Origin of the sequence: Pseudomonas sp. VS40 (assembly GCF_018587885.1) — a bacterium.
In the GTDB taxonomy this organism is placed as follows: Bacteria; Pseudomonadota; Gammaproteobacteria; order Pseudomonadales; family Pseudomonadaceae; genus Aquipseudomonas; species Aquipseudomonas pergaminensis.
Window position 1 is genome coordinate 1 of sequence record NZ_JAGYWD010000007.1, and the last position, 57,671, is coordinate 57,671.

At 61.1% G+C, this 57,671-nt stretch carries 48 protein-coding genes and 3 pseudogenes (1 of these 51 running past the window's edge); 21 read left to right on the forward strand and 30 right to left on the reverse strand.

From position 1 onward, the window contains the following. The 3 genes and pseudogenes from KHP07_RS20835 to KHP07_RS20845 all read left to right on the forward strand — a co-directional run. Positions 1-100: pseudogene (locus KHP07_RS20835) on the forward strand (transporter substrate-binding domain-containing protein); the annotation flags it as partial. 183 nt (positions 101-283) lie between these two features. Continuing rightward, positions 284-1,243, forward strand: coding sequence for an amino acid ABC transporter permease (locus tag KHP07_RS20840; protein ID WP_071492396.1), 960 nt, complete (start codon positions 284-286; stop codon positions 1,241-1,243). After that, on the forward strand, positions 1,236-1,970 hold the full coding sequence (locus KHP07_RS20845; protein WP_078046481.1) for an amino acid ABC transporter ATP-binding protein: 735 nt from the start codon (positions 1,236-1,238) through the stop codon (positions 1,968-1,970). The genes KHP07_RS20840 and KHP07_RS20845 overlap by 8 nt, the downstream gene beginning before the upstream one ends. Positions 1,971-2,011: 41 nt before the next feature. Here the strand turns inward: KHP07_RS20845 and KHP07_RS20850 are convergent, their stop codons facing one another. From KHP07_RS20850 to ubiE, 12 genes and pseudogenes are all read right to left on the reverse strand, one after another. Next, on the reverse strand, positions 2,012-3,919 hold the full coding sequence (locus KHP07_RS20850) for a methyl-accepting chemotaxis protein (protein WP_214497957.1): 1,908 nt from the start codon (positions 3,917-3,919) through the stop codon (positions 2,012-2,014). 98 nt (positions 3,920-4,017) lie between these two features. Continuing rightward, positions 4,018-4,890: a methyl-accepting chemotaxis protein gene (locus KHP07_RS29965; RefSeq protein WP_392396927.1), complete on the reverse strand. Its 873-nt coding sequence runs from the start codon at positions 4,888-4,890 to the stop codon at positions 4,018-4,020. After that, a pseudogene (locus KHP07_RS29970) lies at positions 4,876-5,934 on the reverse strand (methyl-accepting chemotaxis protein); the annotation flags it as partial. The pseudogene KHP07_RS29970 and the gene KHP07_RS29965, both read right to left, overlap by 15 nt. 886 nt (positions 5,935-6,820) lie before the next feature. After that, a complete protein-coding gene (locus KHP07_RS20860) occupies positions 6,821-7,528 on the reverse strand; it encodes a 16S rRNA (uracil(1498)-N(3))-methyltransferase (protein WP_078046484.1) in 708 nt (235 codons plus the stop codon). Next, positions 7,525-8,313 (reverse strand): twin-arginine translocase subunit TatC, encoded by a 789-nt coding sequence (gene tatC, locus KHP07_RS20865; RefSeq protein WP_025858678.1) that lies wholly within the window; start codon positions 8,311-8,313, stop codon positions 7,525-7,527. Before tatC ends, KHP07_RS20860 begins: the two co-directional genes overlap by 4 nt. Beyond that, the gene (gene tatB / locus KHP07_RS20870; RefSeq protein ID WP_078046485.1) at positions 8,310-8,714 is read right to left on the reverse strand and encodes a Sec-independent protein translocase protein TatB; all 405 of its coding nucleotides are present in this window, start codon (positions 8,712-8,714) and stop codon (positions 8,310-8,312) included. Before tatB ends, tatC begins: the two co-directional genes overlap by 4 nt. A 10-nt stretch (positions 8,715-8,724) precedes the next feature. Beyond that, a complete protein-coding gene (locus KHP07_RS20875; protein WP_003171180.1) occupies positions 8,725-9,003 on the reverse strand; it encodes a twin-arginine translocase TatA/TatE family subunit in 279 nt (92 codons plus the stop codon). 26 nt (positions 9,004-9,029) lie between these two features. Then, positions 9,030-9,362: a phosphoribosyl-ATP diphosphatase gene (locus KHP07_RS20880; RefSeq protein ID WP_003209299.1), complete on the reverse strand. Its 333-nt coding sequence runs from the start codon at positions 9,360-9,362 to the stop codon at positions 9,030-9,032. Between the two features lie 2 nt (positions 9,363-9,364). Next, on the reverse strand, positions 9,365-9,757 hold the full coding sequence (gene hisI / locus KHP07_RS20885; RefSeq protein ID WP_058423690.1) for a phosphoribosyl-AMP cyclohydrolase: 393 nt from the start codon (positions 9,755-9,757) through the stop codon (positions 9,365-9,367). A gap of 41 nt (positions 9,758-9,798) precedes the next feature. Beyond that, positions 9,799-11,403 carry a ubiquinone biosynthesis regulatory protein kinase UbiB gene (gene ubiB / locus KHP07_RS20890; protein WP_078046486.1) on the reverse strand — a complete coding sequence of 535 codons (1,605 nt, stop codon included), beginning with the start codon at positions 11,401-11,403 and terminating at the stop codon, positions 9,799-9,801. Next, positions 11,400-12,023 (reverse strand): ubiquinone biosynthesis accessory factor UbiJ, encoded by a 624-nt coding sequence (locus tag KHP07_RS20895; RefSeq protein WP_078046487.1) that lies wholly within the window; start codon positions 12,021-12,023, stop codon positions 11,400-11,402. Before KHP07_RS20895 ends, ubiB begins: the two co-directional genes overlap by 4 nt. Continuing rightward, positions 12,023-12,793 (reverse strand): bifunctional demethylmenaquinone methyltransferase/2-methoxy-6-polyprenyl-1,4-benzoquinol methylase UbiE, encoded by a 771-nt coding sequence (gene ubiE / locus KHP07_RS20900; protein WP_003171186.1) that lies wholly within the window; start codon positions 12,791-12,793, stop codon positions 12,023-12,025. Before ubiE ends, KHP07_RS20895 begins: the two co-directional genes overlap by 1 nt. A 144-nt stretch (positions 12,794-12,937) precedes the next feature. Here ubiE and KHP07_RS20905 point away from each other — a divergent pair, with 144 nt between their 5' ends. The 3 genes from KHP07_RS20905 to KHP07_RS20915 all read left to right on the forward strand — a co-directional run bounded on the left by KHP07_RS20905 (position 12,938) and on the right by KHP07_RS20915 (position 14,752). Continuing rightward, positions 12,938-13,213, forward strand: coding sequence for a polyhydroxyalkanoic acid system family protein (locus tag KHP07_RS20905; protein ID WP_078046488.1), 276 nt, complete (start codon positions 12,938-12,940; stop codon positions 13,211-13,213). 105 nt (positions 13,214-13,318) lie between these two features. Further along, a complete protein-coding gene (locus KHP07_RS20910) occupies positions 13,319-13,741 on the forward strand; it encodes a phasin family protein (protein ID WP_078046489.1) in 423 nt (140 codons plus the stop codon). A 12-nt stretch (positions 13,742-13,753) separates the two neighbouring features. Next, the gene (locus KHP07_RS20915; RefSeq protein ID WP_099492910.1) at positions 13,754-14,752 is read left to right on the forward strand and encodes a phasin family protein; all 999 of its coding nucleotides are present in this window, start codon (positions 13,754-13,756) and stop codon (positions 14,750-14,752) included. Between the two features lie 82 nt (positions 14,753-14,834). Here the strand turns inward: KHP07_RS20915 and KHP07_RS20920 are convergent, their stop codons facing one another. The 6 genes from KHP07_RS20920 to KHP07_RS20945 all read right to left on the reverse strand — a co-directional run bounded on the left by KHP07_RS20920 (position 14,835) and on the right by KHP07_RS20945 (position 21,274). After that, positions 14,835-15,359, reverse strand: coding sequence for a fimbrial protein (locus tag KHP07_RS20920; RefSeq protein ID WP_078046491.1), 525 nt, complete (start codon positions 15,357-15,359; stop codon positions 14,835-14,837). Positions 15,360-15,378: 19 nt separating this feature from the next. Next, positions 15,379-16,329 carry a fimbrial protein gene (locus KHP07_RS20925; protein WP_078050858.1) on the reverse strand — a complete coding sequence of 317 codons (951 nt, stop codon included), beginning with the start codon at positions 16,327-16,329 and terminating at the stop codon, positions 15,379-15,381. A gap of 28 nt (positions 16,330-16,357) precedes the next feature. After that, the gene (locus tag KHP07_RS20930) at positions 16,358-18,922 is read right to left on the reverse strand and encodes a fimbria/pilus outer membrane usher protein (protein ID WP_214497959.1); all 2,565 of its coding nucleotides are present in this window, start codon (positions 18,920-18,922) and stop codon (positions 16,358-16,360) included. A gap of 127 nt (positions 18,923-19,049) precedes the next feature. Further along, positions 19,050-19,817, reverse strand: a complete 768-nt coding sequence (locus tag KHP07_RS20935) for a fimbrial biogenesis chaperone (protein ID WP_099492908.1) — start codon at positions 19,815-19,817, stop codon at positions 19,050-19,052. A 7-nt stretch (positions 19,818-19,824) separates the two neighbouring features. Next, positions 19,825-20,598: a fimbria/pilus periplasmic chaperone gene (locus KHP07_RS20940; RefSeq protein ID WP_214497960.1), complete on the reverse strand. Its 774-nt coding sequence runs from the start codon at positions 20,596-20,598 to the stop codon at positions 19,825-19,827. Positions 20,599-20,692: 94 nt separating this feature from the next. Continuing rightward, the gene (locus KHP07_RS20945; RefSeq protein ID WP_099492907.1) at positions 20,693-21,274 is read right to left on the reverse strand and encodes a fimbrial protein; all 582 of its coding nucleotides are present in this window, start codon (positions 21,272-21,274) and stop codon (positions 20,693-20,695) included. A 365-nt stretch (positions 21,275-21,639) separates the two neighbouring features. Between KHP07_RS20945 and KHP07_RS20950 the strand changes: the two genes are divergently transcribed. After that, complete coding sequence (locus KHP07_RS20950; RefSeq protein ID WP_223204490.1) at positions 21,640-22,335, forward strand: response regulator transcription factor; 696 nt, start codon at positions 21,640-21,642, stop codon at positions 22,333-22,335. A 37-nt stretch (positions 22,336-22,372) separates the two neighbouring features. Here KHP07_RS20950 and KHP07_RS20955 read toward each other — a convergent pair whose 3' ends face one another. The 10 genes from KHP07_RS20955 to KHP07_RS21000 all read right to left on the reverse strand — a co-directional run bounded on the left by KHP07_RS20955 (position 22,373) and on the right by KHP07_RS21000 (position 35,287). Further along, positions 22,373-22,993 carry a TetR/AcrR family transcriptional regulator gene (locus KHP07_RS20955; protein ID WP_078046496.1) on the reverse strand — a complete coding sequence of 207 codons (621 nt, stop codon included), beginning with the start codon at positions 22,991-22,993 and terminating at the stop codon, positions 22,373-22,375. Between the two features lie 27 nt (positions 22,994-23,020). Then, complete coding sequence (phaC, locus tag KHP07_RS20960; RefSeq protein ID WP_214497961.1) at positions 23,021-24,703, reverse strand: class II poly(R)-hydroxyalkanoic acid synthase; 1,683 nt, start codon at positions 24,701-24,703, stop codon at positions 23,021-23,023. An 89-nt stretch (positions 24,704-24,792) separates the two neighbouring features. Beyond that, positions 24,793-25,638 (reverse strand): poly(3-hydroxyalkanoate) depolymerase, encoded by an 846-nt coding sequence (gene phaZ, locus KHP07_RS20965; RefSeq protein ID WP_214497962.1) that lies wholly within the window; start codon positions 25,636-25,638, stop codon positions 24,793-24,795. A gap of 165 nt (positions 25,639-25,803) precedes the next feature. After that, positions 25,804-27,483, reverse strand: a complete 1,680-nt coding sequence (gene phaC / locus KHP07_RS20970; protein ID WP_099492906.1) for a class II poly(R)-hydroxyalkanoic acid synthase — start codon at positions 27,481-27,483, stop codon at positions 25,804-25,806. A gap of 249 nt (positions 27,484-27,732) precedes the next feature. Continuing rightward, complete coding sequence (locus tag KHP07_RS20975) at positions 27,733-28,110, reverse strand: gamma-butyrobetaine hydroxylase family protein (RefSeq protein ID WP_078046499.1); 378 nt, start codon at positions 28,108-28,110, stop codon at positions 27,733-27,735. Positions 28,111-28,271: 161 nt separating this feature from the next. Next, the gene (hslU, locus tag KHP07_RS20980; RefSeq protein WP_078046500.1) at positions 28,272-29,609 is read right to left on the reverse strand and encodes an ATP-dependent protease ATPase subunit HslU; all 1,338 of its coding nucleotides are present in this window, start codon (positions 29,607-29,609) and stop codon (positions 28,272-28,274) included. A gap of 37 nt (positions 29,610-29,646) precedes the next feature. Then, complete coding sequence (gene hslV, locus KHP07_RS20985) at positions 29,647-30,177, reverse strand: ATP-dependent protease subunit HslV (protein ID WP_003171209.1); 531 nt, start codon at positions 30,175-30,177, stop codon at positions 29,647-29,649. A 246-nt stretch (positions 30,178-30,423) separates the two neighbouring features. Further along, entirely contained in the window at positions 30,424-31,125 is a 702-nt protein-coding gene (locus tag KHP07_RS20990) for an SPOR domain-containing protein (RefSeq protein ID WP_025858692.1), read from the reverse strand. A 1-nt stretch (position 31,126) separates the two neighbouring features. Beyond that, a complete protein-coding gene (argS, locus tag KHP07_RS20995) occupies positions 31,127-32,863 on the reverse strand; it encodes an arginine--tRNA ligase (RefSeq protein WP_214497963.1) in 1,737 nt (578 codons plus the stop codon). A gap of 204 nt (positions 32,864-33,067) precedes the next feature. Next, positions 33,068-35,287 carry a primosomal protein N' gene (locus KHP07_RS21000; protein ID WP_078046501.1) on the reverse strand — a complete coding sequence of 740 codons (2,220 nt, stop codon included), beginning with the start codon at positions 35,285-35,287 and terminating at the stop codon, positions 33,068-33,070. Positions 35,288-35,502: 215 nt separating this feature from the next. Here KHP07_RS21000 and rpmE point away from each other — a divergent pair, with 215 nt between their 5' ends. The 3 genes from rpmE (at position 35,503) to KHP07_RS21015 (ending at position 38,007) form a co-directional block, all read left to right on the forward strand. Beyond that, positions 35,503-35,736 (forward strand): 50S ribosomal protein L31, encoded by a 234-nt coding sequence (rpmE, locus tag KHP07_RS21005; RefSeq protein WP_005784030.1) that lies wholly within the window; start codon positions 35,503-35,505, stop codon positions 35,734-35,736. Positions 35,737-35,750: 14 nt separating this feature from the next. Further along, on the forward strand, positions 35,751-36,557 hold the full coding sequence (locus tag KHP07_RS21010; protein WP_214497964.1) for a thermonuclease family protein: 807 nt from the start codon (positions 35,751-35,753) through the stop codon (positions 36,555-36,557). A gap of 181 nt (positions 36,558-36,738) precedes the next feature. Beyond that, positions 36,739-38,007 (forward strand): malic enzyme-like NAD(P)-binding protein, encoded by a 1,269-nt coding sequence (locus KHP07_RS21015; protein WP_016979185.1) that lies wholly within the window; start codon positions 36,739-36,741, stop codon positions 38,005-38,007. 206 nt (positions 38,008-38,213) lie between these two features. Here the strand turns inward: KHP07_RS21015 and KHP07_RS21020 are convergent, their stop codons facing one another. Beyond that, positions 38,214-40,673, reverse strand: a complete 2,460-nt coding sequence (locus KHP07_RS21020) for a penicillin-binding protein 1A (RefSeq protein WP_410896871.1) — start codon at positions 40,671-40,673, stop codon at positions 38,214-38,216. Positions 40,674-40,893: 220 nt separating this feature from the next. On the opposite strand from KHP07_RS21020, the gene pilM reads away from it, so the two are divergent. The 10 genes and pseudogenes from pilM to hemE all read left to right on the forward strand — a co-directional run bounded on the left by pilM (position 40,894) and on the right by hemE (position 55,328). After that, positions 40,894-41,547 (forward strand): type IV pilus assembly protein PilM, encoded by a 654-nt coding sequence (gene pilM, locus KHP07_RS21025; RefSeq protein WP_214497965.1) that lies wholly within the window; start codon positions 40,894-40,896, stop codon positions 41,545-41,547. Continuing rightward, positions 41,544-42,098, forward strand: a complete 555-nt coding sequence (locus KHP07_RS21030) for a PilN domain-containing protein (RefSeq protein ID WP_078046505.1) — start codon at positions 41,544-41,546, stop codon at positions 42,096-42,098. The genes pilM and KHP07_RS21030 overlap by 4 nt, the downstream gene beginning before the upstream one ends. Further along, positions 42,095-43,066 (forward strand): pilus assembly protein PilP, encoded by a 972-nt coding sequence (locus tag KHP07_RS21035; protein WP_214497966.1) that lies wholly within the window; start codon positions 42,095-42,097, stop codon positions 43,064-43,066. The genes KHP07_RS21030 and KHP07_RS21035 overlap by 4 nt, the downstream gene beginning before the upstream one ends. 138 nt (positions 43,067-43,204) lie before the next feature. Continuing rightward, positions 43,205-44,461 (forward strand): annotated as a pseudogene (locus tag KHP07_RS21040) (type IV pilus secretin PilQ); the annotation flags it as partial. A gap of 4 nt (positions 44,462-44,465) precedes the next feature. Next, positions 44,466-44,984, forward strand: coding sequence for a shikimate kinase AroK (gene aroK, locus KHP07_RS21045; RefSeq protein ID WP_003187914.1), 519 nt, complete (start codon positions 44,466-44,468; stop codon positions 44,982-44,984). A 125-nt stretch (positions 44,985-45,109) separates the two neighbouring features. Next, positions 45,110-46,210: a 3-dehydroquinate synthase gene (gene aroB / locus KHP07_RS21050; RefSeq protein ID WP_021492321.1), complete on the forward strand. Its 1,101-nt coding sequence runs from the start codon at positions 45,110-45,112 to the stop codon at positions 46,208-46,210. Between the two features lie 10 nt (positions 46,211-46,220). Next, positions 46,221-47,780: an SPOR domain-containing protein gene (locus KHP07_RS21055; protein ID WP_214497967.1), complete on the forward strand. Its 1,560-nt coding sequence runs from the start codon at positions 46,221-46,223 to the stop codon at positions 47,778-47,780. Between the two features lie 353 nt (positions 47,781-48,133). Beyond that, the gene (gene gltB / locus KHP07_RS21060; protein WP_078046510.1) at positions 48,134-52,579 is read left to right on the forward strand and encodes a glutamate synthase large subunit; all 4,446 of its coding nucleotides are present in this window, start codon (positions 48,134-48,136) and stop codon (positions 52,577-52,579) included. A 32-nt stretch (positions 52,580-52,611) separates the two neighbouring features. Beyond that, positions 52,612-54,030, forward strand: coding sequence for a glutamate synthase small subunit GltD family protein (locus KHP07_RS21065; protein ID WP_034105894.1), 1,419 nt, complete (start codon positions 52,612-52,614; stop codon positions 54,028-54,030). A 230-nt stretch (positions 54,031-54,260) separates the two neighbouring features. Further along, on the forward strand, positions 54,261-55,328 hold the full coding sequence (gene hemE, locus KHP07_RS21070; RefSeq protein WP_071492361.1) for a uroporphyrinogen decarboxylase: 1,068 nt from the start codon (positions 54,261-54,263) through the stop codon (positions 55,326-55,328). A 119-nt stretch (positions 55,329-55,447) separates the two neighbouring features. Here the strand turns inward: hemE and KHP07_RS21075 are convergent, their stop codons facing one another. Then, positions 55,448-56,674 carry an MFS transporter gene (locus KHP07_RS21075; protein WP_250883676.1) on the reverse strand — a complete coding sequence of 409 codons (1,227 nt, stop codon included), beginning with the start codon at positions 56,672-56,674 and terminating at the stop codon, positions 55,448-55,450. Between the two features lie 172 nt (positions 56,675-56,846). Between KHP07_RS21075 and KHP07_RS21080 the strand changes: the two genes are divergently transcribed. Continuing rightward, positions 56,847-57,671, forward strand: partial view of a LysR family transcriptional regulator gene (locus KHP07_RS21080; protein WP_214497968.1) — the 5' portion only. Its footprint extends 69 nt past the window's final position; only the first 825 of its 894 coding nucleotides appear in the window; its start codon is at positions 56,847-56,849; the stop codon falls past the right edge of the window.

Below are 57,671 nucleotides of genomic sequence, written 5' to 3' on the forward strand. Positions count from 1 at the left end.
CATCAACAACTTCCTGCACCAGATCCGCAACGACGGCACCTACGATCGCATCCATGACAAGTGGTTCAAGAGCTCCGAGTGGCTCAAGGACATGGAATAAGGCTGGTTTGTAGTGAGCGGGCTTGCCCCGCGCTGGGTGGCGAAGCCGCCCCAAATCCATACACCTCGGTCTTTCTGAAACACCGCGGCGTCTGGTCTTAGGGCGGCTTCGCCACCCAGCGCGGGGCAAGCCCGCTCACTACACAAAGGCGCGCTTGCCTTAGACTTTTTTGGATGTTGAGTAATGAAACAGAAAAAAGCCCAATGGCCCTGGCACCTGCTTACCGTGGTCGTGCTGGTCGGCTTGGCCGGCGCCTTGTACTACGCCACCTCGTTGATGTCCTACGAGTGGCGCTGGAACCGCGTACCGCAGTACTTCGCCTACCAGGCTGAAACCTCCCAGCGCGCCGCTGACATTTCCACGGTGGTGGAGTTGGTACGCAAGGGCGATGTGGCCGAGGTGACCCTGCGCAACGACGCCGGCGCCGAGCAAAAGCTGACCGTTGCCGACAACAGCCTGCAAGTGGCGCGCGGCGACGATGTGGCCGAAGGCGATGTTGTCGGTGTGACCCGGCAGTGGGCGTTGGGGCCGTTGATGTGGGGCTTGTGGACCACGCTGTGGCTGTCGGTGGTGTCCGGCATCCTGGGTCTGGCGATCGGCCTGGCGACTGGCTTGTGCCGTTTGTCCAGCAACCCGACATTGCGGGATCTGTCGACGATCTACGTCGAACTGGTGCGCGGAACGCCGCTATTGGTGCAGATCTTCATTTTCTATTTCTTCATCGGCACGGTGCTCAACCTGTCCCGTGAGTTCGCCGGGATCGCCGCGCTGTCGCTGTTTACCGGCGCCTATGTGGCGGAAATCGTCCGCGCGGGTGTGCAGTCCATCACCCGCGGCCAGAACGAAGCCGCGCGTTCTCTGGGCCTGAGTGCCAGCCAGTCGATGCGCCATGTGGTATTGCCGCAGGCGTTCAAGCGTGTGCTGCCGCCGCTGGCCGGGCAATTTATCAGCCTGGTCAAGGACACATCCTTGGTGTCGGTGATCGCGATTACCGAGCTGCTCAAGAGCGGACGCGAAGTGATCACCACCTCGTTCTCGCCGTTTGAAATCCTGTTCTGTGTCGCAGGCCTGTACCTGCTGATCAACCTGCCGCTGTCGAAAATGGCCAGCCGGCTTGAGCGGAGGCTCGCGCAAAGTGATTGAAGTCCGCGATCTGGTAAAAGTCTTCGACACCCGTGGCCATGTGGTCCGTGCGGTCGACAACGTGACCACCCAGGTGGCCAAAGGCGAAGTGCTGGTGGTGATTGGCCCGTCCGGCTCCGGCAAGTCCACTTTCCTGCGCTGCCTCAATGGCCTGGAAGAATTCGACTCGGGTTCGGTGAGCATCGACGGCCTGCAACTGGCTGATCCAAAAACCGACGTGAACGCCTATCGCCGCGAAGTCGGTATGGTGTTCCAGCATTTCAACCTGTTCCCCCACATGACCGTGCTGGAAAACCTGTGCCTGGCGCAAAAAGTCGTGCGCAAGCGCGGCAAGAAGGAGCGTGAAGCCAAGGCGCTGGCGTTGCTGGAAAAGGTCGGCATTGCGCAGAAGGCCAACGAATTCCCCTCACGCTTGTCCGGTGGCCAGCAGCAACGGGTGGCGATTGCCCGTGCCCTGGCGATGGAACCCAAGGTGATGCTTTTCGATGAACCCACCTCGGCACTGGACCCGGAAATGGTCGGCGAAGTGCTGGATGTGATGAAGACCCTGGCCCTGGAAGGCATGACCATGGTCTGCGTCACCCACGAAATGGGCTTTGCCCGCGAAGTGGCGGACCGGGTGTTGTTCTTCGATCACGGCAAATTGCTTGAAGATGCCGCCCCGGCCGAGTTTTTTGATGCGCCGAAAGACCCACGGGCTCAAGCGTTCCTGCGCCAGGTCCTCTAGGTTCGCGTTCGCTCACCACAGTGACAGGCGCGACACTGGACTCAAAGCCTGAATTTGCTAACCAGCGTCTGCAAATCCAGGCTTAGTTTGGTCAGTTGAACACTCGCCGTCGCCGTTTCCTCGCTGGCAGCGGCTGTCTGCTCCGATACATCCCGCACCTTTAACACACTGCGATTGATCTCTTCGGCCACCGCGCTTTGTTCCTCTGCGGCCGCGGCGATCTGCGGGTTCATTTCCTGGATGACAGAGACCGTGCGGGCAATTGCGGCCAGTGCATCCCCTGCGTCACGGGTCAGTTCGACACTGTAGTCGGTCAAGGTGCGACTGCTGTCCATGATGTCGGCGACCTGTTGGGTGCCGGTGTGCAGTCCCTGGATCAGCCCTTCGATTTCTTCGGCCGATTCCTGGGTGCGCTGTGCCAGGCTGCGGACTTCATCGGCGACCACCGCAAAGCCTTCGCCGGCAGTGCCCGCGCGGGCGGCTTCAATGGCGGCGTTCAGCGCCAGCAGGTTGGTCTGTTGGGACACCGATTTGATCACGTCCAATACGCTGCCGATCTTCTGGCTTTCTTGCTGCAATGCCAGCATCGCACGACCCGAGAGGGCCATCTCCTCCGCCAACTGGCCAATTTGCTCAACGGCCTGTGTCACCACTTTGTCACCGGCGCTGGCTTGTAGATCGGCTTCATTCGCCGCGATAGACGCTTGCTCGGCATGCCGGGCGACCTCCTGGGCGGTTGCGAGCATTTCGTTCATGGCGGTCGCCACCTGGTCGGTTTCGTCTTTCTGGTTATTGATGCCAGTGCGGGTCTGCGCAGTGACGGCCGACAACTGCGTGGCGGCACTGGCGATCTGGCGGGCGCTGTCGCCGATGCCGCTGATCAGGCTGCGCAGGTTGCGGGTCATGTCACTGATGGTTTGCTGCAGTTGACCCAACTCATCGCGGCGCTTCACTTGGATATCGTGGCTGAGATCACCTTGCGCGATGCGGTTGGCGCAAACGAGTACCTGGCGTAGTGGCACGGCAATCTGGCGGGCGATCCACCAGGCCGCCAGGGTGCCGAGCAGCAGGGCAGCAACCGTGACGCTGATGAGCAGGGTTCGCGTGTGCTCCGCTTCCCTGTCGCGCACGAGGGTCTGGGCCCGGCTGACCGCGTCGTTCTGGTCGAGCAACTGGTTGAGCTGCTGTTCAAACTGATTCTGCGCAGTTTCGGTGGTGACTTGAGCGTCCTTGAGTGCCAGCAACTGCTCGCGATAGTTCGCCAGGTCGGCTTTAAGCAGCGTGGAGTCGGCCGGCAGGTCAGTTACGGCGGCCTGGGCGACGTCGAGGGCATTGAGGGCGTTGCTGACGGCTTCGGCGTAGGCTTGCAGCGACTCGGCCGCCCAGGCGGGGCTTTGGGCGCGATCCTCGGCTTGCTCCATGACTTGGCGCAGGTTTTCGATGGCATTCAACGCTTGCTGGTCCTGTTGATCAGGTAACTCGCTGGCCAGTTGTGTGAGGGTGTCACTGGCCTGGAGCGCGGTCGCATGCAGGGGCGGCCGGATGTTTTCGCGCCGTTCGATCAACGGTGGCAGTTCCACCAGTGCGGTCTTGAAGCGCGTCACCAGGCCTTGCGCTTCCTGGATACGCTGCAGGTCGACCGGGTTCTTCAAGTGCTTCGCCAGGTAGCCCAGGTGTTGATCGATGTGGGCAATCTGCTGCGCCATTTTGCCCAGGCTGGCGGTGTCCGCCAGCGTTCGGTAAACGATACGGTCCGCGCGCATGGCTTCAGCGATGATGGCCACCTTGCTTAAGGCTGTCAGGTTGCTTGAACGGAACAACACCGCATTCAAGGCCTGCCAACCGGTCATGGCGATGACGAAGCTGAGGATCAGCACCTGGCCAAACCCCACGGAGAGCTTGAGGCGGATGCTGGCATTGACCAGCAGGCGGGTCAGCCGAGAGAACATGGTGAACCTCCGAATCTGAAAAAGCGTTTCGCAAACGCTAATTCGATTCGGAGTCATGCTGGGCTGATAACTACGTAGGAAATTTCACAAGCTATACGTTAGATGCGGAAACGCCCTACCAGCGTTTGTAGGTAAATACCCAGGCGTGCCAACTCGGCGCTGGACGCCGCGGTCTCTTCACTGGCCGAAGAGGTTTGTTCCGACACATCACGCACATTCAGCACGCTGCGATTGATCTCTTCGGCCACTGCGCTTTGCTGCTCGGCGGCGGTGGCGATCTGCGAGTTCATTGCCTGGATGGTCGAGACTGTGCGGGTGATGCTCGCCAAGGCGCTGCCGGCACGGCGCGTCAGCTCGACGCTGCTGTCGGTCAGGCCACGGCTGTTATCCATGATGGTCGCGACCTGCTGCGTGCCGTTTTGCAGGCCGACGATCAGCTCCTCGATCTCTTCGGTGGACTTCTGCGTGCGCTGGGCCAGGCTGCGCACTTCGTCGGCCACCACCGCGAAGCCCCGCCCGGCTTCCCCTGCGCGTGCGGCTTCAATGGCGGCGTTGAGGGCCAGCAGGTTGGTTTGCTGCGCAACGGACTTGATCACGTCGAGCACGCTGCCGATCTTGTCGCTTTCGCGCTTCAGATCACCCATGGCGACGGTGGAGTTGCCCACTTCGGTGGCCAGGCGTTCGATCTGGGCGATGGCTTCACCGACCACTTTGTCGCCCTCACGGGCTTGTTGGTCAGCGGCCACGGCAGCCTCGGAGGCTTCCTCGGCGTTGCGTGCCACTTCCTGCACGGTGGCGGCCATTTCATTCATCGCGGTTGCTACCTGGTCAGTCTCGACCTTCTGGCTGTTGACCCCGGCGCTGGTCTGTTCGGTCACGGCCGAGAGTTGCTCGGCGGCGCTGGCGATCTGGGTGACGCCGTCGCTGATCCCCCCGATCAGCTCACGCAGGCCGACGGTCATGCTCTGCATGGCGCGTTGCAGTTGGCCCAGTTCATCCTGGCGCACGGAGGTCAGGTTGTGGCTCAGGTCGCCCGAGGCCACGCGTTCAGCCACTTGGAGCGTCTGGTTCAGCGGGATGATGATCTGGCGGGTGATGGCCCAGGCGGCGACCAGGCCGAAGACCAGCGCCAATGCCGTGGCCAGCAGCAGGAAGTTCTTGGCCAGTGCAGCGTCGGTGTCGCGCACCACGGTTTGCGAGGCGGTGAGTTTTTCACTGTGGCCGAGCAAGATATCGCCCTGCGCGGTCATGATTTTCAACGCAGCTGCGCTGGCAACTTGGGAGTCGCGGTACTGGCTGACCGCCGCGCGATAGGCCTGCAACGACACGCTGGCCTCTTGCAGGTTGGCCTGGTACTGCGCTGGCAGTTGCCCTTCGAGCTCGGTGATTTTCTTCAGGGCATTGTCGATGGCATCCAGGGCTGGTTGCTCGGCTTCGACTTTGCCGCTGTAGGTGTAGCCGCGTACCTGGAAGCGCGATTGCTGGATCAGCTTGCTCAGGTCGACCACGCTATTGAACTGGGTGACGCTGTCGCCTTGCAGCAGGGACTTCTCGACTTCATTGATCTTGGCCACGGCATTGTCGGCGGTGTCGCCGAGCTTGCTGCGTGCACCTTCGCGTTTGAGTCCGGCCTGGACCATGGCGCCGAAGGCCTTTTTGTATTGATTCAAGGCGTCCTGTTGTTGTTCCACCAGGGCCTTGTCGGCGGGCTGCTCAATCAGCTCTGCGGCTTTTTTCAGGCCACTGTCCAATTGCGTGAGCAGGCCGTTGACCGCATCGGTGCCTTGTTCGCCGCGCCGCATTTCGAAGTCCAGGCGCGCAAGGCGCAGGTCTTTGGTCAGTCCGTTGAGGCTGGAGATAAAGCCCAGCTTGTCACCCCGACTGATCACATCGCCCAGGCCGGTCCAGCCGGTGAGGGTGATCATTAATGTCAGCAGCAACACCAGGCCGAAGCCCACGCCGAGTTTGGTTTTGACGCTGATATTCCCCAGCTTTTCGGCTAACCAACGATACATGCTGCGAACTCCCCTGGAACAAGGCTTGGACTTATTCAAAGGTTATCGGCAGGTTGGAAACATTCTGTAGCAGCCGGCTTGCCTGCGAAGGCGGCCCGACAGACGACCACAATCTAACTGTCGCCCCGCGATCCAAAAATGTGGGAGCTGGCTTGCCTGCGAAAGCGGCCTGACAGCCGACCACAATCTAACTGTCCCCCCACGATCCAAACATGTGGGAGCTGGCTTGCCTGCGAAAGCGGCCTGACAGCCGACCACAATCTAACTGTCCCCCCACGATCCAAAAATGTGGGAGCCGGCTTGCCTGCGAAGGCGGCCCGACAAACGACCACAATCTAACTGTCCCCCCACGATCCAAAAATGTGGGAGCTGGCTTGCCTGCGAAAGCGGCCTGACAGCCGACCACAATCTAACTGTCGCCCCGCGATCCAAAAATGTGGGAGCTGGCTTGCCTGCGAAAGCGGCCTGACAGCCGACCTGGATGTTGGATCTTACCGGGTACATATCCGTTACTTGGGTAACGGCTGCTATGGGTTCCGCCCTTACGGCGGCTCACTTTTGAAAAGCGCAAAAGTAAGCAAAACGCTCTTGCCCCAACACTCGGCACCTCGCCTAGGCTCGGTGTGCCCAAAATCCGCCAGGTATTTGGGGGGCCGCCGCCACGCGCCATCCATGGCGCGGGGCGGCTAAACCGGCATCCCTGCCGGTTTACCCCCCAAATCCCTGTCGAATTCCGGCCAGCGTGTTTGACGGGGCGCCTAGGATCAAGATCAAAAGCTAGATCAAGAGCGGCTCGCTTCGCATCGTGGTTAGGGTTGGTTGGTGCAACGCTTTGTTGATACCGATGCTTGTCGCCGGTATGCCGGCTCCTGCAAGGGAGGTGGTGTCAGAAGAGGCGGGCGAGCAGGGCGGTGACGGCGGTTTCGACGCGCAGGATGCGGGCGCCCAGTTGCACGGGTTGTAATCCGGCTTTGGCCAGCAGGTCGACTTCGTAGGGGATCCAGCCGCCTTCCGGGCCGATTGCCAGTGTCACTGGCTCATCCAGCCCACGCGGGCACGCGGGGTAATCGCCTGGGTGGCCGATCAGGCCCAAGGTGCCTTCGGTCATGGCTGGCAGGCGGTCTTCGACGAACGGTTTGAAGCGTTTTTCGATGACGATTTCGGGCAGCACTGTGTCCCGTGCCTGTTCCAGGCCGAGGATCAGTTGCTCGCGAATCGCCTCGGGCTCCAGGAATGGGGTTTGCCAGAAGCTTTTCTCGACCCGATAACTGTTGACCAGCACCACCTTGGGCACGCCCATGGCGGCCACGGTTTGCAGTACCCGGCGCAGCATTTTCGGGCGTGGCAGGGCCAGCAGCAGGGTCAGCGGCAATTTGGTGGGGGGAGGTTGGTCGAAGCTGACTTGCAGTTCGGCTTCGCGGGTTTCCAGGCGCACCAGTTGCGCATTGCCCATCAGCCCGCCGATACGGCCGACGCGCAGGCTGTCGCCGACGGCGGCGCGGTGGACTTCCTGCATGTGCACCAGGCGCCGATCACGCAGCACCACACGGTCGGCCGCGATAAAGTCGGCCTCTTCGAGCAGCAGCAGGTTCACGGCTGGGTCGCTGGCGGCTGGTCGTCGTCGCGCTGGTCATCCGGGTGTTCGCCGCGCTTGCTGATCAAGCCGCTGAACAGGATGCCGATCTCGAACAGCATCCACATCGGCACGGCCAGCAGGGTCTGGGAGAAGATGTCCGGTGGCGTGAGGATCATGCCGACCACAAAGCAGCCGATGATCACGTACGGGCGGATCTTCTTCAGGTACTTAACGTCGACCACGCCGATCCATACCAGCAGCACCACGGCCACGGGGATTTCGAAGGCCACGCCAAAGGCGAAGAACAGCGTCATCACGAAGTCGAGGTAGCTGGTGATGTCGGTCATCATTTCCACGCCAGCCGGGGTGGCGGCGGCGAAGAACTTGAAGATCAGCGGGAACACCAGGAAATACGCGAACGCCATGCCGGTGTAGAACAGCAGGATGCTCGACACCAGCAACGGCACGGCGATGCGCTTCTCATGCTTGTACAGGCCCGGTGCGATAAAGCCCCAGATCTGGTGCAGGATCACCGGGATCGCCAGGAACAGCGAGACCATCATGGTCAGCTTCAGCGGCGTGAGGAACGGCGATGACACATCGGTGGCGATCATCGTCGCACCGGCCGGCAGGTACTGGCGCAGCGGCGTGGAGACGAAGGTGTAGATCTGCTGGGTAAAAGCGAACAACCCGGCAAAGATGATGAAGATGGCCGCTACGCAACGCAGCAGGCGGGTTCGCAGCTCGGTGAGGTGCGAGACCAGCGGCATATGCTGGTCGTTTTCCGGTTTATCAGCGCTCATGGGGCTCGCGGCGGCAATGTAGGGTCATGGGGCGCGGGCGACGCAACAGGCGTCGGCGCAGGCTCGGTTGGCGCGGTCGGTGCCACGGGGGCGGCTTCAGTCGCAGGCGCGATGCTGTTTTCGGCCACAGGCTCCACCGGCTTGGCGGGCTCCTGCACAGGCGACAGAATCTTCCGTGCTTCCTGCTCCAACGAGAGGATGTGTTCGTTGTGCAGTTGCCGGCGGATCTCGTCGGCACCGATTTCCCGTTCAACTTCCTGTTTGATGGCGTTGAAACTGCGTTTCAGGCGCCCGATCCACAGGCCGGCCGTGCGTGCGGCACCGGGCAGGCGTTCCGGCCCCAGCACCAGCAGGGCCACGAGGCCGACGAGGAGCAGTTCAGAGAAGCTGATACCAAACATTAGTCAATGCTCACGAGTCTTTGCGGGTCGGCTCTTCGACTTTCTCAGCCTGCACGTCGAAGGTGCGACGCTCGGTGATCGGCTGGGTGGCCTGCGGGTGCACCGGCTGGGCCGGAGGCACAGGGTTGGCAGCTGGGTCGGCAGGTTTTTCGTCATCGTTCATGGCTTTGCGAAAGCCCTTGATCGACTCGCCCACGTCAGTGCCCAGGTTCTTGAGTTTCTTGGTGCCGAACACCAGTACCACCACCACCAGAATGACGATCCAGTGTTTCCAGTCAAAAATGCCCATGCTGCAAATCCTCTAGTCTTAGTTATTCAGGCGGACGGGCGCGAGGCCTTCTCGGCATGCCCGGACAAGCCGAAGCGACGGTCCAGTTCATCCAGCACAGCCTGTGGATGCTGCCCCAGTTGGGCGAGCATGACCAGGCTATGGAACCACAAGTCGGCGGTCTCGTAGATGACATCGCTGCAATCACCGCTGATCTGCGCGTCCTTGGCGGCGATGATGGTCTCGACGGATTCTTCGCCGAGTTTTTCCAGGATCTTGTTCAAGCCCTTGTGGTACAGGCTGGCGACGTAGGAGCTGTCGGCATCTGCGCCTTTGCGGTCTTCCAGCACCTGGGCCACGCGGTTCAGGGTATCGCTCATGTCTAGTGTCCTGCCGAGTAGATGGCGTGCGGGTCTTTGAGCACAGGCTCCACGACTTTCCATTCGCCGTTCTCGAACACGCGATAGAAGCAGCTGTGACGGCCTGTGTGGCAGGCGATGTCGCCGATCTGCTCGACCATGAGGATCACCACGTCGGCGTCGCAGTCGATGCGCATCTCGTGCAGGGTCTGCACGTGCCCGGACTCTTCGCCCTTGCGCCACAGTTTGCCACGCGAGCGTGACCAGTAGATGGCGCGCTGCTCAGTGGCGGTGAGGCTCAGGGCCTCGCGGTTCATCCAGGCCATCATCAATACGCGCCCGGTCTTGTAGTCCTGGGCAATGGCCGGCACCAGGCCGTCACTGTCCCACTTGATCTCGTCCAGCCAGTCTTTCATGTTCGGCTCCGGCAATTTGCGACAGTGTATAACCGGATTGGCTATCGACGCACGATCAGATATACACCCACGGCGACCATGATGCCGGCCGGCCAGTGGCCCAGTTGATTCAGCGGGCCGCCGATGGCCAGCATCACCCCGCCGACCAAGTGCGCAGCACCCAGCAGGCGCAGGAACCAATCATCCTTGCGCTTCTTCCACGGCGGCGCCGGGTCCTTGGCGTGGGGCTGGGACATGCGCTCCAACAGGTCGCGGGTCATGTTGGCCAGGTGCGGCAGTTGTTCCATCTGGCTGTGCAGGTTGCCCAGCACGGTTTTCGGGCTCATCCGCTCGCGCATCCAGCGCTCCAGGAACGGCTGCGCGGTGTTCCACAGGTCGAGGTCCGGGTACAGCTGGCGGCCCAGGCCTTCGATGTTCAGCAAGGTTTTTTGCAGCAGCACCAACTGTGGCTGCACTTCCATATTGAAGCGCCGCGCAGTCTGGAACAGGCGCATCAGCACCTGGCCGAATGAAATATCTTTTAACGGTTTTTCGAAGATCGGCTCGCACACGGTACGGATCGCCGCTTCGAATTCGTTGAGCTTGGTTTCCGCCGGCACCCAGCCCGAATCGATGTGCAATTGCGCCACGCGACGGTAGTCGCGCTTGAAGAAGGCGAACAGGTTGCGGGCCAGGTAGTCCTGGTCTTCCGGGGTCAGGCTGCCGACGATGCCACAGTCGATCGCGATGTACTGCGGGCTCCACGGGTTGACGGTGCTGACGAAGATATTGCCCGGGTGCATGTCGGCGTGGAAGAAACTGTCGCGGAATACCTGGGTGAAGAAGATCTCCACGCCGCGTTCGGCGAGCATCTTCATGTCGGTGCGCTGGTCGGCCAAGGTTGCGAGGTCAGTGACCTGTACGCCGTAGATGCGCTCCATCACCAGCACTTTCGGGCGACACCAGTCCCAATACACTTGCGGCACGTACAGCAGCGGCGAGCCTTCGAAGTTGCGCTTGAGCTGGCTGGCATTCGCCGCTTCGCGCAGCAGATCAAGTTCGTCGTAGATGGTTTTTTCGTAGTCAGCGACCACGTCCACCGGGTGCAGCAGGCGCGCATCGGCAGAGAAGCGCTCGGCAGCGCGGGCGAGGATGAACAGCCACGCCAGGTCCTGGCCGATGATCGGCTTGAGGCCGGGGCGAATCACCTTCACCACCACTTCTTCGCCAGTCTTGAGTTGCGCCGCGTGCACCTGTGCGACCGAGGCCGAGGCCAGAGGGTCGACGTCGAAGCGGCTGAACACGTCGCTGATCTTCTTGCCCAGCTGCTCCTCGATAAGCTTCATCGATTGCTGGGAGTCGAATGGCGGCACACGGTCCTGCAACAGCATCAGCTCGTCGGCGATGTCCTCGGGCAGCAGGTCGCGCCGTGTGGAGAGGATCTGTCCGAACTTGATGAAGATCGGCCCCAGGTCCTGCAGCGCCAGGCGCAGGCGCGCGCCACGGCTCAGCTCCAGCTGTTTGCGCGGGAACCAGCGCCACGGCAGTACATAGCGCACAGCGAGCAGGAACCACGGCAGGGGCAGGGCGAACAGCAGGTCATCAAGGCGGTAGCGGATTACGACGCGCTGGATACGAAACAAACGGCGGACGGCGAGCAGCTTCATGCGTTATCGCTTGGATCAAGGGAACGGCTCAGGCGCTCGAAGCGGGCCTCAAGGCGTTCCAGGTCGATTTTGGCCTTGTCGAGTTCACGAAAGCGCGCTTGCGCTTCCCGTTCTCCGACCAGGGTGCGCGATTCTTCGCTCAGGTATTCGGCAAGGTTCTGGTTGAGGCTGGCGAACCCCTGCTGGTACCAACGCGAGCGGCTGCGCAGGTGCCCGCTGATCAACTGGGTGGCCACCGGGCCGATCCAGCGGGACAGCTCGTATTCCCAGTCCAGTTCCAGGTCTTGCAGCACGGCGGCGAGGTCCATCAGCACCGAACTGTCGCCTTCCAGCTCCACTTCGTCGCTGTGCAGGATGGCGGTCTTGTTGCGGCTCAGAGCCAGGTGCAAAAGGCTCGAAGCCGGCGCACGCAGGGTGCAGTCGGCGTCGGCGGCCCATTGGGTCGCGAGCATCAGGCCTTCATCGCTGGGCAGGATAAACAGTTGCAAGGTGGGGCTGCGGCAGTCGACGGCAATGACTTTGCCGTTGAGGTGCGCCAGCCGCGCCAGGGCGGTGCTGTCCAGGCGCAGCACACGGTTGAGGCCGTGTTCAACGCTGGCGAGAAGACCTTTGAGCAGCATCAGGGCTTGATGCCACGGTGCAGGGCGACGATGCCCGAGGTCATGTTGTGGTAGGTCACGCGGTCGAAACCGGCTTCTACCATCATCGACTTCAGGGTTTCCTGGTCGGGGTGCATGCGGATCGATTCGGCCAGGTAGCGATAGCTCTCGGCGTCATTGGTGATCAGCTTGCCCATCAACGGCATGAAGGCAAAGGAATAGGTGTCGTAGACCTTTGACATCAGTGCATTGGTCGGCTTGGAGAACTCCAGCACCAACAGGCGTCCGCCCGGCTTGAGCACGCGCAGCATCGAGCGGATCGCGTCCTCCTTGTGGGTCACGTTGCGCAGGCCGAAGGCGATGGTCACGCAGTCGAAATGGTTGTCTGGGAACGGCAGCTTTTCAGCGTCGGCCTGGACGAACTCAATATTGCCGGCCACACCCTTGTCGAGCAGGCGGTCACGGCCGACCTTGAGCATCGAACCGTTGATGTCCGCCAAGACTACCTGGCCGGTAGGGCCGACGAGCTTGGAGAACTTGGCTGCCAGGTCGCCCGTACCGCCGGCGATGTCCAGCACGCGGTTGCCGGTGCGAACACCCGACAGCTCGATGGTGAACCGCTTCCACAGGCGGTGCATGCCGCCCGACAGCACATCGTTCATCAGGTCGTACTTGGCCGCTACGGAATGGAACACCTCAGCGACTTTTTCCGCTTTTTGGCTTTCCGGGACGTTCTTGAAGCCGAAGTGAGTGGTGGGTTCGGCATCGCTGCCTTTGCGCTGATCAGTCATATCGCTGTCACCAAAAGAGAATGCGGGACATGATAATCCCCAAGGCCTGCTTTGTCTTGGCAAGGCTGAAGGTAAGATGGGCGGTCATCGAGACCTTTTGCCGCATCGAAGGTATCCAAGTCCCTATAAAGAGGAGTCATTGCAATGGCCCGTATAACCGTTGAGCGTGCACATTCCCTGGGTAAAGAAGGCGCACGGGCAAAGGCCGACAAGTTGGCGCACAAACTCAAGGAACAATATGGCCTGGAGCCGTCGTGGTCCGGCGATACCTTGAACCTCAAGCGTTCGGGGGTTAAAGGCACCGTCGTGGTGGCCGAAGATTCGCTGCGTATAGATGTGGAACTGGGGCTGTTGATGTCGGCCATGAGTGGCACCATCAAGTCCGAAATCGAAAAAGCCCTGGATAAGGCGTTGGCCTGACCGTTGTGTTCTTAGGGTGCCGATTCTAATTTTCCAGCCTACTTTGTGCCCAAGCCCTCAACTCCTGTGGGCCGTTCCTCCCCCCTATTCTGCGTGAGGTGCACCATGGCCAAAGTTATCCTGAAGAAAAAAATCGACGCCCCGACCACTACTCTGAGCGACGTTAAATCCTACGCCCGCAAGATCTGGCTGGCGGGTCTTGGTGCCTACGCCAAGGTTGGAAGCGAGGGCAGCGACTACTTCAAAGAGCTGGTTAAAACTGGTCAACATGTTGAAAGTAAAGGCAAAAAAGTTGCAGTTGAACAACTTGAGGCCGCCAACAGTCAGATTGATCAAGTAAAGAGTAATGTCTCCTCCGTCAAAGGTCTGGTAGAAGTTCAGCTGGATAAAGTTGAAAAAGCTTTTGATACTCGTGTTGCCAGTGCCTTGAATCGAATCGGCATTGCGTCTAAACATGACGTTGAGACACTCTCTGCTAAGCTCGAAGAGCTGACGACATTGCTAGAACGTGTCGCGCGTAAACACTAAGGAGACATCGGGATGGCTGTTAAAAAGACTACTCAGAAAGAAGGCAGCTCGTGGGTCGGGGAAGTTGAAAAATATTCCCGTAAGATCTGGCTTGCTGGTTTAGGCGTGTACTCGAAGGTTAGCAGTGACGGCGGCAAGTACTTCGAGACTTTGGTCAAGGACGGCGAGAAGGCCGAGAAGTTGACCAAAACCACGGTTGGTAAAAAAGTTGAAGCGGCCAAGGCAACTGCCGGTTCCGCCAAGTCGAGCATTTCTGACACCTGGGGCAAGTTGGAAGAAACTTTCGACAAGCGCCTTAACAGTGCCATTTCGCGACTGGGCGTGCCGAGCAAGGCTGAACTGAAGACGCTGCACAGCAAGGTCGATACCCTGACCAAGCAGATCGAAAAACTCACCGGCGCTAAAGTGGCTCCTGCGAAAACGGCTGCGGCCAAACCTGCTGCCAAGCCTGCCGCTAAAACCGCCGCCGCCAAACCTGCTGCCAAAACAGCAGCCAAGCCTCTGGTAAAAGCGGCTGCCAAGCCGGCTTCCAAACCTGCGGCCAAGGCGCCCGCCAAAGCAGCTGCTAAACCAGCCGCCAAAACTGCAGCTGCCAAGCCGGCCGCCAAGACTGCTGCCAAACCCGTCGCGGCTAAAGCGGCTGCCAAGCCTGCTGCTAAACCAGCGGCTAAACCCGCAGCCAAGGCCGCCGCCAAACCGGCTGCCAAGCCAGCGGCTAAAACCGCAGCTGCAAAACCTGCTGCCAAACCGGCCGCTGCGAAACCTGCAGCCAAGCCGGCTGCGGCGAAACCGGCCGCCAAGCCTGCCGCAGCCAAGCCTGCGGCAAAACCAGCCGCAGCCAAGAAACCAGCGGTCGCGAAAAAACCAGCAGCACCCAAGCCTGCTGTTGCGGCCAAGCCGGCGACTCCGGCGCCAACCGCTTCCACAGCCAACTCGGTATCCGCACCGACCCCTGCTGCTGTGACCCCGACTGCAACGCCGGCAAACCCGACGCCATCCAGTCAGTCCTGATTTTTTCCAGGACGCAAAAAAATGCCCGGCCTGTTAAAGGTCGGGCTTTTTTGTGCTCGCAGCGCCGCCGGTCAGGCTGTCGTCAGTTGTAAGTGATGGAAACCGTAATGGCACTGGCCAGGGTGCCCTGGGTCACTGCGCCCGTTTTATAGTAGGCCGCACTGAGCGGTATGGTCGCCTTATTGCCGGTTGTTGTAACCGTGCGGCTGCGCTGAGCGACGGTGCCGTTCGCTGGGATGGCGTATAGGGGTGTTGAACGATGCAGCAGCCAAAGGGCCGTCCCCGCCGAGGTGCCCGTGTTGGAAAATAGTGCCCCGTTTACTACGGACGGTGTTCCCGTGAAGAGGAAAATCACATTGCGGATGTCTGATTCGCAATCGGCAGAGAGCTCGAAGTCCAGCACCCCTGCGCTGGGGCTTGCATCAAAATCCGAGATCTTGATGGGGGGCAGCGAAATAGTGCGGTTCTCGTCACCAGCTGCCAGGTTGCAGGTGCCGGCATTGACCTGGCCGGTAAAGCGCAAAGTGCCTGTTGTCGCAGCGTGGGCTTGCGTGGCGGCGAGGCCGACAGTGGTTGCGAGTAAGAAAGACACGGCTCGTAGGTTCATCAATGACTCCTCAGGGTTTTTAGTTATAGGTGATGTTGACGGTGGCGGTACTGGCGAGCGTGCCTTGGCCGACCGTACCGTTTTTGTGATAGGCCGCGCTGAGCGGTAAGACTGCGCGATTGCCGGAAACGGCAACGTTGCGGATGTTATTGGCATTCGGAGAAATGGTTTGCTGGACCCCGTTGATGCGCGATCCCAACCACAGGGCTACCCCGCTTGCCGTGCCCGTGTTGGCGAAGAGCACGTTGTTCCCGGGCGCAGGGGTGCCGCTGAAACGAAAGGTGACGTTGGTGGCGTTTGTACAGTTAGCGGTCAGTTCGAAGTTCAGCATGCCGGCATAGTCGATGTCTCTGAGGTCGCTGACTTTTATCGGGGTGAGAGGGATCGTGCGGTTGACGTCGCCGGCAGCCAGGTCGCAGGTGGCAGCCGGCCTGACGAAGCGCACCCGGCTACCGAGCTGCAGGCTGAAGCGCTGTGTGACGCCAGCAATTCTCCTGCTCCAGAAGTATCCGCTGGGCACTGTTCCGTCTGTGACTGGCCCGATTTTGTAGAAGCTTGCCTCCGCTGAAGTGAAGCTGGGCACCTTCCCGTACAGCGGTGTGGGGCCTTGGTTGAACAATGAAAAGGCAGCGGGCCCTCCGCCGCCCGCCCATCTCATTGTGATGCGTACGCCAACGCCTGGCGCCTCGGTGGGGTAGGAGCGGGTCACCGGATCTGTTCCCATCGGATATCGCCCGTCGATCCAGCTCGCGATAGACACGGTGCAATTGGCAAAATACTCGGGGGCCGAACCGTTGAATGCCTGGCGATGAATGAGGCTTCCGACGGGTAGGCTGTCGGGCACGGTAATGGTCGCCGGCAAGTTCAGGGTGAAGGTATCGCTCTGGTACCTGTCGCATGGCGCCGCTTGAGCAACGGTCGGCACGCACAGGGCAAGCAGAGGAAAAACTAATTTCATGGCGTATTTCATGGTCATTCCCGTACTCATCAATGGGGCGTCAGCCGTTGCTATTGGGTTGGCAGGTGCCAGCATCCAGATGGCGCAAACGCTGGCGAGCATCACCTTTCGATAGGGCGTCCACGGCGTACATCAGTCGACAAGAAGCAGCGGCCTCAGGCCCCCACTTGACGGTCAGCAGCCCCTGCGCGCGTGCCACGCGCACGAATGCTTTACCGCCCTGCCCGACAATGCCGACACTGGCGCCCTCTTCGTCGAACACATCCGAACCGAAGGGCAGGGGGCTGCCATCCTCCCGCAGCGCAGTCACCAGTAACGCTTGGCCGCTGACGGTCTCGAATTGCAGCTTCACTACGGAGCCTGCACGCGGTGCGACGTTTTGCGCGGCGGTCTTGAGTTCTACGTCGACGGACAGGTCCTTGGGGTCCAACTCCACCGCGTTCTGGCGATACGGCGTGAGGTGGGGCACCACGGCAAAGCCATTCTTGCCGACCTGGGCGCCGTGGTTGCCATTGACCCGCGCACCTTGTGCATCGGGCGCTTGCACGATGCCAATGGTGTCGCCCAGTTCGGGCGCAAAGGTGATGCCATCGGCATGGGCGACGATGCCGCCGGTCACGCCCAGGGACAACGCTCGGTAGGTGTTGCTTTGCCCGAACCCTGCGGAGACCACGCCACTGCTGGCTTGGTACTTCGCATCGGCATTCGTGGCGCTGCCGCCACCCTGAACCCGGCTGGCGCCTACGCCGTAGCTGAGTTCGTTGCGCTCGCCCAGGGTGCCGCCAAGGTTCACGCGTTCACCGCTGCTTTGATTGCCGCGAAAGGCAGTGGTGGTCAGGGTCGGTGAACGTGCGCCGGTGCCGAGCGGCAAACTCAGGGTCAGTTCTATTTGCTTGTCGACCCGTTCACTGAGCAGGTCCTTGGTGCGCTGGGCGCTGAGGGTGTAGTGAAGGCTTTTCCAGCTTCCGGCGTAACCCGTGGTAAAGGTCAGGTTGCCGCTGTTGCGGTTCCAGTAGTTCTGCGAGGAGCCGGTCAGGTACACCGAACCCTTGCCCAGGCTTTGGTTGAGGCTGATATCCATTCGGTCGCGCAGGCGCGACACGTTGTCCACGTTGAGGCCGGCGATGGCGAGGTCGCGTACCCGGGCGGCGTCGGCCACACCCAGGAAGCCTTCCGTGGAGTAGCGGTAGGCACCCAGGGCAAAGTAGGTGCCGGTCTCGGTGAAGTTCTTGCTGTAGCGCAGTTGCAGGCTTTGGCCATCCCGGGTGCTGTGCCCCGGAATGTTGGCTTTGGAGTTGGTCAGGTCCAGCGACAGCGCACCCAGCGAGGTGTTGAATGCCAAGCCCAGCAAGCGCGACTGATAGTCATCGCCGACTACGACACCGCCATAGCCGGTCAACAGGTTGTTCAAGCCGTGCTGATAAGTGCCTTGCATCAGCTTGGGCGGGTGACGCAGGCCGATTTCATCTAGCTGGCCAACACTCACGGAATAACGACTATGGCCTGCACGCAGCAGGTTGGCATTGGCGGCGAACGGCACGATGAACTCACGCTGGCGGCCATCGGCCTCGGTGACGGTCACGGTCAGGTCGCCGCCGTACCCGGTGGGAAACAGGTCGTTGAGCACAAACGGTCCGGGTGCGACCGAGACTTCATCCAATAGCACGCCGCGTTGGCGCACCGTGACCCGGGCATTGGTTTCGGCGATGCCACGGACAACGGGCGCGAAACCGGTCTGGGAATCAGGCAGCATCCGGTCATCACTGAACAGGCTGGCCCCACGCAGGCGCACGCTGTCGAACAGCTCGCCCGAGGTGAAGATCTCCCCCATCATCAGTTGTGATTGCAGTGGGCTCAGCTCACGTTGCACATAGGTGGAACTGCTTTGATAGCCCGACGCGTTATCTGTGCGGCTGAAGCTGCCGCTGTGCCGCCAGTGCCAGTCGCCCAGGTTAAGCCCGGTGTTAAGGCCCAGGTAATGGGAGTTGAGCGTGCGGCCATTGGTACGGGTCGAGAACGTGTTGGCGTTGTAGCGCACGAACGCGGCGTCGACACCGCCGTCCCAATGCTTGGGGTCGACATAACCGCGTGCCTTGCGTGCCAGGTAAATCTGCGGGACTTGCAGCGTCAGGCGGTTTTCACCTGAGTCGAACTGGCTGCTACTGCCCGGCAGGTAGGTGGAAATTTCATGGCAACTGGCAAACTCGGCGGCCGGCGCCTGGCCTGGTTCGAGCGGCTGTTTCTGCGGCGCGTCCAGGTCGATGCCGAACCTGAGCAGTGCGTCACGCTCCAGGCAAAGCTGCGCAGAGTTTTGCCCTTCGACCGCAACGAACGACAGGGTCTCGCGCCCGATCCACTGGCCATTGAGATAGACATCGGTGCGGTAGCTGCCGGGCAACACCACATTGCCCTGGCTGAATTTCGAAATATCCACCTGCTGGCCACCCGCACCGTCCGGGAAAAAGGCGGGGTTGAACTCGACGTTCTCGTCGGCGTAGGCGCCCATGGCAGGTGCGCCGGCCAACAGCAGGCAACGCACTGTACGCGTTAATCGATAACATGCCAGGGGCCAGTGGCGGATGCTGGCGGGCGTGTTCAAACTCATGTTTACCATTCCAAAAAAACCAGGGGAGCCGAATTCGGGCCAGGGGATTCCCTGCCCTTAAAAATGGGCATCAACCGAACGTGTGATTAGGTGAAGAGCGGCCGCTGCAGTCAGGGCGTCTAGAGAGTCATGACGAGACCTTGGCGCTGTGGGAGACCTTTACGCCGAAGTCGTCCAGTGTCTGGAACTCCACCGTGGTTGTGCCGTCGTGAGGTGCTTTGAAGCCGGGCAGTTCAAAGCGGTTGCGACCTCCCGGTATCACCATGTTTTCCGCGTTTGACGTGGCGGGCTTGCGGGCATGACGTTGCTGTGACGCCAACACCTCGATCTGCTCGAACGTCACGTGGTAAGGGGTCGGGTTGTGGACTTCCAGAACCTGGCCTTGCTCGGTGGTCTCGCGGCGCCATTGCAGTTTTCCAGGAGCCGCATCGACCCCATAAGGCAGGTTGGGTGGGCGAACAAACAACTTGATCCGAGAGCGGAAGGCCAGTTGCAACTGGTTGCCCTGTTGGAAACCCTGGGATTGAGCCGGCACTTCCAGCAGGTTGAACCAGAACAGGCTTTCCTGCGCCGACGGCAATGCCTCTCCGGTATACGCCAGGCGTACCACCTGCTGTTTGCCTGGCTCCATGCGAAAAATTGGCGGCGTGGAGATAAACGGAATTCCTGCGAGGTCTGGCGTCGAGTGTTCGTCGCCGCTGTCCAGCCACGTCTGTACCAGCACCGGTGCCTGGTTCTTGCTTTCCAGCCTGACCGTTACCTCTTTGTCGTTCTGCGGGTAGATGATCCGCGTGTTGTTGATGATAACGCTGGCGTGTGCTGCGGCACTGGCGATCAGTGCAAACAGCAATGTCAGAAGCCTGGCTGGCCAAAAGGCAAAGGAGCGCGCATTCATGGGGTCATCACCTGGCTGCCGAAGGGGTAAGGCTTGCCGAGTGGCGCACACGAGCGCCGAAGTCGGTAACCGTGGTGAACTCGACTTCAGGCGCGCCCTCGGGACGATTGCGCAGCAGCGGCAGCACAAAGCGTTTTACGTCGCCGGCGGGCATCAGCAGGCTGTCATTGGCTTGCGTGTTCGGCGCTTTACTGAAGCGTTTACCGTTGCTCAGCAAGTCAACGGCGGTGAGGGAAATATGGTACGGCGTCGGGTTGGTCACCTGCAGCGCAAAACCCTGGCCACTGTCGACCAGTTTCCATTCCAGCTTCGAAGGGGCGCTGCCTGCCGGATAGGGCAATGCCTGGGGGCGCAGGAACACGCGCAATCGGGTGCGAAATGCCAGTTCGAGGTTGTTCTGCTCGGCATTGTTTGCGCTGGGTGGAATCTCCAGCACGTTGAGCCAGTACAGGCTTTCGCGATCAGACGGGGAAGGCTTACCGGAGTAGAACAAGCGCACGGCCTGTTGCTGATGCGGTTCCATGCGAAAGATCGGTGGTGAAAGGGTAAACGGCGTCTGCGCGGTGGCCGGTGTGGAATTCAGGTCGCCTGTATCCAGCCAGGTCTGCACCAGCGACGGGCGATCGCCCTTGTTTTCCAGGCGCACGACCACTTCTTGCTGCTCGGCTGGGAAGATCACGCGGGTGCCATAAATGATGACACCTGCCTGGGCGCTATTTGTTTGCAGCGACAGCAGCCCAAAAACACAGAAGGCAAGCGCGAGGCGGGCCATTGTTTTCATAGTGTCGAAGATCTCTTTGAATCTGGCGAAGGACCTGCCCAACGGCTGCAGGTCCGCTACATACAAGGCTTGCGGATGCTCGGCCTCTTGCCCCTTAGTCGGCGTACACAACCATGAAGCCCACACGCGTTTTGACGGCACCTTCAGTCGCGGCGCCGCTGGCGTACATTTGTGCAGCCAGTGGGATCACGGCCTGGTTGTCGGCGATCACTACGCCTTCCGATTTTTCGGTGTAAACGTGAATCGGGGTGCCATCACGGTTGGTCACTTCAACCTGTACGTTCTTGGCGTTGGTGGTGTCGGAGGGGTCGTTGTAGCCGTCGATATTCAAGCGTCCGGTCGCTACATCGATGGCGGGGCTGGTGGGGTCGAACGCCACCATGGCCGTGCGGCCGTTGGTGCATGCGCCTTCGCCGGGCGCACCAATGCGAATGGAGAAGCCGGTCAGGTTGGCGCGGTCGCCAGGGTTTTGCAGGCGTGAAGCGGATACACCGCCAAGGTTGACGTCCTTGACCACTGCACCGGTACCTGGCGCCGAGCCTTCGATGGTGCAGGTCACATCATTCACCAGCCCGGTGAAATTGATGGTGCCGTCATTGGCCGCGTGTGCGCTTTGCGAAATAGCAGTGACCAAGGCAACGGTTGCTGCAAGGGTAGAGAGAGCATTGAGGTTCATAATAGTCCCGAACATGAAGTGTTTATGTAATCCGCCAACGGGTGTTAAACCCGATATCTGTGGGTGATTCATTACGGCAATTGGCGGAACCCAATCATTGTTCGGAGGGGGAACAATTGCCTATAGAGAAGTAACGAGATTGCGTTAGAGATTGTTCGAAATTTTATATATTTATTACAAGTAATTGCATTGACTTGACGCGTGGGTAATGGCTGTAAGTTTTTTTTGTACGAACAATCCTTATTTCTGTACGAACAGTCCTTATTGTTGCTATTGATTGATCCTGATGTTCGGCTGGGATATACCGTGATCGTGATGATTAAGCAGTTTTCTAATAAGTGGTATTGACGAGGACGGATTATTTGATGCGTACTTTAATGTCCAAAACGCATTCCATCATGTTGCTTGATGATCATGAAATGGTTCGACAGGGGATCGAGTTGGGCCTGAGTAACGAGGCCGACCTCGAGGTGGTGGGCTCGTTCGGCACCGGCAGGGAGTTATTGGAGGCGCTGGCCGCTCAGCCTGTAGAGGTTATCATCATGGACTTTACATTGGGGCCTACGGAGCTTGATGGCCTCAGTTTGATCCGGGCAGTGAGTCGACGTTTCAAGCAGTCCAGGCCCGTCGTCTTATCGTCCCACTGCACGCCCGCAACGGTCTCGATGGCATTAAAGGCTGGATGCTGGGGTGTTGTAGGCAAGACCCAGAAGTTGGCAGAGTTGATCATGGCCGTTCGAACGGTCGCACAAGGATATATTTACTTGCAGCCGGGTATGCTGTCAGTAGAGCAAGGCAGGCAATCTATTCTGGAGTGGGTGAACTTTAAGTCGAATCTGGAAGTATCTGCCGCATTAAGGCCGAACGCCTGCCTGACACCCAAAGAGCAAGAGGTGTTGCGTTGTTTTCTTGATGGTATGTCGGTGAGTTCTATTGCAATAAAGTTTTCGCGCAGCACCAGTACGATCAGCACGCAAAAACAGTCGGCGTATCGCAAGTTGGGCATCCGTACTGACAGTGAACTTTTCAAGTTCACTCGACAATTCGGAAAGCCTGAATAGTATAGTCGCCGTACGATAATGGCCTGAGGGTTATACGCTAAGTTGGGTTGTCGAGGTAACGCAGCGCCAGTCGCTCGGTCACCTGTTGCACCGGCGGCAACAGATGCGGCGCTACCAGCATCATGATCTGGTAGACCACGACCTGCACTTCACTTTCGCGATCGAGAATCCGTTGGTAGTCCAGTGAAAACAGCAGGGTCATGGTGATCTGTTCCACTAACTGCCCCAGTGCCTGGGTACTGCTGACCAGTTGGCCCGCCGCCTTCAGCCGTGCCAGCAAAGAGGCCAGGGTACGTTTGAGCGCCGTCAGCAGGTTGCGAATGCCCTTGGCCAGCTTCGGCAAGCGACCCGCCAGGTTCGAGAGGTCCTGGAACAGAAACCGGTAATGCGCCATGCGCTCGACGATCAGGTGCAGGAACAGCCAGTAGTCCTCGGCTTCCAGTTGCGCGTCGGCCGGTGGATCAAGCAGGGGCGCCAGCTCATTCTGAAAGCGCTCGAACAAGCCGAGTACCAGCGGTTCCTTGCCATGGAAGTGGTAGTAGAGGTTGCCGGGGCTGATCCCCATTTCATTGGCCACCTCCATGGTCGACACGTTCGGTTCGCCCTTGTGGTTGAACAACTGCAGGGCACATTCAAGGATACGGTCGCGCGTCTTCATCCAGTCTTCTTAATGTGATCGTTGAGCTCAGCGCACGCGCACGTAAGTGCCCGGCGCCGCTTCCATCGGTGGGTAGTTCTGGTTGCCCAGGGCGGTGAGGGTTTCGCGTTGCACGCCAGAGCGCTGCTGGATCCACTCCAGCCACTGCGGCCACCAGCTGCCTTCGACGTGGTTGGCGTCGTAATACCAGGCGCGTGGGTCGCTGCTCAGCTTGGGATTCTCGACATAGTTGGCCTTGGGGTTGCCCGGCGGGTTGAGGATGCTCTGGATATGCCCGCTGTTGGACAGCACGAAGCGCCGCTCGCCGCCGAGCAATTGGGTGGAGCGGTACACCGCATCCCACGGCGTGATGTGGTCGTTGATACCGGCCACGCTGAAACTGTCCACGGTGACCTTTTGCAAATCGATGGGCGTGCCGCAGACCTCCAGGCCGCCGGGATGGCTGAGCGGGTTGTGCTTGAAGAAGTCCAGCAGGTCGCCATGCAGCGCGGCGGGCAGGCGTGTGTTGTCGTTGTTCCAGTACAGGATGTCGAAGGCCGGCGGTTCCTTGCCCAGCAGGTAGTTGTTGATCCAGTAGTTCCAGATCAGGTCATTGGGCCGCATCCAGGCGAACACCTTGGCCATGTCGCGACCGTCGAGCACACCTTGCTGGTAGGAGCGGCGCTTGGCGGCTTCCAGGGTCTGTTCGTCGGCGAACAGCGTGGCGGGGCTGTCGATCTGGCTGTCCAGCAGGCTCACCAGGTAACTGGCACTGGAGATGCGTCGCAACTGGCGCTTGGCTTGCAGGTGGCCTTGCAGCGCGGCGATGGTCAGGCCGCCGGCGCAGGCGCCCATCAGGTTGACCTCGCGGGCACCGGTGATCGCGCGGCACACGTTGAGCGCTTCCTCCAGCGCAGCGACGTAGGTGGAGAGGCCCCATTCGCGATGGCGCACATCTGGGTTGCGCCAACTGACCATGAACGTTTGCAGGCCGTTCTTGAGGGCGTATTGCACAAAGCTGTTGGCCGGGCTCAGGTCGAAAATGTAGTACTTGTTGATTTGCGGCGGCACGATCAGCAGCGGCTTGGCGTACTGTTTTTCGCTCATGGGCTTGTACTGGATCAGCTCCAGCAGCTCATTGCGAAACACCACCGAGCCCGGCGTGGTGGCTACGGTTTTGCCGACCTCGAACGCGTGCTTGCTGACCTGACGTGGCAGGCCATTGTTGTGCAGCAAATCTTCGAACAGGTTGCTGACGCCGCGCACCACGCTGTTGCCACCGGAGTTGAGCAGCTCCTTGATCGCCAGGGGATTGAGCAAGGTATTGGAGGGGGAGAGGGCATCATTGAGCAGGGCGAAGGCAAAATGCGCACGGGCCCGGTCGTCGGCGCTCATCGCGCTGTCATCGATCCAGTGACGCGTTTGTTTCTGCCAGCTCAGATAGGCTTGCAGGCTGCGACGGTATAGCGGGTTGAGCGCCCAGGTCGGGTCGCTGAAGCGGCTGTCGTTGGGGTTGGGCGCATGCACGGTTTCACCCAGCAGCACGCGACCCAGCTGGCCGCCCAAGGCCATGGCATGGCGGGCGGTATGCAAGGGGTTGCGCAAGCCGTGGGCGGCGACGCTGCGCAGGGTCGACAGCAAGTCCCGGCCGCGCAGGCCGGTGATTGCATTTTGCGCATTGATGAACGCGGCAGGGGTGGGGGCCGGGTTCGTCACGGGTCTTTCTCGCATGAGCCAACACTCCTTCGTCAAGCCATCAAAGAGGCACGCCAATTCAGAACCATAGTCGGTTCCTGGCAAGTTGCGCGGCGGTGCAGTCCTTACACGGCCGGTCGCGGATGAATCACCGCGCGCATGCGCTCCTCTTCGAGAAACTTCATGATGATCGGCGCCACGGCTTCGGCCCGGGTGATCAGGAATAAGTGACCGTCATCGATGATGTGCAACTGTGCATTGGGAATGCGCCAGGCGAGCATGCGCATGTTGATCAGCGGGATCAGCGGGTCGTCGTCGCCGGCCAACACCAGGGTGGGTTGGCGGATCTTGTGCAGCCAGTGGATGCTGGTCCAGCCCAACCCCGCGAACAGTTGCCAGTAGTAGCCCAGCTTGCCAGCCGAGCGCACTTTGCTCGCGTGTTCGGCGGCCAGGTTCGAGTCGCGGCGGAACGAACCGCCGTAGATCATCGGCGCGATGCGCACCACGTGGGACGGTTGAATATAGCGGCGCGGGCTGGCCATCAGCCAAAGCACCTTGGGCTTGCCCGGCACCATCACCGCCCCCGCTGCCGTGGCAGCCAGGATCAGCTTCTTGCAACGTTCCGGGTAATCGTAGGCAAACTGCTGCGCCAACGCGCCGCCCCAGGACACGCCCACCGCATTTACCTGGCCATAGTCCAGGTAATCGAGCATGCGTGCGGTCAGTTTGGCCAGGCCGGGAAAGCGGTAGGGCCGGTTTGGCGTGGATGAACCGCCCACGCCGGGTACATCGAAGGCGATCACTTCCAGGTCCGGGTCCAGTGCCTGGACGAACGGAAACACCAGCTCAAGGTTGGCGCCGATGCCATTGAAGATCAGCAGCGGCGTCAAGTGAGGCTTGCCCGGGCGCACCGCCGTGCGGATGGTCTGGCCATCCAGGTCGATGGTACGAAAGATGAACGGTTGCGGCATGGGAAAGCCCTGTCAGGTGGTGCGTAAGTCTTATGGGCGATGCGATCCATGTGGGAGCTGGCTTGCCTGCGATGGCATTCTTTCCGCCAGCCCATCAACAACTGACTCGCCGCTATCGCAGGCAAGCCAGCTCCCACAGTGACTGCATTTCAACCAACCATCTGCTTATCGTTCATGTACATAAGTGCCCGGCGCGGCTTCTGCCGCTGCATAGGTTTTGTTACCCAAACTTGTCGGCGCCTTCTTCAACTTACCCGCCCGCTCCGCCTGCCACACCTGCCAATGCAGCCACCACGAATCGGTGTGCTTGGTGGCATTCTCCTGCCAGTCCAGCGGTTTCGCCGTCAGGCTGTCGCTGGTCTGGTAGCGTGCCTTGGGGTTGCCCGGCGGGTTGAGGATGCTCTGGATATGCCCGCTGCTGGACAGCACGAACTCAACCTTGCCACCAAACAGCTGCGCTGACTTGTAGCAAGACTGCCACGGCGTGATGTGGTCGTTGGTACCGGCCAGTGAGTAAATATCAGCGGTGACCTGCTTGAGGTCGATCGGCGTGCCGCACACTTCCAGGGCGTTGGCGCGCACCAGTGGGTTGTTTTTGAACAGTTCGATCAGGTCGCCGTGGAAGGCTGCGGGCAAGCGGGTGGTGTCGTTGTTCCAGAACAGGATGTCGAACACCGGCGGCTCGTTGCCCAGCAGGTAGTTGTTCACCCAGTAGTTCCAGATCAGGTCGTTGGGGCGCATCCAGGCGAACACCTTGGCCATGTCGCGGCCTTCCAGTACGCCGGCCTGGTAGGAATGGCGCTTGGCGGCTTCCAGGGTCTGTTCGTCGACGAACAGCGCTACTTGGGTGTCCAGCGTCGTGTCGAGCACGCTTACCAGCAGGGTCAGGGCGTTGACCTTCTTCTCCCCCAGCGCCGCGTAGTGGCCGAGCAGGGCGGTGCAGGTGATGCCGCCGGAGCAGGCGCCAAGCATATTCACGTCTTTGCTGCCGGTAATCGCCGTGACCACATCCACCGCTTCCTTGAGCGCTTCGATATAGGTCGACAGGCCCCATTCACGCTGGGCCTTGGTCGGGTTGCGCCAGCTCACGATAAAGGTCTGCTGGCCATTGCGCAGGCAAAAACGCGCCAGGCTCTTCTCCGGGCTCAGGTCGAATACATAGAATTTGTTGATCTGCGGTGGCACCACCAGCAGTGGGCGTTCGTGCACCTGTTCGGTGATCGGCTTGTACTGGATCAGCTCCAGTACGTCATTGCGAAACACCACCGCGCCTTCGGTGGTGCCCAGGGTCTTGCCCACTTCAAAGGCGCCCATGTTGACCTGGCTCGGCATGCCGCCGTTGTGCACCATGTCCTTGGCCAGGTGGGACAGGCCATCGAGCAGGCTCTTGCCGCCGGTCTCGAAGAAGCGTTTGACCGCCGCCGGGTTGGCCGCGCTGTTGGTGGGGGCCATGGCTTCGGTCATCAGGTTGATCACGAAGTGGCCGCGGCTGATGTCCTGTTCCGACAGATTGCTGTCACCGATCCAGTCGTGCAGTTCCTTGCGCCACGCCAGGTAGGTTTGCAGATAACGTTTGTAGAGCGGGTTCTGGCTCCAGGCCGGGTCACTGAAGCGGCGGTCGTCGCTTTCGGGCACCAGCGCCGACTTGCCGAACATCACGTTCTTGAGTTCGACGCCAAAGTGGGCGACGTGCTTGACGCTGTGCAACGGTTGCTTGATGGCTTGGGTCAGCACCATCTTCGCCGAGGCGAGTAAATCCTTTTTGCGTAACGCGATGATCGGGTTGAGCCCCAGGGTGTTTTCCGAGGCCTGGCGTTTCAAGTCATCGTTGTTCTTGTTACTCATCTACGACGCTCCATTGTCCGAAAGACGAGTACCGGGTACCGCTGCGCACCAAGTTTCGATACACAACACAAGCCTGGTACTGCGACTCGGGTGACCGTTGATACCGCATCGTCAAATGCAGGGAACTTGCCAGTTCCATTGGTTACCCGAGTTTAATTTTTTTCGCAAGCAGGCCAATCGTTGGCCACAAGAGAAGGCATTCAAGCAGATGAAATTAGAAAATGCCCTCTAAAGAGCGAGAGGCCTGGGCTAGAGCATCAGCCGTACGATCGACTCACTCGGATCGCGGGTTTTACCGGCGGCTTTGAGCTCGGCCAGATAATCGGCCCACAGCGCGTCCTGACGCACGGCCAGTTGGTAGAGGTAGTCCCAGGTGAACAGTCCGCTGTCATGGCCGTCGTCGAAGGTCAATTTCAGTGCGTACTGGCCGGCGGCTTCTACCTTGATCAACTTCACGTTGAGCTTGCCGAATTGCAGGATGGGTTTGCCATGCCCCTGGACCTCGGCGGAAGGCGAGTGGGTGCGCAGCAGTTCGGCGGGGAGTTGGTACACCTCGTCGGGCCCGTAGGTGAGGCCGAGGGTGTTGGAGGTTTTGTGCAGGTTTACAGCCGTGGGAAATTTCGACATTGGAGAACCGCCCAGAAATAGTCCTGAAGGAACCGGCTTCAAACTGTGGGAGCGGGCTTGCTCGCGAATGCGGTGTGCCAGTCAGCACATCTGTTACTGATACACCGCATTCGCGAGCAATGCCCGCTCCCACAATAAAGCAAAGCGGTCCTGCGTGAGGCTTACAGGATATAACGAGACAGGTCTTCGTTCTGCGCCAATTCGCCCAGGTGGCTGTTGACGTAACCCGCATCGATCTTGATTACTTCGCCATTTTGCGCACCGGCTAGGTCGCCGGCACTGAAGGACACTTCTTCCAGCAAACGCTCCAGCAAGGTGTGCAGGCGACGCGCACCGATGTTCTCGGTCTTCTCGTTGACCTGCCAGGCGATCTCCGCCAAGCGCTTGATGCCGTCCGGCTGGAACTCGATGCCCAGGCCTTCGGTTTTCAGCAACTCACGGTACTGCTCGGTGAGCGACGCGTGCGGTTCACTGAGGATGCGCTCAAAGTCGCCCGGGGTCAGCGCCTTGAGCTCCACGCGAATCGGCAGGCGGCCTTGCAGCTCCGGCACCAGGTCGCTTGGCTTGCTCAGGTGGAACGCACCGGAGGCGATAAACAGGATGTGGTCGGTCTTGACCATACCCAGCTTGGTGTTCACGGTGCAGCCCTCGATCAGCGGTAGCAGGTCGCGCTGTACGCCTTCGCGGGATACATCCACACCGCCGGAGTTGCCGCGCTTGGCCACCTTGTCGATTTCGTCGATAAACACGATGCCGTGCTGCTCGACCGCTTCCAGGGCCTTGGCCTTGAGTTCTTCCTCATTTACCAGGCGCCCGGCTTCTTCGTCGCGCACCAGTTTCAGCGCTTCCTTCACCTTGAGCTTGCGGCTTTTCTTTTTGCCCTTGCCCATGTTGGCGAACAGGTTCTGCAACTGGCTGGTCATTTCTTCCATGCCAGGCGGAGCAGAGATGTCGACGCCGGAGACTTCGGCGACTTCGATCTCGATTTCCTTGTCGTCCAGCTGGCCTTCACGCAGGCGCTTACGGAACAGCTGGCGGGTGTTGGAGTCCGAGGCCGGTGCGGCGTCTTCGTTGAAGCCCATGCGTGCCGGTGGCAGCAGGGCATCGAGGATACGTTCTTCGGCGGCGTCTTCGGCGCGGTGGCTGACCTTGGTCATTTCCTGTTCGCGCAGCAGCTTCAGGGCGGCATCGGCCAGGTCACGAATGATCGACTCGACGTCGCGGCCCACGTAACCCACTTCGGTGAACTTGGTGGCTTCGACCTTGATAAACGGCGCGTTGGCCAGCTTGGCCAGGCGACGGGCGATCTCGGTTTTACCGACGCCGGTCGGGCCAATCATCAGGATGTTCTTCGGCGTTACTTCAACGCGCAATTCTTCGGGCAGTTGCATCCGGCGCCAGCGGTTACGCAGCGCAATGGCAACGGCGCGCTTGGCATCGTCCTGGCCGATGATATGGCGGTTGAGTTCATGGACGATTTCGCGGGGAGTCATGGACATAGTGTTTGGCGGCCTCAAGCGGAAATAAGCCTACGGCTTACTCGGCGAGGTCCTGCTCCTCAATGGTCTGGTTGTGATTGGTAAACACGCAGATATCGCCGGCAATGCCCAGGGCCGTCTCGACGATTTCGCGGGCCGACAGGTCGGTCTTCTTCAGCAGTGCGCTGGCTGCCGCCTGGGCGTAGCCACCGCCGGAACCCATGGCGATCAGGCCATGTTCAGGCTCAACCACATCGCCGTTACCGGTGATGATCAGGGAAGCGTCTTTGTTGGCAACGGCCAGCATGGCTTCCAGGCGGCTGAGGGAGCGGTCGGTGCGCCATTCTTTGGCGAGTTCGACCGCAGCGCGCACGAGGTGGCCCTGATGTTTCTCAAGCTGGCCTTCGAAACGCTCGAAGAGGGTGAAGGCGTCGGCAGTCGCGCCGGCAAAGCCTGCGAGCACCTGGCCGTGGTACAGGCGACGCACTTTCTTGGCGTTGCCTTTCATCACGGTATTACCCAGGGAAACCTGGCCGTCGCCGCCCATGACGACTTTGCCGTGGCGACGTACTGAAACGATGGTGGTCAAGGGGAGAGTCTCCACGCAGCGGGGCGAAAATGCCCTGATGAAAACTCATATGGGGGTGGCGGGGGGGATTTCAACCGCGGGGGCAGTGTGCGGACGAGTGGTGTTTATCTTTCTGACACGCCATAAAACAAAATGTGGGAGCGGGCTTGCTCGCGAATGCGGTGGGTCAGTCGCCGAAAATACTGACTGAAATACCGCATTCGCGAGCAAGCCCGCTCCCACATGGGGTCTGCTGCGCTCTTAGGCTCAGCGACTCTGGCGTTGTTGTAACAACAGGTTGCTAAAGCCCGCGCCAGCCAATTGTTTCTGCGCCACAGTCAGCTGTTCTCGGTTGCTGAACGGCCCAACGAGTACGCGATACCAAGTGGCATCCTTGACCGTCCCGGACTCCACTGTCACCGACTGGCCGAGCAGAATGATCTGCGCCCGCACGCGATCCGCATCCGCCTGTTTCGGGAACGAACCCGCTTGCAGGAAGAACTTGGTCACGGGTGCGGCCTTGGTCTCGGCAACCGGCGGTGCCGGCGGCGGGGTGATCCCGGCCAGTGCGGCCTGGGCGCGTGCCGTGTCGATTTTCGCCGCTTCGGCAGGGGTAACTGGCGTGGTCGGCACTTGTGGCGTCGGCAGGGTTTTCTCCGGCACGGCGTCAGGCGGCACGATCACTTCCGATTCCGGCAGCAGCGTATAGAAGTCGTATTTCGGCTTCACCGGTGCGGTCGGGCTTGGCGCAGTCTTGTTGGCTTCGGCCATTTTCGTGGCCTTCTGCTGTTCCTGCTTGACCCGTTTGACGTCATCGCCCTTGCCCGGATCCAGCTTCATCAGGAACACAATAAACGCGCCGACGGTGAGGCCGATGGCCATCCACAACCAGCCCGGGATCGGCTTCTTCGCCGGGGCCTGATAGCGGCTGGCGCCGCGCTTGGGTGCGGGTTTTTTCTTGGCAGCCAACTTACATACGCTCCAGTGTTTCCAGGCCCAACAGTTCGAGGCCTTGCTTGAGGGTCCGTCCAGCCAGTGCAGCCAAGCGCAGGCGGCTTTGCTTCTGGGCTTCGTCGTCGGCGGTCAGGATCGGGCAGTTCTCGTAGAAGCTGGAGAACAGGCCGGCGACTTCGTACAGGTAGGTGCACAGGATGTGCGGCGTGCCTTTCTCACCGACGCTATTCAGCACTTCGCCGAATTGCGCCAATTTGGCGGCCAGTTCCTGTTCGTGCGGGGCGTCCAGCACGATCTGGCCTTCAACTTCGCTGAAGTCCTTGCCCAGCTTGCGGAACACGCCAGCCACACGGGTATAGGCGTACAGCAGGTACGGCGCGGTGTTGCCTTCGAAGTTGAGCATCAGGTCGAAGTTGAAGCTGTAGTCGCTGGTGCGGTGCTTGGACAGGTCGGCGTATTTGACCGCACCAATGCCCACCACGCGGGCGATGTTGCGCAGGTCGGCCTCGGCCAGCTCCGGGTTCTTTTCCTTCACCAGGCTGTAGGCACGTTCCTGCGCTTCGGTGAGCAGGTCGATCAGCTTCACGGTGCCGCCGTCGCGGGTCTTGAACGGGCGGCCATCGGCGCCGTTCATGGTGCCGAAGCCCATGTGCTCCATGTGCATCGGGTGGGTGACGAAACCGGCGCGACGCGCCACTTCGAACACCTGCTGGAAGTGCAGCGCCTGGCGTTGGTCGACAAAATACAAGGCGCGATCGGCCTTGAGCACGCCGCTGCGGTAGCGCACGGCGGCCAGGTCGGTGGTGGCGTAGAGGTAGCCGCCATCGGCCTTGACGATGATCACCGGCAGCGGCTCGCCGTCGGCGGTCTTGAATTCTTCGAGGAACACGCACTGCGCGCCGTTGCTCTCTACCAGCAGGCCCTTGGCCTTGAGGTCGTTGACCACATTCATCAGGTCGTCGTTGTAAGCGCTTTCGCCCATCACGTCGGCCATGGTCAATTTGACGTTGAGTAGTTCGTAGATTTCCTGGCAGTGAGACAGGGAAATGTCACGGAAACGGTTCCACAGTGCCAGGCACTCGGCGTCACCGGCTTGTAGCTTGACCACCAGGCCACGGGCGCGGTCGGCGAATTCTTCGGATTCGTCGAAGCGCTTCTTGGCGGCGCGGTAGAAGTTTTCCAGGTCCGACAGCTCGTTGCTGGTGATCGGGTTTTCTTGCAGGTAAGCCATCAGCATGCCGAACTGAGTGCCCCAGTCGCCGACGTGGTTCTGACGGATCACCTCGTCGCCGAGGAACTCCAGGACCCGCGCCGCGCCGTCGCCAATGATGGTTGAGCGCAGGTGGCCGACGTGCATCTCTTTGGCCAGGTTCGGCGCCGATAGGTCGACGACCACGCGCTGCAGCGGGCCGGCCTTGCGCACGCCGATCTTGGCGTCGGCCAGGGCCGCATCCAGGCGCGACGCCAGGGCCTGGGTGTTCTGGAAGAAGTTGATAAAGCCCGGGCCGGCGATTTCAGCCTTGGTGACACTCTCGTCGGCAGGCAGCGCGGCGATGATTTTTTCTGCCAGGTCGCGCGGTTTCATGCCGGCCGGCTTGGACAGCATCATCGCAATGTTGCTGGCAAAGTCACCGTGGGTCTTGTCGCGGGTGTTTTCCACCTGGATCGCCGGCGACAGGCCTTCAGGCAACACACCTTCGTTGACGAGTTGGGTGAGGGCTTGTTGGATCAGCTGGCGAATGGTGTCTTTCATGGTGTTCTCTTTCGACCGCAAGCGGCGGCGCGCGATGCGCAGGTGGAAAAACTGGGCATTATCCGTGGCGAGGGCGGGCTTGCCAACCATTCAGACGGGTTGGCGGACCTGCGGGCCTCATCGCGGGCAAGCCCGCTCCCACATTTAAGGCTGTTCACATTTCAAATTGTGGGAGCTGGCTTGCCTGCGATGGCCATTTAACGGTCAGTACAAATCTACCGGGTCCACATCCAATGACCATCGCACTTGCCGGCCGCTGGGCAGTTGCTCCAGGGCAAGCAACCAGCTACTTAATAGCCGATGCAGCGGTGCGCGCGAGGTTGCCTGCAAGAGTAGCTGAGCACGATAACGCCCGGCGCGGCGCTCCATAGGCGCGGGCACCGGGCCGAGCAGTTCGATGCCGCTCAGACCCAGCTCGCCGAGCAAACGTTCGGCGGCGCTGCAGGCTTCATCCAGGAAACCCTCGGCCTGCCCCGGCTTGTGCGCCTCGGCGCGTAGCAAGGCCAAGTGGGAAAACGGCGGCAAGCCGGCGGCGCGGCGTTCGCTCAGGGCCTGCTCGGCGAAGGCGAAGTAGCCTTGTTCTGTCAGTTGGATGAGCAGCGGGTGGTCGGCCAGGTGCGTCTGGATAATCACCCGGCCAGGCTCCTCGGCGCGGCCCGCGCGGCCGGCAACCTGCACGATCAACTGCGCCATGCGTTCGCTGGCGCGGAAGTCCCCGGAGAACAGCCCGCCGTCGGCATCCAGGATCGACACCAGGGTCACCCGTGGAAAATGGTGCCCCTTGGCAAGCATCTGCGTACCGATGAGGATGCACGGCTGGCCTTTCTGGATGGTGGCGAACAGCTGGTTCATCGCGTCCTTGCGCGACGTGCTGTCGCGGTCGACCCGCAGCACCGGGTAATCCGGGAACAGGATGCCCAGGCGCTCTTCGGCCCGCTCGGTGCCTGCGCCAACCGGCCGCAGGTCGACTTTGCCGCACTGCGGGCAATGGCGCGGCACCCGCTCCACATGGCCGCAGTGATGGCAGCGCAGTTCGCCGTAACGCTGGTGCACGGTCATGCGCGCGTCGCAGCGCTCGCACTCGGACATCCAGCCGCAGTCATGGCACAGCAACGTCGGCGCAAAACCACGGCGATTGAGGAACACCAGCACCTGTTGGCCGGCGGCAAGCGTCTGGCCGATGGCTTGTTGCATCGGCCCGGAAATACCGCTGTCCAGCGGGCGACTTTTAACATCCAGGCGCAGGAAACGTGGCTGCTTGGCGCCGCCCGCGCGCTCGTTCAGGCGTAGCAGGCCGTAACGACCGGTGTAAGCGTTGTGCAGGCTTTCGAGGGACGGCGTGGCCGAGCCCAGCACGATCGGGATGTCTTCCTGGCGTGCACGCACCAGCGCCAGGTCGCGGGCGTGATAGCGCAGGCCTTCCTGCTGTTTATAGGAGCCGTCATGCTCCTCGTCGATGATGATCAACCCAGGGTTTTTCATCGGCGTGAACAGCGCCGACCGGGTGCCAATAATAATGTCGGCCTCGCCATCCCGCGCGGCCAGCCATGACTCCAGGCGCTCGCGGTCGTTGACTGCCGAGTGCACCAGGGCGATACGCGCGTTGAAGCGCTGCTCGAACCGCGCCAGGGTTTGCGGGCCCAGGTTGATCTCGGGGATCAGCACCAGCGCCTGTTTTCCGGCTTGCAGGGTTTCGCGGATCAACTGCAGATAGACTTCGGTCTTGCCGCTGCCGGTGACGCCGGCCAGCAAGAACGCGTGGAAACTGTCAAAGCCGGCGCGAATCGCCTCGTAGGCCGCGCGTTGCTCGGGGTTCAGCGGCAGTTCCGGCTGCGCCAGCCAGTGTTCGTGACGGGCGTCGGGCGCGTGCTTGCGGATCTCCACCTGCACCAGGCCCTTGGCCAGCAGCAGGTCGAGGCTGTCTTTGCTCAGCATCAGCTTGCTTAATAGCTGGTGAGCCACGCCGTGAGGGTGCTGCGCCAGTGTGGCCAAGGCTTCACGCTGGCGCGGCGCGCGGGCAATGCGCGGGTCGTCGAGGCGCGCCCCCGGCACCATCGACCAAAAGCGCTCCTGACGCGCTTCGGCCAGTTCGCCCTGGCGCAACAGCACGGGTAACGCCCAGCTCAGGGTGTCGCCCAGGCTGTGCTGGTAATACTGGGCCGTCCACAGGCACAGCTTGAACAGCGCAGGCGGTAGCGGTGGGGTGGCGTCAAGGATCGCCAGGGCAGGCTTGAGTTTCTCGGCCGGCACTTCGCTGTGGTCAGAAACTTCCACCAGGATGCCGATCATCTCTCGGCGCCCGAACGGTACGCGCACGCGCATGCCCGGCTGCAACTGCGCCCGCAGCACGCCGGCCGGGGCCCGGTAATCGAACAGGCGGCGCAGGGGCGAGGGCAGGGCAAGGCGCAAAATGGCGTCGGGCACGCGAGGGGTCTCATATAAAGGCAGGCGGTGGCGCAGGGGCGGGAGCCTAGCAGACAGGGGAGGGCTTGGGTATGCCACGGTTTTCTGATGAAAGGAGGTCTTCAACCGGAAGCGCCGCTTGCGCGATTGAAAAGGTCTGGTAGAATCCGCGGCCTAATTACGTGCGGTATTCGACAATAGTGTCGAGTGGCGGCACGCTAGCCCGAGGAAGTGCCATGAAAGCCGATATCCATCCAGCGTACGAAACCATCGAAGTCACCTGCAGCTGCGGCAACAAGTTCGAAACCCGTTCGAACCTGTGCAAGCCACTGGGTACTGACGTATGCAACGAGTGCCACCCGTTCTACACCGGTAAGCAGAAAACTCTGGACACCGGCGGCCGTGTACAGCGCTTCGCAGATCGCTTTGGTGCTTTCGGCAAGAAGCCTGCTGCTACTCCAGCAGAGTAAGGCTCAAAAGCCTTATGGGCTTTTGCCAGCTGTTGAAAAAGGCGTCCCTTGTGGGCGCCTTTTTTGTGCCTGGGATTTGGCTTTCAGTCGCCCAGGCCGACGTGTTTTGCCCCGCCCCGGCCGCCTTGGTCCAGGTGGAGGTGCAGCGTGTGGTGGATGGCGATACCGTACGCCTCAAGGATGGTCGCAGCGTGCGGATGATTGGCCTCAATGCGCCTGAAACCGGTAAGCGCGGTCGCGCCGACGAGCCTTACGCCGTCGCCGCCCGTCAGCGCTTGCAGGCATTGGTGGACGCCAGCGACCGTCGCGTCGGCCTGGTTGTTGGGCGTGAGGGAAAGGATCGCTACGGCCGTACCTTGGCCCACCTGTACGGCGCTGAGGGTAAGAATCTTGAGGCGCAGCTGCTGGCTGAAGGCCTGGGGTTTCAGGTAGGCGTCGCGCCCAATGTTGATCTTGTCGCCTGCCAGCAGGCTGCGGAGAACAGCGCCCGTGAGGCGCGTCTGGGTGTGTGGCGCCAGTCACCGGTACACAACGTGGCGCAGCTCAAGCAGTCCGGTTTTGCTTTGGTCAGCGGCCGGGTGAGCAAGATCGAACGCAATCGCGGTGGAATCTGGATCGAATTGCAGGGCTCACTGGTATTACGCATTGCACCCGAGGTTGTCCGTCAATTCGACGCCGGGTGGCTCAATGGTCTGCAAGGCCAGTCAATCGAGGCCCGTGGCTGGGTGCAGGATCGCGCCAAGCGTGGCGGCCTGAAAAACGGCCAGGCGCGTTGGCTTCTGCCACTGACCGATCCCAGCATGCTCAAATCGTCGCTTTAAGAAAAAATTGTAGACATTTTTTTAGTCGATTGTGAACAGTTGAGCCCTTGTATCCCGTGGCCTTAGACCAAAGTACGGCGCTTTGGGCCCTTGACACCCGTGACTGCCCAGTCTTGTGGGGACTTTACGACACGCGTATCCTCGGCGGTCCGTCGACCAACAGTAAAAGCGGAATGCCGATATGTCTGATTTGAAAACTGCCGCTCTCGAATATCATGCCCATCCTCGTCCAGGAAAGCTGAGTGTAGAGCTCACCAAGGCCACTGCCACCGCCCGTGACCTGTCGCTGGCCTACAGCCCTGGTGTTGCCGAGCCCGTACGTGAAATCGCCCGCGACCCCGAACTGGCGTACAAGTACACCGGCAAAGGCAACCTGGTTGCAGTGATTTCCGATGGCACCGCGATCCTCGGCCTGGGTAACCTCGGCCCATTGGCGTCCAAGCCAGTCATGGAAGGTAAAGGCGTGCTGTTCAAGCGCTTCGCCGGCATCGACGTTTTCGACATCGAAGTCGACTCCGAAAGCCCGCAGGCTTTCATCGACACGGTCAAGCGCATTTCCATCACCTTCGGTGGCATCAACCTGGAAGACATCAAGGCACCTGAGTGCTTCGAGATCGAAAAGGCCCTGATCGAACAGTGCGACATTCCGGTATTCCACGATGACCAGCACGGCACCGCGATCGTTACGGCGGCCGGCATGATCAACGCCCTGGAAATCGCAGGCAAGACCCTGGCCGACGCACAGATCGTCTGCCTGGGCGCCGGCGCTGCGGCCATCTCCTGCATGAAGTTGCTGGTGAGCATGGGCGCCAAGCTGGAAAACATCTTCATGGTCGACAGCAAGGGCGTGGTCCAGTCCGAGCGTACCGACCTGAACCAGTACAAGGCGATGTTTGCCCACGCCACCGACAAGCGCACCCTGGCTGACGCCCTCGACGGCGCAGACGTGTTCGTCGGCCTGTCCGGCCCGAACCTGCTGAGCGCCGAAGGCCTCAAGTCTATGGCCGCCAACCCGATCGTGTTCGCCTGCTCCAACCCGGACCCAGAGATCTCGCCGGAACTGGCTCACGCCACCCGTAGCGACGTGATCATGGCGACCGGCCGTTCGGACTACCCGAACCAGGTCAACAATGTGCTGGGCTTCCCGTTCATCTTCCGTGGCGCCCTGGACGTTCGCGCCAAGCGCATCAACGAAGAGATGAAAGTGGCTGCCGCCAACGCCCTGCGTGAACTGGCCAAGCTGCCAGTGCCTCAGGAAGTGTGCGACGCCTACGGCGGTATCAAGCTGGAATTCGGTCGTGAGTACATCATCCCGAAACCAATGGACAAGCGCCTGATCACCCTGATCTCCGATGCCGTGGCCAAGGCCGCCATCGAGACCGGCGTGGCCACCCTGCCGTATCCGAAGCACTACCCGCTGCAAAGCGTGGATGATGTGTTCAACGGCTAAGCCGTTGTAGCGCACCCAAAAAAAGCCCCGGCTCTTGCGAGTCGGGGCTTTTTTGTGGCGATTCACTTGGACCTTGTGGAGACCCACGTGTGGGAGCGGGCTTGCCCGCGATAGCGATGGATCAATCAGCTCATGTGGCGCCTGACACACCGCAATCGCGGGCAAGCCCGCTCCCACATTGAATCTGTTTCAGGCCATAAATCTCACTAGAACAGATCGATCGGCGCCGCTTCATCCGCCGGCAGCGGGCTGCCCGGCGCAACGCCATTGCCCAACTCATTGACCGACGGCGGCGTGTCCTCGCTCTTGAACAGTTCGAAGTACGCATTCGGTGTGCTTGGCGAGGCCGCACGGCCACTGACCGGGTCGATGCGCAGGCTGAGGATGCCTTCTGGCTCCGGCTGCGTGTGCGGCGGCTTGTCCTTCAAGGCCGCGCCCATGTAGCTCATCCAGATCGGCAATGCGACGGTACCGCCGAACTCGCGACGGCCAAGGCTTTCCGGCTGATCGTAGCCCGTCCATACGGTGGTCACGTAGTCGGCGTTATAGCCAGAGAACCAGGCATCCTTGGATTCGTTGGTGGTACCGGTCTTGCCGGCAATGTCCGGACGGTTCAGCGCCAGGGCGCGGCGGCCAGTACCTTTCTTGATGACGTCTTCCAGGATGCTGTTGAGGATATACGTGGTACGGCCATCGACAATGCGCTCGGCGACAGCGGGTGCCTGGGGCTCGGCGGGGGTGCCGTTGGCGGCAGGGGTGGTGCCTGGAGCCGGTTCGATGGTAATGCCGCCATTGCTCGGCGCCGCCAGGCCGTCAGTCGCCGCGACGCCGTTGACCACATCACCCGGCACACGTGGCGGGTTGGCGGTGAACAGGGTGTCGCCGTTGCGGCTTTCGATCTTGTCGATCAGGTACGGCGCGATCTTGTAGCCGCCGTTGGCAAAGGTGCTCCAACCGGTGGCGATTTCCATCGGCGTGAGGGTCGCGGTGCCCAGGGCCAGGGACAGGTTGGGCGGCAGGTCCGACTTGGCGAAGCCGAAGCGCGTCATGTAATCGATGGTCTTGCCCACGCCCATTGCCTGCAACAGGCGGATCGACACCAGGTTACGCGACTTGTACAGCGCCTCACGGATACGGATCGGGCCAAGGAAGGTGTTGGTGTCGTTTTTCGGACGCCAAACCTTGTCCAGGTACTCGTCGACAAACACGATCGGGGCGTCGTTGACCAGGCTGGCGGCGGTGTAGCCGTTGTCCAGCGCAGCGCTGTAGATGAATGGCTTGAAGCTCGAGCCCGGCTGGCGTTTGGCCTGGGTCGCGCGGTTGTAGTTGCTCTGCTCGAACGCGAAGCCACCGACCAGGGCGCGGATCGCACCGTTCTGCGGGTCCAGCGACACCAGGGCGCCTTGGGCCAGCGGCACCTGGCTGAACTTGAGGCTGTCGTCCTTCTGGCGTTGCACGCGGATCAAGTCACCCACCTGCGCCACGTCCGATGGCTGCTTGGGCATCGGGCCCATGCTGTTAGTGTTCAGGAATGGGCGCGCCCACTTCATGCTGTCCCACGTCACATGGGCTTCGCCGGTACGGGTGAGTACCTGCACGCCATCTTTCTTCACCTGGGTCACGATGGCCGGTTCCAGGCCGCTGATCGCGCGTTGTTTGCCCAGCTCAGTGGTCCAGGCGCTCAGGGTCTTGCCTGGCAGGCGCGATTCAGGGCCACGGTAGCCGTGGCGTTGGTCGTAGGTGATCAGGCCGGCATGCACCGAGGTGTTGGCGATTTCCTGCAGGTCGCTCGGTACGGTGGTGGTCACGCGGAAGCCTTCGGTATAGGCCTCGCTGCCATAGCGGCCAACCATTTCGGCGCGCGCCATTTCGGCGATATAAGGCGCGTTAACTTCTGGCGTCGGCACGTGGTAGCTGGCATTCAGCGGCTCGGCGATGGCGCTTTCATAAGCGGCCTGGTCGATTTTGCCCAGTTTGTACATGCGCCCCAGGATCCAGTCGCGGCGTTCTTTACTGCGCGCCGGGTTGGCCAGGGGGTTGAAACGTGAAGGGGCTTTTGGCAGGCCGGCGATCATGGCCATCTGCGCCAGGCTGGCGTCACGAATGGACTTGCCGTAGTAAACCTGCGAGGCGGCCTCGATCCCGTAGGCGCGGTTGCCCAGGTAGATCTTGTTGACGTAGAGCTCGAGGATCTCGTCCTTGGTCAACTGGCGTTCGATTTGCAGTGCCAGGAGGATTTCGGTGGCCTTGCGCGAAAAGCTGCGCTCGCTGGTGAGGAAGAAGTTCTTCGCCACCTGCATGGTGATGGTGCTGCCGCCGGACTGAATGTGTCCGCTTTTTACCAACTGGGTCGCCGCACGCACCAGGCTGCTGGGGTCGACGCCATAGTGGTTGGCAAAATTATCGTCTTCGGCCGAGAGCAGGGCGCTGATGAAATTGGGTGGAATATCGGCAAAACGGATCGGTGTGCGGCGCATTTCGCCGAACTCCGCGATCAGTTTTTCATCGCTGCTGTAGACCCGCAAAGGAATCTGCAACTGGATACTTCTAAGGGCCTCTACGGAGGGCAAACCCGGACTAAGGTAGAGGTAGGCCCCGCTCAGCACGAGCAGCAGCCCGCAAACGATGGCGACAATGGAGTACCCGAAAAACTTCAGCAGACGAATCAAGGCTTTTGGATTTCCAGAGAAAAGAATGAGTTAGGCGTCGGGGCATGCATGGCAAACGATGGATCGACCCGAGCTGCAGATAAAAGCGGGAAAAAACGCTGGGCATTAAAGCATTTTTCGCCTTGGGGCGTCATTCGCACCTGTTCAACAAGTCGACCGAATGCATGGCGCCCAGCGGCAATCAGGCGGTATGACAGGCAAAGTTTTAGGGAGTTTTATGGGAAAGGGATTTTTCAGGCAAAAAGTCGACACCCTGCTGGGCGTCGACATCAATGACACGGCAATCCGGCTGGTGGAACTGGGTCGCTCAACCTCGGGTTACACCATTCAGGCTTACGTCACGCAGGCATTGCCCGTGCAGTCGGTGGTCGATGGCACATTCCTCGATCTTGAAGGCGTGGGCCGTGCTCTGCGCAGTGCATGGTCGCGGCTGTCGACCTCGGTGCGTGGTGCTGCCGCTGCCGTGGCCGGCCCTTCGGTGATCACGCGAATGATCGAGATGGACGCCGGGCTCACTGACGATGAGATGACCTGGATGATCCATATGGAGGCGGACCAGTACATTCCTTATCCCCTGGATGACGTGGCCATCGATTTCCAAGTGCGTGGGCCGACGGCGCTGAAACCCGGCCGGGTCGACGTGCTGCTGGCGGCATGCCTTAAGGAACAGGTGGAGGCTCGCGAGGCGGTTCTGGCCCTGGCGGGGCTGGTGCCCAGGGTCATCGATGTCGAAGCGTTTGCATTGGCGCGCGCTAGCCGTCAGGATTTCGCCAGCTTCACGCCGAGCCATCGAGTCGATGGTGCACAATGGGCCGTGGATGCCCAAGGGATGGGAATTGCTTGCGGGTTGGCCCTGAGGAGTTTCGCTTGAAGACACGAATCAACCTATTGCCATGGCGCCAGGCGCTGGCAGAGCGGCGACGCAAGTATTTGCTGGCGTGTCTGCTGGCGTTCGCCTGCGCGGCGCTGGCGACCGTGTGGCTGGCGGATCAGGTGATCGACCAGGCCATTGATCGCCAAGTCACCCGCAACGACCATCTGGGCAAGGAGGTCGCTGGCCTCGATTCACGCATCAAGACCATCGACGATCTGCAGGAGCAGAGCCAGCAGTTGGCCCAGCGCATGAAGGTCGTACAAGACCTGCACGATTCACGCTCCTCCGGTGCCCAGTTGCTCGATCAACTGGCCCGCGCGGTACCCGACGGCGTCCACCTGCATGAAGTGGTGGCCAAGGGCGATACCGTGAGTATCAGCGGCAGCGCGGAGTCCAGCCAGGACATCGCCCAGCTGATGCGCCGCCTCGAGGCCGCCGAAGGTGCCCATTCCACTCGGTTGCAACATGTGCGAACGGATGGCGCGCGCGGCAACAACGAATTTCAGCTGATGGTGCGTCAGGGCGAGTCCTCCGAGGCTCAGCCTTGAGCCTGCCAAGGCTCAATCTTTCTGCACTCACTCACTACGCTGCAAAATGGCCCCTTCCTGGCAAGGCCCTGTTGGGCTGTGCGCTGGCGGCTGTAGTGTTTGTGGTGGGCGACCTGGTGTACCTGAGCCCTTCGCGGCAACGGTTACAACGGGTCGAAGCGCAGGAAGTGGCCCTGCAGCAGCACGTCACGCAGAAGACCGCCCTGGCTGCCAGCCTTGAGACGCGCACGCACCAGTTCCAGTTGATGCAGGCGAAAGCCAATGAGCTTTTGCGGGCGTTGCCGGGTGAGTCCGAAATGCCCGGCTTGCTGGAAGACATCGCGGGCTTGGCGCTGGCCAATGGTTTGCTGGTCGAAAACGTCACCCCGCTGGATGAACAGCCCAGGCCGTTCTATCACGAGCAACCTGTGCAGGTCGGTTTGACCGGGGCTTATCACGACCTGGCAATGTTCCTGAGCCGCCTGGGTGGCCTGTCGCGAATCGCCACGGTGCACGATATTGCCCTGCGCCGTGATGGCAAGCTGCTGCGCCTGGACCTGCTGGCCAAGACGTATTGGCAGGCGTCGTCAGGCGCCGGGCCGGGCGGGCAGGGATTAGCAAGGCAGGCTTTTGTCTATGACGCGTTCGGTCTGCGTGATCCTTTCCAGCGGCTTGCCATTCAGGTCGGCCATTTGCCTGGTCGGCCCGCTCGGGCGCCGGATCTCGCCAGGCCACGTGGCGTCCTGGAAACCCTGGCAGTGGACCAGTTTGAAATGGTCGGCACGCTGTCGCGCGGTGTGCAGGCTTTTGCCCTGCTGCGTGCGGCCTCCAGGGTGCACCGGCTGGCGGTCGGTGACTACCTGGGGCCGGACCATGGCCGAGTCACGGTCATCCATGAGCGTTACGTCGAGCTGGTCGAACTGTTTCCCGATGGTCAGGGTGCATGGCTGGAACGCCCGCGAACCCTGGTGTTAAACGTCAACTCATAACGGAATCAACCAATGAAAAGGACTTTCTCGTCCTTCGGTGTGGCGCTATGGATAGCGTTCACGGCACCGATGGCTGCTGCTCTACCTAATCGCGTAGACCTGATCCAGTTGCCACCGCCTGGCAACACCGCGTCGAGCGCCTACACGGGCGACAGGCTCAACCTCAACTTCCAAAGCATCGAGCTGCGTACGGCGTTGCAACAAATCGCCGATGTGGCGGGCCTCAACCTGGTGGCGAGCGACGATGTGCAGGGTTCAATTACCCTGCGCCTCAAGGATGTGCCCTGGGATCAGGCGCTGGACCTGGTGCTGCAGGCCAAGGGCCTGGATAAGCGGGTGAAGGCCGGCGTGTTACTGGTCGCGCCCGCCGAAGAGTTGGCTGCACGTGAGCTGCTGACCCTGGAGTCGCGCAAGCAAATGGCCGAGCTGGCGCCATTGCGCCGTGAACTCTTGCAAGTCAATTACGCCAAGGCGGCAGACCTGGCCAAGCTGTTCCAGTCGGTGACGGGCCTCGAAGGCGTGCCCGACGAGCGTGGGTCGGTGGCGGTCGATGATCGCACCAATAACATCATCGCTTACCAGACCGGGGAGCGGCTGGAGGAGCTGCGGCGGATCGTGGCGCAACTGGACATCCCCGTGCGCCAGGTGATGATCGAGGCGCGCATTGTCGAGGCCAATGTCGACTACGACAAAAGCCTGGGCGCGCGCTGGGGCGGGCGACTCAATCGCGGCAACTGGGGCGCCGGGGGGATTGCGAAGCCACCGGCCGAAGGTGCGCAGCCTTCGGAAAACCCGCCCAGCTCACCCTTTGTTGACTTGGGCTCGCTCACCGGCACCTCGGGCCTGGGCATCGCCTTTATCACCGACAACCTGCTGCTGGACCTGGAGCTCACCGCCATGGAGAAAACCGGCAACGGGGAAATTGTCTCGCAACCCAAGGTGGTGACTTCCGACAAGGAAACCGCGCGCATCCTCAAGGGCACTGAAATCCCCTATCAGGAATCCAGCTCCAGCGGCGCCACGTCGGTGTCGTTCAAGGAAGCCTCGTTGTCGCTGGAGGTGACCCCGCAGATCACCCCCGACGACCGGGTGATCATGGAAGTCAAAGTCACCAAGGACGAGCCCGACTACCTGAACAAGCTCAATGATGTGCCGCCGATCAAGAAAAACGAAGTGAACGCCAAGGTGCTGGTCAAGGATGGCGAGACCATCGTCATCGGCGGCGTTTTCTCTAATACCCAAAGCAAAGTGGTAGATAAAGTGCCATTTTTGGGCGATGTGCCGTATCTTGGCCGCCTTTTCCGGCGCGATGTGCTGGCGGAGAAAAAATCCGAGCTGCTGGTATTCCTGACTCCGCGTATTATGAATAACCAGGCGATTGCTGTGAGTCGTTGATTCTGTGCGAAATTTGATTCTTGTAGGACCGATGGGCGCTGGAAAAAGCACCATCGGCCGTTTGCTGGCCAAAGAGCTGCGCCTGCCGTTCAAAGATTCCGACAAGGAAATTGAATTGCGCACGGGTGCCAATATCCCATGGATCTTCGATAAGGAAGGCGAGCTGGGCTTTCGTGATCGTGAGCAGGCGATGATCGCCGAGCTGTGCGGCTGCGATGGTGTGGTATTGGCCACTGGCGGCGGCGCAGTGATGCGCGATGAAAACCGTCGGGCGCTGCATGCCGGTGGTCGGGTGGTCTATCTGCATGCATCGGTCGAGCAGCAGGTGGGCCGCACTGCCCGCGATCGCAATCGCCCGTTGCTGCGCACTGCCGACCCGGCGAAGACCTTGCGGGACCTGCTCGCATTGCGTGATCCGCTGTATCGGGAAATCGCCGATCTGGTGGTAGAAACCGATGAGCGGCCACCTCGGATGGTGGTCCTCGACATTCTTGAGCGCCTGCAACGGCTGCCACCCCGTTAAAGCCAGGCCCGAAATGCGCTATTCTCGGCGGCGCGCCATCACCCTCCAGGGTGTGGCGTAGAGCCATCAGGCGACGTCAGAACTTGGCGTTGCCGGTCGTCAATACATCTCTAACGCGGGGACACATGCAGACACTTAAGGTCGATCTAGGCGAGCGCAGCTACCCGATCCATATTGGCGAAGGTTTGCTGGACCAGCCCGAGCTGCTCGCACCGCATATTGCCGGGCGGCAAGTGGCGATCATTTCCAACGAAACGGTCGCGCCGCTGTATCTTGAGCGTCTGAGCCGCAGCCTGGCGGCGTATTCCGTGATCTCTGTGATCTTGCCCGACGGCGAAGCCCACAAAAACTGGGAAACCCTGCAGCTGATCTTTGATGGCCTGCTGACCGCACGTCATGACCGCCGCACCACCGTCATCGCCCTGGGCGGCGGTGTGATCGGCGACATGGCCGGCTTTGCAGCGGCCTGCTACCAGCGTGGCGTGGACTTTATCCAGGTGCCGACCACCCTGCTGTCTCAAGTCGATTCGTCGGTGGGCGGCAAGACCGGCATCAACCACCCACTGGGCAAGAACATGGTCGGCGCGTTCTACCAGCCCCAAGCCGTGCTGATTGATACCGCCACCCTCAACACCCTGCCGCCGCGCGAGCTGTCGGCGGGCCTGGCAGAAGTCATCAAGTACGGGCTGATCTGCGACGAGCCGTTCCTGACGTGGCTGGAAGAGCACGTCGACGCCCTGCGCAATCTGGACCAGGCGGCACTCACCGAAGCCATTTCCCGCTCCTGCGCCGCCAAGGCGCTGGTGGTGAATGCCGACGAACGGGAGTCCGGCGTACGGGCCACCTTGAACCTGGGCCACACCTTCGGCCATGCGATCGAAACGCACATGGGCTATGGTGTGTGGTTGCATGGGGAAGCCGTGGCGGCTGGCACTGTGATGGCATTGGAGATGTCGCAGCGCCTGGGCTGGATCAGTGCCCAGGAGCGTGACCGGGGCATTCGCCTATTCCAGCGCGCCGGTTTGCCAGTCATTCCGCCTGAGGAAATGACCGAGGCGGACTTCCTCGAACATATGGCGATAGACAAGAAAGTGATCGACGGTCGACTGCGACTGGTGCTGCTGCGCCACATGGGCGAAGCGGTGGTGACCGACGATTATCCGAAAGAGATTTTACAGGCCACGCTGGGAGCGGATTACCGCGCCCTGGCCCAGCTTAAAGGTTAATAAGATCCCGATGACTAGTTTGCATGCCGACGAGGCGTTCCTCGGCCATTACCAATTAAGCCACGACCCCTTTGCTCCACGGGTGCCTGGTTTCAAATTTTTCCCGGCCCAGCGCAAGCCTGTGCTCGGCCAGTTGCACCACCTCGCGCGCTACAGCCAACTGCTGCTGGTGGTGACGGGGCCGTTGGGCAGCGGCAAGACGCTGTTGCGCCAGGCCCTGGTGGCCAGCACCAACAAGCAATCGGTACAGAGCGTGGTGGTGTCGGCCCGTAGTGCCGGTGATGCGGCTGGCGTATTGCGCCAGGTTGCGCAGGCCCTGGATGTGGCTACAGCCGAGCCGAACGCGATTCTCAAGCAGGTCGTGCAACTGGGCCTGACCGGCCAGGAAGTCTACCTGCTGGTGGATGACGCCGAGCAGCTTGACGAATCCGCGCTTGAAGCGCTGCTGGCGCTGGCGGCGGGTACGCCGGAAGGTCGCCCGCACGTGTTCCTGTTCGGCGAGTCGTCGTTGATCGCCGACCTTGAGCAGATCAGCGGCGAACAGGAGCTGTTCCACGTCATCGAGTTGCAGCCGTACGAAGAGGAAGAAACCCGCGAATACCTGGCTCAACGCCTGGAAGGCGCAGGGGCGGGCATCGAACTTTTCTCCGCTCAACAGATCTCTGATATTCACGAAAGCTCCGACGGCTGGCCTGGCACCATCAACCAGGTTGCCCGCGATGCCATGATCGAAGCCATGATTGCCAGCCGCTCTGCGGTCAAGCGTCCAAAGATGGGGTTCACTATGCCTAAGAAACACGTATTGGCTATTTCCGCCGTTGTCGTGGTCGCTGTTGCCGCCGCCTGGTTGATCCCAGGTCGCAGCAAGGCGCCCACCACAGCCGGCGCGCCAACCGAACAGGCGCAGTTGCCACTGGGCAAGCCCACGCCAAACGTCGAATTCGCCAACTCCGGCCAACCGACCAACCTGCCGATGGTTGGCCAACCTGTGATGCGCGGCCCGCTTGCCGAAGAAGCCGGTGGCATCTCCGAAGGCGACGACGGCGTGCCGGTGGAAGGCTCCAGCGCCACACCGCCTACCGTGACCACCACTGCACCGCCAGCGGGCGTGCCAGCCGGCCAGCCGGCTGCCAAGCCGACACCCGCGCCGACAGTCGCCACCGCCAAGCCTGCGCCCGTGACCAAGCCGGTCGCGCCTGCGCCAACCGCCAAGCCAGCCCCTGCGCCAGCCGCCAAACCGGCTGAAAAACCAGCCGCCACCGTTGCCAAGGCCGGCGCCGCTGGCAGCAGCTGGTACAGCAGCCAGCCAACCGGCAACTTCGTGGTGCAGATCCTCGGCACCAGTTCCGAAGCCAACGCCCAGGCGTTCGTGAAGGAGCAGGGCGGCGAGTACCGTTATTTCAAGAAAGTGCTCAACGGCAAGCCTCTCTACGTGATCACCTACGGCAACTTCTCCAGCCGTGCAGCCGCCGATTCTGCGATCAAAACCTTGCCAGCGAAGGTCCAGGCTGGTAAACCTTGGCCTCGCACTGTTGCCAGCGTTCAACAAGAACTCGCAACAACTCGCTGAAGATCCGGCGGCCTTACCCAGGCCGCCCTCCCGGCACCTCAAAAAATAACCGCAAGTGCGTGCAGTCTCTAGAGACCGCGCGCTTTGTGGTGTCTGCGTCACAGTAGCTTTTGAGTCGTAGCGGTCAAAATTAAAAAAGTTTTGACTAGCACAGCATATCGCTTTAAACCTTTCATAAATGCGACATAGATTTGCGACATTTCGTCGCTAAATTTGTGAGCGTCTGTGTCGGTGTGTACAATGACCTCCCTTTTGCCCCCGCTAAGCCGGCGTACGTTCGGCGTGGAAGGTAACCGGTTGAATTGAAAAGAAATTTGCCTCGGTATAAGAGGCAGCCTGGTGAGAAAGTGTCTATGAAAGCAGGTCTGTACCAACCCGATGAATTCAAGGATAACTGCGGTTTCGGCCTGATAGCCCACATGCAGGGCGAGCCCAGTCATACCCTTTTGCAAACGGCCATCGAGGCCCTGACCTGCATGACCCACCGCGGTGGGATCAACGCCGACGGCAAGACCGGTGACGGTTGCGGCTTGCTGATTCAAAAGCCCGACCAGTTCCTGCGCGCTGTCGCAAAAGAGCAATTTGCTGTCGACCTGCCCAAGCAGTACGCCGTGGGCATGGTGTTTTTCAACCAGGACCCGGTCAAGGCCGAAGCCGCTCGCGAGAACATGAACCGCGAGATCCTGGCCGCCGGCCTGCAACTTGTCGGCTGGCGCAAAGTGCCGATCGACACCAGCGTGCTCGGCCGCCTGGCCAATGAGCGCCTGCCGCAGATCGAACAAGTGTTCATCGCAGGCGAAGGCCTGAGCGACCAGGACATGGCGATCAAGCTGTTCACGTCGCGTCGTCGCTCGTCCGTGGCCAACGCCGCCGACGCCGACCACTACATCTGCAGCTTTTCCCACAAGACCATCATTTATAAAGGCCTGATGATGCCGGCGGACTTGACCGCCTTCTATCCAGACCTGAGCGATGAGCGCCTGCAAACCGCAATCTGCGTGTTCCACCAGCGCTTCTCCACCAACACCCTGCCGAAATGGCCGCTGGCCCAGCCATTCCGCTTCCTCGCCCACAACGGCGAGATCAACACCATCACCGGCAACCGCAACTGGGCCGTGGCCCGTCGCACCAAGTTCGCCAATGACCTGATGGACCTTGAAGAGCTCGGCCCGCTGGTCAACCGCGTGGGTTCCGACTCTTCCAGCATGGACAACATGCTCGAACTGATGGTCACCGGCGGCATCGACCTGTTCCGTGGCGTGCGCATGATCATTCCGCCAGCGTGGCAGAACGTCGAGACCATGGACCCGGACCTGCGTGCATTCTACGAGTACAACTCGATGCACATGGAGCCGTGGGACGGCCCGGCTGGCGTGGTCATGACCGACGGCCGCTACGCGGTGTGCCTGCTCGACCGTAACGGTCTGCGCCCGGCGCGTTGGGTCACCACCACCAACGGCTTTATCACCCTCGCGTCGGAAATCGGCGTGTGGAACTACAAGCCGGAAGACGTGATCGCCAAAGGCCGCGTAGGCCCTGGCCAGATCCTGGCCGTGGACACCGAGACCGGGCAGATCCTCGACACCGACGCCATCGATGACCGCTTGAAGTCGCGTCACCCGTACAAGCAATGGCTGCGCAAGAACGCCCTGCGCATCCAGGCGACCATGGAAGACAACGACCACGGTTCGGCTTTTTATGACGTTGACCAGCTCAAGCAGTACATGAAGATGTACCAGGTCACGTTCGAAGAGCGCGACCAGGTGCTGCGTCCGCTCGGCGAGCAAGGCTACGAGGCGGTCGGTTCCATGGGCGATGACACGCCAATGGCGGTGCTGTCCCAGCGCGTGCGCACGCCGTACGACTATTTCCGCCAGCAATTCGCCCAGGTGACCAACCCACCGATCGATCCGCTGCGCGAAGCCATCGTGATGTCCCTGGAAGTCTGCCTCGGTGCCGAGCGCAACATCTTCCAGGAATCGCCTGAGCACGCTTCCCGCGTGATCCTCAGCTCGCCGGTCGTTTCCCCGGCCAAGTGGCGCTCGCTGATGACCCTGGAGCGCCCGGGCTTCGACCGCCAGATCATCGACCTGAACTACGACGAGAGCCTCGGCCTTGAAGCCGCGGTGCGCAACGTCGCCGACCAGGCTGAAGAAGCCGTGCGTGCCGGTCGTACCCAGATCGTGCTGACTGACCGTCACATTGCCCCAGGCAAGCTGCCGATCCACGCCTCCCTGGCCACCGGCGCGGTGCACCACCGCCTGACCGAGAAAGGCCTGCGTTGCGACTCCAACATTCTCGTGGAAACCGCCACCGCTCGCGACCCGCATCACTTTGCGGTACTGATCGGCTTCGGCGCCTCGGCGGTGTACCCGTTCCTCGCGTACGAAGTGCTGGGTGACCTGATCCGTACCGGTGAAGTGCTGGGCGACCTCTATGAGGTGTTCAAGAACTACCGCAAGGGCATCACCAAGGGCCTGCTGAAGATCCTGTCGAAGATGGGCATCTCCACTGTCACCTCGTACCGTGGCGCCCAGCTGTTCGAAGCCATCGGCCTGTCCGAAGAAGTCTGCGAGCTGAGTTTCCGTGGCGTGCCAAGCCGTATCAAGGGTGCGCGTTTTGTCGACATCGAAGCCGAACAGAAAGCCCTGGCAGCCGAAGCCTGGAGTGCGCGCAAGCCAATCCAGCAAGGCGGCCTGCTCAAGTTCGTGCACGGTGGCGAATACCACGCGTACAACCCGGACGTGGTCAACACCCTGCAGGCCGCCGTGCAGCAGGGCGACTACGCCAAGTTCAAGGAATACACCGCGCTGGTGGACAACCGCCCGGTGTCGATGATCCGCGACCTGTTCAAGGTGAAGACCCTGGACACGCCGATGGACATCAGCGAAGTCGAGCCGCTGGAATCGATCCTCAAGCGATTCGACTCCGCCGGTATCTCCCTGGGCGCCTTGTCGCCTGAGGCTCACGAAGCCCTGGCCGAAGCCATGAACCGCCTGGGTGCGCGTTCCAACTCCGGCGAAGGCGGTGAAGACCCGGCGCGCTACGGCACCATCAAGAGCTCGAAAATCAAGCAGGTTGCGACTGGCCGTTTCGGCGTGACCCCGGAATACCTGGTCAACGCCGAAGTGCTGCAGATCAAGGTGGCCCAGGGCGCCAAGCCCGGTGAAGGCGGCCAGCTGCCAGGCGGCAAGGTCAACGGTCTGATCGCCAAACTGCGTTATGCAGTGCCGGGCGTGACGCTGATCTCGCCTCCACCGCACCACGACATCTACTCGATCGAAGACTTGTCGCAGCTGATTTTCGACCTGAAACAAGTCAACCCGCAGGCCCTGGTCTCGGTGAAACTGGTGGCAGAAGCCGGCGTGGGCACCATTGCCGCTGGCGTGGCCAAGGCCTATGCCGACCTGATCACCATCTCCGGCTACGACGGCGGCACCGGCGCTTCGCCGCTGACCTCGATCAAGTATGCCGGTGCACCGTGGGAACTCGGCCTGGCCGAAACCCACCAGACCCTGCGCGGCAACGACTTGCGCGGCAAGGTTCGGGTACAGACCGACGGCGGCCTGAAAACCGGCCTCGACGTGATCAAGGCCGCGATCCTCGGTGCCGAAAGCTTCGGCTTCGGTACTGCGCCGATGATCGCCCTGGGCTGTAAATACCTGCGCATCTGCCACCTGAACAACTGCGCCACCGGCGTCGCGACCCAGAACGAGAAGCTGCGCAAGGATCACTACATCGGTACCGTCGACATGGTGGTGAACTTCTTCACCTACGTCGCCGAAGAAACCCGTGAGTGGTTGGCCAAGCTGGGTGTGCGCTCCCTCGAAGAGCTGATCGGTCGTACCGACCTGCTGGACATCCTCGAAGGCCAGACCGCCAAGCAGAACCACCTGGACCTGACGCCGCTGTTGGGCAGCGACCACATCCCGGCGGACAAGCCACAATTCTGCCAGGTGGACCGCAACCCACCGTTCGACAAAGGCCTGTTGGCCGAGAAGATGGTCGAAATGGCTTCTTCCTCGATCAACGATGCCAGCGGTGGCGAATTCGCCCTGGATATCTGCAACTGCGATCGTTCGATTGGCGCCCGCATCTCCGGCGAAATCGCGCGCAAGCACGGCAACCAAGGCATGGCGAAAGCGCCGATCACTTTCCGCTTCAAAGGCACTGCGGGCCAGAGCTTTGGCGTGTGGAACGCCGGCGGGCTGCACATGTACCTGGAAGGCGACGCCAACGACTACGTGGGCAAGGGCATGACCGGCGGCAAGCTGGTGATCGTTCCGCCTAAAGGCAGCGTCTACAAGACCCAGGACAGTGCCATCATCGGCAACACCTGCTTGTACGGCGCCACCGGTGGCAAGCTGTTCGCCGCCGGTACCGCCGGTGAGCGTTTCGCCGTACGTAACTCCGGTGCCCACACCGTGGTAGAAGGCACTGGCGATCACTGCTGCGAGTACATGACCGGGGGCTTTGTCGCGGTACTGGGCAAGACCGGTTACAACTTCGGCTCGGGCATGACCGGCGGTTTCGCCTACGTGCTTGACCAGGACAACACCTTCGTCGACAAGGTCAACCACGAGTTGGTCGAGATCCAGCGGATCAGCGGCGAAGCCATGGAGTCCTACCGGAACCACTTGCAGCACGTGCTGGACGAGTACGTCGAGGAGACTGGCAGCGAATGGGGCCGTAACCTCGCCGAAAATCTCGATGATTACCTGCGTCGTTTCTGGCTGGTCAAGCCCAAGGCTGCCAACCTGAAATCGTTGCTTTCCAGCATCCGTGCCAACCCGCAGTGATATGCGCCTGAAGAGTTTGATGAGGTTTTAACATGGCTGAACGTCTGAATAACGACTTCCAGTTCATCGATGTCGGGCGCAAAGATCCGAAGAAGAAACTGTTGCGTCAACGCAAGAAAGAGTTCGTGGAGATCTACGAACCCTTCAAACCCCAGCACTCGGCCGACCAGGCCCACCGCTGCCTGGGGTGCGGTAACCCGTATTGCGAATGGAAGTGCCCGGTGCACAACTTCATTCCCAACTGGCTGAAGCTGGTGGCCGAGGGCAACATCCTTGCCGCTGCCGAGCTGTCGCACCAGACCAACACCCTGCCGGAAGTGTGCGGCCGGGTGTGCCCGCAAGACCGTCTGTGCGAGGGTGCCTGCACCCTTAACGACGGCTTCGGCGCGGTGACCATCGGTTCGGTGGAGAAGTACATCACCGACACCGCGTTCGCCATGGGCTGGCGCCCCGACATGTCCAAGGTCAAGCCGACTGGCAAGCGCGTCGCCATCATCGGCGCCGGCCCGGCGGGCCTGGGCTGTGCCGACGTGCTGGTGCGTGGCGGCGTGACCCCGGTGGTGTTCGACAAGAACCCGGAAATCGGCGGCTTGCTGACCTTCGGCATCCCCGAGTTCAAGCTGGAAAAAACCGTGCTGAGCAACCGCCGTGAAGTCTTCACCGGCATGGGTATCGAGTTCCGACTCAATACCGAAATCGGCAAGGACATCACCATGGAGCAACTGCTCGAAGAATACGATGCGGTATTCATGGGCATGGGCACCTACACCTACATGAAAGGCGGCTTTGCCGGTGAGGACCTGCCGGGCGTGTATGACGCGCTCGACTTCCTCATCGCCAACGTCAACCGCAACCTGGGCTTTGAAAAGTCGCCGGAAGATTTCGTCGACATGAAAGGCAAGAAGGTCGTGGTGCTGGGCGGTGGCGACACCGCGATGGACTGCAACCGCACGTCGATCCGCCAGGGCGCCAAGTCGGTGACTTGTGCCTATCGCCGTGACGAAGCCAACATGCCAGGCTCGCGCAAAGAGGTGAAGAACGCCAAGGAAGAAGGTGTGAAATTCCTCTACAACCGCCAGCCGATCGCGATTGTCGGTGAAGACCGCGTCGAAGGCGTGAAGGTGGTCGAGACCCGTCTCGGCGAACCGGACGCCCGTGGTCGTCGCAGCCCCGAGCCGATCCCGGGCTCCGAAGAGATCATCCCGGCGGACGCCGTGGTCATCGCTTTCGGCTTCCGCCCAAGCCCGGCGCCGTGGTTCGAGCAATTCCAGATCCAGACCGACAGCCAGGGCCGCGTCGTAGCCCCGGAACAAGGCCAGTACAAACACCAGACCAGCAACCCGAAAATCTTCGCCGGTGGCGACATGGTGCGCGGTTCTGACCTGGTGGTGACGGCGATCTTCGAAGGCCGCAATGCCGCCGAAGGGATCCTGGATTACCTGCAGGTCTGATCTGAAATACGCTCAAATGTGGGAGCTGGCTTGCCTGCGATAGCGGTGTAACAGTCACAGGATGTATCGACTGATCCACCGCAATCGCAGGCAAGCCAGCTCCCACATTGGTTTCCAGCGTGTTCAAGAGATTGCGACAAATTGACCCGATAGACAAAAGGCACGGCGCATTCCGTGCCTTTTGCGTCTGGCTCTGAGAAAATGCCCGCACTTTTTTTGCGGATGCCGACATGACTGCCCTCAAGAACGACCGTTTCCTTCGTGCCCTGCTCAAGCAACCCGTGGACGTCACCCCTGTGTGGATGATGCGCCAGGCCGGTCGCTACCTGCCGGAATACCGCGCCAGTCGCGCCAACGCCGGCGACTTCATGAGCCTGTGCATGAACCCGGAGTTCGCCTGCGAAGTCACGATGCAGCCGCTGGACCGCTACCCACAACTGGACGCGGCCATCCTCTTCTCCGACATCCTCACCATCCCTGACGCCATGGGCCAAGGCCTGTACTTCGAAACCGGCGAAGGCCCGCGTTTCAAGAAAGTCGTCAGCACCCTGGCCGATATCGAAGCCTTGCCGATCCCCGATCCGCATAAAGACCTCGGCTACGTGATGGACGCCGTCAGCACCATCCGCCGCGAGCTTAACGGCCGTGTGCCGCTGATCGGCTTCTCCGGCAGCCCCTGGACCTTGGCCACCTACATGGTGGAAGGCGGCTCGTCGAAAGACTTCCGCAAGACCAAGGCCATGCTCTATGACAACCCACAGGCCATGCACCTGCTGCTGGATAAGCTGGCGCAGTCGGTCACCTCTTACCTCAACGGCCAGATCATGGCCGGCGCCCAGGCGGTGCAGATCTTCGACACCTGGGGCGGCAACCTGTCGGCGGCGGCGTACCAGGAGTTCTCCCTGGCCTACATGCGCAAAATCGTCAGCGGCCTGATCCGCGAGCATGAAGGCCGCAAAGTGCCGGTAATCATGTTCACCAAGGGTGGCGGCCTGTGGCTGGAAAGCATTGCCGACGCCGGTGCCGACGCCCTGGGCCTGGACTGGACCTGCGACATTGGCGAAGCCCGCCAGCGCGTGGGCAACCGCGTCGCGCTGCAAGGCAACATGGACCCGACGGTGCTGTACGCCAAGCCGGAAGCCATCCGCACCGAAGTTGGCCGCATCCTCGCCAGCTACGGCAAAGGCACCGGGCATGTGTTCAACCTCGGCCATGGCATTACTCCGGAAGTGAACCCGGAGCATGCCGGCGCGTTCCTGCGCGCGGTGCATGAGTTGTCGGCGCAGTATCACGAATAACACGCAAAACAAATGTGGGAGGGGGCTTGCCCCCGATGGCGGTGTACCAGTCAGTACAACTATGACTGATCTACCCTCATCGGGGGCAAGCCCCCTTCCACATTAAAAGCCAGAGACACTCAGGCCTTCGCTTGCCCCAACGGCGGCAACTTCGCCAGCTTCAACGCCACCAGCAACGCGCCAATCAACAGCGCCACGATAAACGCCCCAATCCCATTCCACCCGGCAAAGTGCCAGAAGAATCCGCCCGCCGTCCCCGCAATACTCGACCCCACGTAGTAGCAGAACAGGTACAGCGACGATGCCTGCCCCTTGGCTTTCACCGCGCGGCGGCCGATCCAGCTGCTGGCCACCGAGTGGGCGCCGAAGAAGCCGAAGGTGAAGATCAGCATGCCCGGCACCACCAGCCACAGCGGGGTGAACAGGGTCAGGGCCATGCCGGCCAGCATCAGTACGATGGTGCCCCACAGCACCCGACGGCGCCCGAGGCGGTCAGCCAGTGAGCCGATTTTCGCCGAGCTGTAGATGCCCGAGAGGTACACCAGCGACAGCAGGCCGACCACGGCTTGGCTGAGGTCGTAGGGATCGGCCAGCAGGCGATAGCCGATGTAGTTGAACATCGTCACGAACGCGCCCATCAGCAGGAACGCTTCGAGGAACAGCCAGGGCAGGCCTGCGTCCTTGAAGTGCATGACGAAGCCATCCACCAGGCTGCGCGGCTTGAGGCTGGTGGCGCGGAAGTTGCGCGATTCGGGGAGGATTTTCCAGAACACCGTGGCGGCGATCAGCGCCAGGGCGCCGATGATCAGCATTGCGGTGTGCCAACTGACAAAGTCGATCAACACGCCAATGATCAGGCGCCCGCTCATGCCGCCGATCGCGTTACCGCCGATGTACAAGCCCATGGCCAGGCCGATGTGCTGCGGGTGGATCTCTTCGCTCAGGTAGGTCATGGCCACGGCGGCCAGGCCGCTCAGCGACAGGCCCACCAGCGCACGCATCAGCAGGATGCCTTCCCAGGTCGGCATCAAGCCGCTGGCGATGGTCGCCAATGCGGCACAGAACAGCGCAGACACCATCACCGGCTTGCGTCCCAACCGGTCGGAGATCGGCCCGGTGATGAGCAAGCCGAACGCCAACATCGCCGTGGCCACCGACAGGATCAGGCTGCTCTGCGCCGCATTGATGGAAAATTCGTGGGACAGCGCCGGCATCATCGGCTGCACGCAATACAGCAGCGCAAAGGTAGCGAAACCGCCGGAGAACAGCGCCAACACCGTGCGCATGAACATCGGCGTGCCTTTTTCGATGTACGCGTCATTGAGCTGGGCCACCACCTCATCCAGGGCAGTGGGCGGGACTTCTTGAGCGAGTGGAGCGACAGCAGCTTTCACGGGGACCTCGGGGAGGAAGAGCGTACCAGGACCGGCAATGCAAAAAAGAATATAGCTCCCTAATGATTCTTTCCAATATATTGTTCGACCTGTTTGATAGCTTTAACGACCTAATGAGGCTTGCATGGAATTGCGTCACTTGCGGTACTTCATTGCCGTCGCCGAAGAGTTGCATTTCGGCCGGGCTGCTCAGGTGCTGGGCATCTCGCAGCCGCCGCTGAGCCAGCAGATCCAGGCGCTGGAACAGGAGGTGGGGGCGCGGCTGTTTGAGCGGACCAATCGTCGGGTCGAGCTGAGCGAGGCGGGACGATTGTTTTTGCAAGAGGCGCGGCTGGTGCTGGCGCAGGTGGACAAGGCGGCGGATGTGGCGCGGCGGGCGCAGTTGGGTGAGCTGGGCGAACTGAAGATCGGCTTCACCTCGTCGGCGCCGTTCAATTCCAGCATTCCCCAGGCGATCTTTGCGTTTCGCCAGGCATTCCCGGCAGTGCATCTGAACCTGCAGGAGATGAGCAGCACCGAAGTGGCCGAGTCGCTGGTGGATGAGTCGATCCAAGTGGGCCTGATGCGACCGCTGCCATTGCCGGATTCGCTGGGTGTGGTCGAGCTGATGCGCGAACCGCTGGTGGCCGTGTTGAACGCCGGGCACCCGCTGGTGGAGGGCAGTGAGCGCGGTTTGCACCTGGCGCAATTGGCACAGGAACCGTTTGTGTTTTTCCCGCGCACCTACGGTAGCGGCCTTTATGCCCAGTTGCTCAACCTGGCGCGTGATGCCGGCTTCAGCCCGCACTTTGCCCAGGAGGCCGGGGAGGCGATGACCATCATCGGCCTGGTGGCGGCGGGCTTGGGCGTGTCGGTGCTGCCGGCGTCCTACCAGCGCATTCGGATCGATGGCGTGGTGTATCGCACGCTGCTGGATCAGGAGGCGATGACGGCGGTGTGGCTGGTGCAA

What these genes read in the sequence shown, in the direction of transcription:
- phaC (WP_099492906.1), bottom strand. Translation starts at nt 27,483, where the DNA reads ATGAGTAACAAGAACAACGATGACTTGAAACGCCAGGCCTCGGAAAAC.
- KHP07_RS21055 (WP_214497967.1), top strand. Translation starts at nt 46,221, where the DNA reads ATGACTAGTTTGCATGCCGACGAGGCGTTCCTCGGCCATTACCAATTA.
- rpmE (WP_005784030.1), top strand. Translation starts at nt 35,503, where the DNA reads ATGAAAGCCGATATCCATCCAGCGTACGAAACCATCGAAGTCACCTGC.
- gltB (WP_078046510.1), top strand. Translation starts at nt 48,134, where the DNA reads ATGAAAGCAGGTCTGTACCAACCCGATGAATTCAAGGATAACTGCGGT.
- KHP07_RS21015 (WP_016979185.1), top strand. Translation starts at nt 36,739, where the DNA reads ATGTCTGATTTGAAAACTGCCGCTCTCGAATATCATGCCCATCCTCGT.
- hslU (WP_078046500.1), bottom strand. Translation starts at nt 29,609, where the DNA reads ATGTCCATGACTCCCCGCGAAATCGTCCATGAACTCAACCGCCATATC.
- hemE (WP_071492361.1), top strand. Translation starts at nt 54,261, where the DNA reads ATGACTGCCCTCAAGAACGACCGTTTCCTTCGTGCCCTGCTCAAGCAA.
- KHP07_RS29965 (WP_392396927.1), bottom strand. Translation starts at nt 4,890, where the DNA reads ATGCAGAGCATGACCGTCGGCCTGCGTGAGCTGATCGGGGGGATCAGC.
- tatC (WP_025858678.1), bottom strand. Translation starts at nt 8,313, where the DNA reads ATGAGCGCTGATAAACCGGAAAACGACCAGCATATGCCGCTGGTCTCG.
- ubiB (WP_078046486.1), bottom strand. Translation starts at nt 11,403, where the DNA reads ATGAAGCTGCTCGCCGTCCGCCGTTTGTTTCGTATCCAGCGCGTCGTA.
- KHP07_RS20925 (WP_078050858.1), bottom strand. Translation starts at nt 16,329, where the DNA reads ATGAAATACGCCATGAAATTAGTTTTTCCTCTGCTTGCCCTGTGCGTG.
- KHP07_RS20875 (WP_003171180.1), bottom strand. Translation starts at nt 9,003, where the DNA reads ATGGGCATTTTTGACTGGAAACACTGGATCGTCATTCTGGTGGTGGTG.
- KHP07_RS20895 (WP_078046487.1), bottom strand. Translation starts at nt 12,023, where the DNA reads ATGCTGCTCAAAGGTCTTCTCGCCAGCGTTGAACACGGCCTCAACCGT.
- hisI (WP_058423690.1), bottom strand. Translation starts at nt 9,757, where the DNA reads ATGAAAGACTGGCTGGACGAGATCAAGTGGGACAGTGACGGCCTGGTG.
- aroB (WP_021492321.1), top strand. Translation starts at nt 45,110, where the DNA reads ATGCAGACACTTAAGGTCGATCTAGGCGAGCGCAGCTACCCGATCCAT.
- KHP07_RS20920 (WP_078046491.1), bottom strand. Translation starts at nt 15,359, where the DNA reads ATGAACCTACGAGCCGTGTCTTTCTTACTCGCAACCACTGTCGGCCTC.
- phaC (WP_214497961.1), bottom strand. Translation starts at nt 24,703, where the DNA reads ATGCGAGAAAGACCCGTGACGAACCCGGCCCCCACCCCTGCCGCGTTC.
- argS (WP_214497963.1), bottom strand. Translation starts at nt 32,863, where the DNA reads ATGAAAGACACCATTCGCCAGCTGATCCAACAAGCCCTCACCCAACTC.
- KHP07_RS20905 (WP_078046488.1), top strand. Translation starts at nt 12,938, where the DNA reads ATGGCCCGTATAACCGTTGAGCGTGCACATTCCCTGGGTAAAGAAGGC.
- KHP07_RS20840 (WP_071492396.1), top strand. Translation starts at nt 284, where the DNA reads ATGAAACAGAAAAAAGCCCAATGGCCCTGGCACCTGCTTACCGTGGTC.
- ubiE (WP_003171186.1), bottom strand. Translation starts at nt 12,793, where the DNA reads ATGACTGATCAGCGCAAAGGCAGCGATGCCGAACCCACCACTCACTTC.
- KHP07_RS20930 (WP_214497959.1), bottom strand. Translation starts at nt 18,922, where the DNA reads ATGAGTTTGAACACGCCCGCCAGCATCCGCCACTGGCCCCTGGCATGT.
- KHP07_RS20850 (WP_214497957.1), bottom strand. Translation starts at nt 3,919, where the DNA reads ATGTTCTCTCGGCTGACCCGCCTGCTGGTCAATGCCAGCATCCGCCTC.
- KHP07_RS20950 (WP_223204490.1), top strand. Translation starts at nt 21,640, where the DNA reads ATGCGTACTTTAATGTCCAAAACGCATTCCATCATGTTGCTTGATGAT.
- KHP07_RS20945 (WP_099492907.1), bottom strand. Translation starts at nt 21,274, where the DNA reads ATGAACCTCAATGCTCTCTCTACCCTTGCAGCAACCGTTGCCTTGGTC.
- KHP07_RS20975 (WP_078046499.1), bottom strand. Translation starts at nt 28,110, where the DNA reads ATGTCGAAATTTCCCACGGCTGTAAACCTGCACAAAACCTCCAACACC.
- KHP07_RS21010 (WP_214497964.1), top strand. Translation starts at nt 35,751, where the DNA reads ATGGGCTTTTGCCAGCTGTTGAAAAAGGCGTCCCTTGTGGGCGCCTTT.
- KHP07_RS21065 (WP_034105894.1), top strand. Translation starts at nt 52,612, where the DNA reads ATGGCTGAACGTCTGAATAACGACTTCCAGTTCATCGATGTCGGGCGC.
- KHP07_RS20955 (WP_078046496.1), bottom strand. Translation starts at nt 22,993, where the DNA reads ATGAAGACGCGCGACCGTATCCTTGAATGTGCCCTGCAGTTGTTCAAC.
- KHP07_RS20935 (WP_099492908.1), bottom strand. Translation starts at nt 19,817, where the DNA reads ATGAATGCGCGCTCCTTTGCCTTTTGGCCAGCCAGGCTTCTGACATTG.
- KHP07_RS20940 (WP_214497960.1), bottom strand. Translation starts at nt 20,598, where the DNA reads ATGAAAACAATGGCCCGCCTCGCGCTTGCCTTCTGTGTTTTTGGGCTG.
- phaZ (WP_214497962.1), bottom strand. Translation starts at nt 25,638, where the DNA reads ATGCCGCAACCGTTCATCTTTCGTACCATCGACCTGGATGGCCAGACC.
- KHP07_RS20915 (WP_099492910.1), top strand. Translation starts at nt 13,754, where the DNA reads ATGGCTGTTAAAAAGACTACTCAGAAAGAAGGCAGCTCGTGGGTCGGG.
- KHP07_RS20910 (WP_078046489.1), top strand. Translation starts at nt 13,319, where the DNA reads ATGGCCAAAGTTATCCTGAAGAAAAAAATCGACGCCCCGACCACTACT.
- tatB (WP_078046485.1), bottom strand. Translation starts at nt 8,714, where the DNA reads ATGTTTGGTATCAGCTTCTCTGAACTGCTCCTCGTCGGCCTCGTGGCC.
- KHP07_RS20880 (WP_003209299.1), bottom strand. Translation starts at nt 9,362, where the DNA reads ATGAGCGATACCCTGAACCGCGTGGCCCAGGTGCTGGAAGACCGCAAA.
- pilM (WP_214497965.1), top strand. Translation starts at nt 40,894, where the DNA reads ATGGGAAAGGGATTTTTCAGGCAAAAAGTCGACACCCTGCTGGGCGTC.